At 65.4% G+C, this 57,671-nt stretch carries 50 protein-coding genes and 1 riboswitch (2 of these 51 running past the window's edge); of the genes, 22 read left to right on the plus strand and 28 right to left on the minus strand.

Features of this window, described 5'->3' with window-relative positions:
* The 9 genes from ABQY74_RS14310 to pdxH form a co-directional block, all read right to left on the minus strand.
* Positions 1-874: the 5' portion of a glutathionylspermidine synthase family protein gene (locus tag ABQY74_RS14310; RefSeq protein ID WP_349791923.1), read on the minus strand. Its footprint begins 293 nt before the window's first position; 874 of the gene's 1,167 nt are visible here — the first part of the coding sequence; its start codon is at positions 872-874; the stop codon falls past the left edge of the window.
* 1 nt (position 875) lies between these two features.
* Positions 876-1,454 carry a DUF1190 domain-containing protein gene (locus tag ABQY74_RS14315; protein WP_104600227.1) on the minus strand — a complete coding sequence of 193 codons (579 nt, stop codon included), beginning with the start codon at positions 1,452-1,454 and terminating at the stop codon, positions 876-878.
* A gap of 12 nt (positions 1,455-1,466) precedes the next feature.
* Positions 1,467-1,871: a DUF350 domain-containing protein gene (locus ABQY74_RS14320; RefSeq protein WP_047126964.1), complete on the minus strand. Its 405-nt coding sequence runs from the start codon at positions 1,869-1,871 to the stop codon at positions 1,467-1,469.
* Positions 1,872-1,908: 37 nt separating this feature from the next.
* Positions 1,909-2,586 carry a YjfK family protein gene (locus ABQY74_RS14325; protein WP_039519725.1) on the minus strand — a complete coding sequence of 226 codons (678 nt, stop codon included), beginning with the start codon at positions 2,584-2,586 and terminating at the stop codon, positions 1,909-1,911.
* Positions 2,583-3,665 carry an ion channel gene (locus tag ABQY74_RS14330; protein ID WP_166764690.1) on the minus strand — a complete coding sequence of 361 codons (1,083 nt, stop codon included), beginning with the start codon at positions 3,663-3,665 and terminating at the stop codon, positions 2,583-2,585. Before ABQY74_RS14330 ends, ABQY74_RS14325 begins: the two co-directional genes overlap by 4 nt.
* Positions 3,666-3,690: 25 nt before the next feature.
* Positions 3,691-4,461, minus strand: a complete 771-nt coding sequence (locus ABQY74_RS14335; protein ID WP_024938711.1) for a PspA/IM30 family protein — start codon at positions 4,459-4,461, stop codon at positions 3,691-3,693.
* 12 nt (positions 4,462-4,473) lie between these two features.
* Complete coding sequence (locus tag ABQY74_RS14340; RefSeq protein WP_005995044.1) at positions 4,474-4,890, minus strand: YjfI family protein; 417 nt, start codon at positions 4,888-4,890, stop codon at positions 4,474-4,476.
* Between the two features lie 132 nt (positions 4,891-5,022).
* Positions 5,023-5,478, minus strand: coding sequence for an aminoglycoside 6'-N-acetyltransferase (gene aac(6'), locus ABQY74_RS14345; protein ID WP_047124793.1), 456 nt, complete (start codon positions 5,476-5,478; stop codon positions 5,023-5,025).
* Positions 5,475-6,074 (minus strand): pyridoxamine 5'-phosphate oxidase, encoded by a 600-nt coding sequence (pdxH, locus tag ABQY74_RS14350; protein ID WP_349791925.1) that lies wholly within the window; start codon positions 6,072-6,074, stop codon positions 5,475-5,477. Before pdxH ends, aac(6') begins: the two co-directional genes overlap by 4 nt.
* Positions 6,075-6,415: 341 nt before the next feature.
* On the opposite strand from pdxH, the gene ABQY74_RS14355 reads away from it, so the two are divergent.
* The 5 genes from ABQY74_RS14355 to mdtD all read left to right on the plus strand — a co-directional run bounded on the left by ABQY74_RS14355 (position 6,416) and on the right by mdtD (position 11,223).
* A complete protein-coding gene (locus ABQY74_RS14355; RefSeq protein WP_102253688.1) occupies positions 6,416-6,958 on the plus strand; it encodes a shikimate kinase in 543 nt (180 codons plus the stop codon).
* Positions 6,955-8,067, plus strand: coding sequence for a 3-dehydroquinate synthase (gene aroB / locus ABQY74_RS14360; RefSeq protein ID WP_039813451.1), 1,113 nt, complete (start codon positions 6,955-6,957; stop codon positions 8,065-8,067). Before ABQY74_RS14355 ends, aroB begins: the two co-directional genes overlap by 4 nt.
* A 196-nt stretch (positions 8,068-8,263) precedes the next feature.
* Positions 8,264-8,515: a WGR domain-containing protein gene (locus ABQY74_RS14365; protein WP_006449079.1), complete on the plus strand. Its 252-nt coding sequence runs from the start codon at positions 8,264-8,266 to the stop codon at positions 8,513-8,515.
* A gap of 13 nt (positions 8,516-8,528) precedes the next feature.
* Complete coding sequence (gene hemE / locus ABQY74_RS14370; RefSeq protein ID WP_104623005.1) at positions 8,529-9,593, plus strand: uroporphyrinogen decarboxylase; 1,065 nt, start codon at positions 8,529-8,531, stop codon at positions 9,591-9,593.
* A 208-nt stretch (positions 9,594-9,801) separates the two neighbouring features.
* Positions 9,802-11,223: a multidrug transporter subunit MdtD gene (mdtD, locus tag ABQY74_RS14375; RefSeq protein WP_166768870.1), complete on the plus strand. Its 1,422-nt coding sequence runs from the start codon at positions 9,802-9,804 to the stop codon at positions 11,221-11,223.
* A 75-nt stretch (positions 11,224-11,298) separates the two neighbouring features.
* Here the strand turns inward: mdtD and ABQY74_RS14380 are convergent, their stop codons facing one another.
* Together ABQY74_RS14380 and ABQY74_RS14385 are read right to left on the minus strand one after the other, a co-directional pair.
* On the minus strand, positions 11,299-14,871 hold the full coding sequence (locus ABQY74_RS14380) for an ATP-binding protein (protein ID WP_372469894.1): 3,573 nt from the start codon (positions 14,869-14,871) through the stop codon (positions 11,299-11,301).
* A 206-nt stretch (positions 14,872-15,077) separates the two neighbouring features.
* Positions 15,078-18,632, minus strand: a complete 3,555-nt coding sequence (locus ABQY74_RS14385; protein WP_349791931.1) for an ATP-binding protein — start codon at positions 18,630-18,632, stop codon at positions 15,078-15,080.
* Between the two features lie 96 nt (positions 18,633-18,728).
* On the opposite strand from ABQY74_RS14385, the gene ABQY74_RS14390 reads away from it, so the two are divergent.
* The 4 genes from ABQY74_RS14390 (at position 18,729) to ABQY74_RS14405 (ending at position 21,321) form a co-directional block, all read left to right on the plus strand.
* The gene (locus ABQY74_RS14390; RefSeq protein ID WP_104600222.1) at positions 18,729-19,391 is read left to right on the plus strand and encodes a YceI family protein; all 663 of its coding nucleotides are present in this window, start codon (positions 18,729-18,731) and stop codon (positions 19,389-19,391) included.
* Between the two features lie 2 nt (positions 19,392-19,393).
* Positions 19,394-19,957 carry a cytochrome b gene (locus ABQY74_RS14395; RefSeq protein ID WP_054591487.1) on the plus strand — a complete coding sequence of 188 codons (564 nt, stop codon included), beginning with the start codon at positions 19,394-19,396 and terminating at the stop codon, positions 19,955-19,957.
* Between the two features lie 11 nt (positions 19,958-19,968).
* The gene (locus ABQY74_RS14400; protein WP_126967574.1) at positions 19,969-20,538 is read left to right on the plus strand and encodes a YceI family protein; all 570 of its coding nucleotides are present in this window, start codon (positions 19,969-19,971) and stop codon (positions 20,536-20,538) included.
* 150 nt (positions 20,539-20,688) lie between these two features.
* Positions 20,689-21,321, plus strand: coding sequence for a cold shock domain-containing protein (locus tag ABQY74_RS14405; RefSeq protein WP_338142902.1), 633 nt, complete (start codon positions 20,689-20,691; stop codon positions 21,319-21,321).
* A gap of 506 nt (positions 21,322-21,827) precedes the next feature.
* Here ABQY74_RS14405 and ABQY74_RS14410 read toward each other — a convergent pair.
* Positions 21,828-22,061 (minus strand): glutaredoxin family protein, encoded by a 234-nt coding sequence (locus tag ABQY74_RS14410; RefSeq protein WP_016904749.1) that lies wholly within the window; start codon positions 22,059-22,061, stop codon positions 21,828-21,830.
* Positions 22,062-22,146: 85 nt separating this feature from the next.
* Between ABQY74_RS14410 and ABQY74_RS14415 the strand changes: the two genes are divergently transcribed.
* Together ABQY74_RS14415 and ABQY74_RS14420 are read left to right on the plus strand one after the other, a co-directional pair.
* A complete protein-coding gene (locus tag ABQY74_RS14415) occupies positions 22,147-23,529 on the plus strand; it encodes an L-serine ammonia-lyase (protein WP_126967576.1) in 1,383 nt (460 codons plus the stop codon).
* 442 nt (positions 23,530-23,971) lie between these two features.
* Positions 23,972-24,967, plus strand: coding sequence for an alpha/beta fold hydrolase (locus ABQY74_RS14420; RefSeq protein ID WP_039519684.1), 996 nt, complete (start codon positions 23,972-23,974; stop codon positions 24,965-24,967).
* 200 nt (positions 24,968-25,167) lie between these two features.
* On the opposite strand, the gene ABQY74_RS14425 is transcribed toward ABQY74_RS14420, so the two are convergent.
* Genes ABQY74_RS14425 through ABQY74_RS14435 form a run of 3 tightly spaced genes read right to left on the minus strand, consistent with a single transcriptional unit; the run spans position 25,168 to position 28,498 of the window.
* Positions 25,168-26,256, minus strand: coding sequence for a homoserine dehydrogenase (locus tag ABQY74_RS14425; RefSeq protein WP_349791935.1), 1,089 nt, complete (start codon positions 26,254-26,256; stop codon positions 25,168-25,170).
* A complete protein-coding gene (locus ABQY74_RS14430; RefSeq protein ID WP_039526086.1) occupies positions 26,253-27,470 on the minus strand; it encodes an O-succinylhomoserine (thiol)-lyase in 1,218 nt (405 codons plus the stop codon). The genes ABQY74_RS14425 and ABQY74_RS14430 overlap by 4 nt, the downstream gene beginning before the upstream one ends.
* The gene (locus ABQY74_RS14435) at positions 27,467-28,498 is read right to left on the minus strand and encodes a homoserine O-succinyltransferase (protein WP_349791938.1); all 1,032 of its coding nucleotides are present in this window, start codon (positions 28,496-28,498) and stop codon (positions 27,467-27,469) included. The genes ABQY74_RS14430 and ABQY74_RS14435 overlap by 4 nt, the downstream gene beginning before the upstream one ends.
* Positions 28,499-28,569: 71 nt before the next feature.
* Positions 28,570-28,690: riboswitch (SAM riboswitch) on the minus strand.
* 128 nt (positions 28,691-28,818) lie between these two features.
* Here ABQY74_RS14435 and ABQY74_RS14440 point away from each other — a divergent pair.
* The 4 genes from ABQY74_RS14440 to ABQY74_RS14455 all read left to right on the plus strand — a co-directional run bounded on the left by ABQY74_RS14440 (position 28,819) and on the right by ABQY74_RS14455 (position 34,210).
* Entirely contained in the window at positions 28,819-29,739 is a 921-nt protein-coding gene (locus ABQY74_RS14440) for a M23 family metallopeptidase (protein ID WP_349791939.1), read from the plus strand.
* 135 nt (positions 29,740-29,874) lie between these two features.
* Positions 29,875-31,479 carry a peptide chain release factor 3 gene (locus tag ABQY74_RS14445; RefSeq protein ID WP_104590172.1) on the plus strand — a complete coding sequence of 535 codons (1,605 nt, stop codon included), beginning with the start codon at positions 29,875-29,877 and terminating at the stop codon, positions 31,477-31,479.
* A 75-nt stretch (positions 31,480-31,554) separates the two neighbouring features.
* Complete coding sequence (locus ABQY74_RS14450; RefSeq protein WP_349791941.1) at positions 31,555-32,199, plus strand: hemolysin III family protein; 645 nt, start codon at positions 31,555-31,557, stop codon at positions 32,197-32,199.
* A gap of 49 nt (positions 32,200-32,248) precedes the next feature.
* Entirely contained in the window at positions 32,249-34,210 is a 1,962-nt protein-coding gene (locus ABQY74_RS14455; RefSeq protein WP_372469896.1) for an AsmA family protein, read from the plus strand.
* A gap of 635 nt (positions 34,211-34,845) precedes the next feature.
* On the opposite strand, the gene ABQY74_RS14460 is transcribed toward ABQY74_RS14455, so the two are convergent.
* From ABQY74_RS14460 to mtgA, 3 genes are read right to left on the minus strand one after another with little or no spacing between them, the layout of a single operon-like run.
* Entirely contained in the window at positions 34,846-35,274 is a 429-nt protein-coding gene (locus ABQY74_RS14460) for a CBS domain-containing protein (RefSeq protein WP_228599869.1), read from the minus strand.
* Positions 35,234-36,340: a glycosyltransferase family 2 protein gene (locus tag ABQY74_RS14465; RefSeq protein WP_372469898.1), complete on the minus strand. Its 1,107-nt coding sequence runs from the start codon at positions 36,338-36,340 to the stop codon at positions 35,234-35,236. Before ABQY74_RS14465 ends, ABQY74_RS14460 begins: the two co-directional genes overlap by 41 nt.
* The gene (gene mtgA / locus ABQY74_RS14470; protein WP_104553724.1) at positions 36,283-37,023 is read right to left on the minus strand and encodes a monofunctional biosynthetic peptidoglycan transglycosylase; all 741 of its coding nucleotides are present in this window, start codon (positions 37,021-37,023) and stop codon (positions 36,283-36,285) included. The genes ABQY74_RS14465 and mtgA overlap by 58 nt, the downstream gene beginning before the upstream one ends.
* A 74-nt stretch (positions 37,024-37,097) precedes the next feature.
* On the opposite strand from mtgA, the gene ABQY74_RS14475 reads away from it, so the two are divergent.
* The 3 genes from ABQY74_RS14475 to ABQY74_RS14485 all read left to right on the plus strand — a co-directional run bounded on the left by ABQY74_RS14475 (position 37,098) and on the right by ABQY74_RS14485 (position 42,069).
* Entirely contained in the window at positions 37,098-37,988 is an 891-nt protein-coding gene (locus ABQY74_RS14475; RefSeq protein WP_166768877.1) for an Hsp33 family molecular chaperone HslO, read from the plus strand.
* 152 nt (positions 37,989-38,140) lie between these two features.
* Positions 38,141-38,977 carry a hypothetical protein gene (locus tag ABQY74_RS14480; RefSeq protein WP_039529771.1) on the plus strand — a complete coding sequence of 279 codons (837 nt, stop codon included), beginning with the start codon at positions 38,141-38,143 and terminating at the stop codon, positions 38,975-38,977.
* Positions 38,978-39,219: 242 nt separating this feature from the next.
* The gene (locus ABQY74_RS14485) at positions 39,220-42,069 is read left to right on the plus strand and encodes a TonB-dependent receptor domain-containing protein (protein ID WP_016902763.1); all 2,850 of its coding nucleotides are present in this window, start codon (positions 39,220-39,222) and stop codon (positions 42,067-42,069) included.
* A gap of 106 nt (positions 42,070-42,175) precedes the next feature.
* On the opposite strand, the gene ABQY74_RS14490 is transcribed toward ABQY74_RS14485, so the two are convergent.
* Positions 42,176-42,784 carry a TetR/AcrR family transcriptional regulator gene (locus ABQY74_RS14490; RefSeq protein ID WP_016902764.1) on the minus strand — a complete coding sequence of 203 codons (609 nt, stop codon included), beginning with the start codon at positions 42,782-42,784 and terminating at the stop codon, positions 42,176-42,178.
* 137 nt (positions 42,785-42,921) lie between these two features.
* Between ABQY74_RS14490 and ABQY74_RS14495 the strand changes: the two genes are divergently transcribed.
* The gene (locus tag ABQY74_RS14495) at positions 42,922-43,845 is read left to right on the plus strand and encodes an alpha/beta hydrolase (RefSeq protein WP_349791943.1); all 924 of its coding nucleotides are present in this window, start codon (positions 42,922-42,924) and stop codon (positions 43,843-43,845) included.
* Positions 43,842-46,316, plus strand: coding sequence for an acyl-CoA dehydrogenase (locus tag ABQY74_RS14500; RefSeq protein ID WP_047126987.1), 2,475 nt, complete (start codon positions 43,842-43,844; stop codon positions 46,314-46,316). Before ABQY74_RS14495 ends, ABQY74_RS14500 begins: the two co-directional genes overlap by 4 nt.
* 247 nt (positions 46,317-46,563) lie before the next feature.
* On the opposite strand, the gene ABQY74_RS14505 is transcribed toward ABQY74_RS14500, so the two are convergent.
* Positions 46,564-46,917, minus strand: a complete 354-nt coding sequence (locus ABQY74_RS14505) for a DUF1304 domain-containing protein (protein ID WP_039526069.1) — start codon at positions 46,915-46,917, stop codon at positions 46,564-46,566.
* A 941-nt stretch (positions 46,918-47,858) separates the two neighbouring features.
* The gene (locus ABQY74_RS14510) at positions 47,859-49,220 is read right to left on the minus strand and encodes an MFS transporter (RefSeq protein WP_349791946.1); all 1,362 of its coding nucleotides are present in this window, start codon (positions 49,218-49,220) and stop codon (positions 47,859-47,861) included.
* A 369-nt stretch (positions 49,221-49,589) separates the two neighbouring features.
* On the opposite strand from ABQY74_RS14510, the gene ABQY74_RS14515 reads away from it, so the two are divergent.
* Positions 49,590-50,933, plus strand: coding sequence for a serine hydrolase (locus tag ABQY74_RS14515; protein WP_024939258.1), 1,344 nt, complete (start codon positions 49,590-49,592; stop codon positions 50,931-50,933).
* Between the two features lie 589 nt (positions 50,934-51,522).
* Here the strand turns inward: ABQY74_RS14515 and ABQY74_RS14520 are convergent.
* Entirely contained in the window at positions 51,523-52,002 is a 480-nt protein-coding gene (locus tag ABQY74_RS14520) for a hypothetical protein (RefSeq protein ID WP_039519650.1), read from the minus strand.
* Between the two features lie 199 nt (positions 52,003-52,201).
* Here ABQY74_RS14520 and ABQY74_RS14525 point away from each other — a divergent pair, with 199 nt between their 5' ends.
* Complete coding sequence (locus ABQY74_RS14525; RefSeq protein WP_372469900.1) at positions 52,202-52,516, plus strand: hypothetical protein; 315 nt, start codon at positions 52,202-52,204, stop codon at positions 52,514-52,516.
* Between the two features lie 498 nt (positions 52,517-53,014).
* On the opposite strand, the gene gcvH is transcribed toward ABQY74_RS14525, so the two are convergent.
* The 6 genes from gcvH to mazG all read right to left on the minus strand — a co-directional run.
* On the minus strand, positions 53,015-53,410 hold the full coding sequence (gene gcvH / locus ABQY74_RS14530) for a glycine cleavage system protein GcvH (protein ID WP_016902771.1): 396 nt from the start codon (positions 53,408-53,410) through the stop codon (positions 53,015-53,017).
* A gap of 145 nt (positions 53,411-53,555) precedes the next feature.
* On the minus strand, positions 53,556-54,665 hold the full coding sequence (gene gcvT, locus ABQY74_RS14535; RefSeq protein ID WP_349791950.1) for a glycine cleavage system aminomethyltransferase GcvT: 1,110 nt from the start codon (positions 54,663-54,665) through the stop codon (positions 53,556-53,558).
* A 165-nt stretch (positions 54,666-54,830) separates the two neighbouring features.
* The gene (locus ABQY74_RS14540) at positions 54,831-55,265 is read right to left on the minus strand and encodes an NfeD family protein (RefSeq protein WP_104553886.1); all 435 of its coding nucleotides are present in this window, start codon (positions 55,263-55,265) and stop codon (positions 54,831-54,833) included.
* Positions 55,266-55,268: 3 nt separating this feature from the next.
* Positions 55,269-56,234 carry an SPFH domain-containing protein gene (locus tag ABQY74_RS14545; protein WP_039519637.1) on the minus strand — a complete coding sequence of 322 codons (966 nt, stop codon included), beginning with the start codon at positions 56,232-56,234 and terminating at the stop codon, positions 55,269-55,271.
* 204 nt (positions 56,235-56,438) lie between these two features.
* Positions 56,439-56,774, minus strand: a complete 336-nt coding sequence (locus tag ABQY74_RS14550) for a YnfA family protein (RefSeq protein ID WP_349791952.1) — start codon at positions 56,772-56,774, stop codon at positions 56,439-56,441.
* A protein-coding gene (mazG, locus tag ABQY74_RS14555) for a nucleoside triphosphate pyrophosphohydrolase (RefSeq protein ID WP_349791953.1) crosses the window boundary here: on the minus strand, positions 56,771-57,671 show its 3' portion. It continues 56 nt past the right edge of the window; only the last 901 of its 957 coding nucleotides appear in the window; its start codon lies off the right edge, out of view; it ends in the stop codon at positions 56,771-56,773. The genes ABQY74_RS14550 and mazG overlap by 4 nt, the downstream gene beginning before the upstream one ends.

Raw genomic sequence — 57,671 nt, forward strand, 5'->3', positions numbered from 1 at the left:
GCGCAAAGCGCGCCGGCAGCAGGTTGGGATGGCCCTGATGCCGCTCCCACAACAGCGGCAGGATGCCCTTGTTGCTCAGCACCGATTTCCACGCCGGCTCGATCAGGCGCACGCGGTTGGCGCACAACGCCGGGCCGAAGCGCTCTTCCATCATGAATTCCAGCGGGTAGAGCTTGAACAGGGTATGGATCACCCGGTCCTGCTCATCGGTAAACCAGCCATCGGCGCTCAGGCCGATGTCTTCGATGGCCACTTCCTCGGTGCTGATGCCCACCTGATGCGCGCAGTCGCGCAGGTAGCGCACCGTGGCGCGGTCTTCCAGCGAATCGCGCACCGCGGAGAAATGCATCTGCGCGCCGATCGCGCCATCCACCGCCAGCGCGCCCAGGGTTTCGCACAGCAGGTCCTGGATCAGGTTGTACTGATCGGTGCCCTTGGGCAGCGCACCGGCGGCGATCTGCTGTTCCAGCCAAAGCCACTGGAAATACGCCGATTCGTACAGCGAGGTCGGCGTGTCGTAGTTGAGCTCATACAGCTTGGCCGGGCCGTTGCCGGCATAGGCCAGGTCCATGCGGCCGTACAGATGCGGGTCGCGGTTCTTCCACGAGTTGGCGATCCAGTCCCAGTAGAACGGCGGGATCGCCAGCTGCGTCATCAGTTGTTCCGAGCCCACCACCTCGTCCACCAACTGCATCGCCATATCGTGCAGGTCCTGGGTGGGTGCCTCGATGTCGTCCTCGATCTGGCGCAGCGAGAACGCGTAATACGCGCTTTCGTCCCAATACGGTTCGCCGTCGATGGTGTGGAAATGGAAGCCGAGCGACTCGGCCTGTTCGCGCCAATCGGCACGTTCTGCAATTGCGATCCGGTGCATGTCAGCCGCCGTATCCGGAGCTGCGCCCGCCGCTGCCGAACGAACTACGCGCCGCCGCACTGGAGCCGAAACCCGAACGCGAGACGGTGATCGCACGCGACGGCATGTCGACCGAACCACTGCGCCCGCGCACGGTACCGATGCGGTTGCTGGCCAGATCGCCGTTGGGTTTGTAGTAACCGCCGCTGCGGTAATCGCGATACAGCGGCATCGCGCCGCCATAGCGATAGCCGCCGCCACCGCTCATGTTGCCCAGCGCATAGCCGAGCAGGAACCCGCCCATCGGCGGAATCCAGCTGTGCTGGCCCTGACTCTGGCCCGGAACCTCGGTGCAGCTGCCGAACTGCGCATCGCACTCGTAGCGCGACGTGAAGCGCGGTGCGGCCTGCTGATGCTTGGCCACCGCCTCGTCATAGGCCTTGAGGCATTGCTGGATGTCGGTCTGTTCCTGCTTGATCTGGTAGCAGTCGGAGGCCGACTGCAGCACCACACCTGTCTCTGGTTCAGAACCACAACCGGTGACGAGGGCGGCCGGCAAGGCGGCCATCAAGGTGAGCTTGAGATTGCGTGATCGCTTCATGCCTGCGCTCCGTTACGGCGTGATCGCCGCGGCATTGATCAGCCCGACCGCGATCGACACGCCGGCCGAAAAGATGCCGGCGGCGGTGACGTTGTCGGTGATCTGCCGCGAGATGCGCCCGGCCACCAAATTGGCCAGCAGATACGCCACGATCTGGATGCCGCAGGCGACCGCGCCCCAGATCAGCGCATCGACCAGGCTCACCGAATGGGTGATGGCCGAATGCAGCGGCAATGCCACACCGATCAGGTTGCCGGCCAAGGCGGTGGCCGCAGCCACGTTGCCCTGCCGCAGCAGGGTGAAATCCTTATGCGGGGTGACCAGGGTCACCAGCACCACCGCCACGATCAACACGCCCAGGCCGGTGCCGAAGTAGGAAAGAAACGCGAGAAAACTCTGCAGGTTGATCGGGTTCATGACAGGACCAGGGTAAGTGGAGGACGAGCGCGCACGCTCAGGTGATATCCAGATCGGCGACGGTGACATCGATGCCGACCGCATAGGTGACGCAGAACTCGTTGGGGCCGGAATCCTCGCCGGTGACCAGCAGGAATTCCTCGCGCTGCAGCTCCGGTACATCGCGGCTGTAGAGCATGGCGTAGTGGGTCAGATCGCCATCGCGGCGCGGCGGCTGATAGCGGTACAGCACCTCGTCGTAGGCGATCGGCGGGATGCGCGCGGCACCATCGGTGGACTGCGTGGCGCGTTGCCAGCGCTTGCCGGCGTACTCGATCTGCGCCGCACCCAGATGCGGATGCTGCATCACGAACTCCTGAAACGCCTGCTTGCTGGGCGGATTGACCGTCTCGCAATACACGAAGGCCTTCATCGCCTCCAGATCGCCGCCAACCGTGGTGACCTGCAAAAACGCATCATCGTCCAGATAGAACCGATGCAGGGCATAGCCATCACCCAGATTGACGTGGCCGTAGCACGGAATGCCTTGATGCCCGCCCGGCAACTCGGCGGTCATGGCCTCCGGTGCCATGCGGTACAACGTGGTATCGATCTCCAGCTGCCCACCCACGCGCAAGCCCAGCGGCAGCGCGTGACCGATGGCGCCAGTGCCGGAGGTGGGCAACGGCGGCGGCTGTGGTTGACCGAACAACTTGCTGAAAAAACTCATCGTCATGCACCTTGTGGCGATGGGGAATGGGACACGGCCGCAGCGCGCAGGGCCTGCCAGGCGATGGCAGACACGGGCACGCGCTGTTCGGCCAGGTAATACAGCATGGCACCGGCCGGGACAGCGGTGTGTGCGGGCGGGTTCAAGCGCAGCGCGCCATCGGGCGCGCGCAGGCCCAGCAGCAAGGCGCCGCGCTGGCCGAAATCGGCGGCCAGCATGCGGTAATCCAGCGGGTCGACATCGGCAGGAACCGCCAGGCTGAACTGGGTCGGGCCATCGTCCACCGACAGCAGTTCGGCCGTGATCGCCGCGCTGCCCGGATCCTGCGCCGCGCGGGCCAGGATCTCGGCGGTCATCGGCCGCGTGCATTCGATCGCCGGATAGTGGCAATTGACCAGCCGCGCGGCGCTGCCCGAGTCGAAGTGCGCCACGACGTGCGCACGCGGCGCATGCGCCATCAGCGCGAACACCGCCGCCAGGGTCTGGTCGTCCGAGGGCGGGTTGACGATCACCCGCGCCGCACCGGCGATGCCGGCACGCAGGTAGACCTCGGTATGCGTGTAGGACTCGGCGGCGATGAAGCGCATATGGTCGGGCATCGGGTTCTCGGCCACGCCCTCGGCGATCAGCACCACGCCTTCGTCGTCGGTAGCGGTATCGGACAGCAACAGTTCCAGCAAGCGTGTGGACGCGGCGCCCTGCCAGCCGATCAGGATGGTGTGCCCGCGCAGATCGGCGTAAGCCATCTTGCCCATGTGGTGGCGCCTCCAGAAGGTGATGAGCACGCCGCTGGTCTTGGCCAGCACCGTGGCGAACAGCGCCACCGCGCCCGGCATCAGCACGAACGCGGCGATATAGCGCCCGGCCACCGAACCCGGCGACAGGTCGCCGTAGCCGATGGTGGTGGCGGTGGTCATGTAGTAGTACGGAAACGCGTCCAGGCCAACGAGCTTTTGCTCGCCGGCCAGCAGCAGCAACACCCAGCTCAGCCCCATGTGCGCCAGCAATGCCAGCGCCACCATGCCCCAGCTGACGCGGCGCACGTGGCGCCGCACTATCCGCAACAGCTTTCCGACGATGATCATGGCGCGTCCTGTGCCGTGCGGCGGATCAGCTGTCGCTGCGCGGAACCTGCTGCACGTCGCGCACCTGGCCGATCAGCGGCGCGCTGCCGCCGGCGGTATCGTGGCCGAGCTGGGCCGGCTTCTTGAAGCGTGCCAGCACTGCGGCGGCGTTGGACTCGCCTTCCATCAGGCCGGCCGCAGCCAGACGCCGATTCAGATCGCCGTCGCCACTGGCTGCCTCCAGCTCTTCGGCCGATTCGATGCGTGCGGAGGTCTCGGCCTGACGCGCCTTGATTCGCTCCAGCGATTCCAGTGCCGAGCCCATCTTGCTGCTGGCACCGGAATGGCGCGCGGCAATCGCTGCCTGTGCCTTCTGCACCGCATCGGTGGCCTTGACGGTGTCGATCTGCTGGCGCATGCCGCGCAGCTGGTTCTCGGTCTTCTGGATGGTGGCCTTGAGCGTCACCACCGACTGGTCCAGCGAGCTCTTGGAGGCTTTGTCGCCGGCGTCCTCGCTTTCCAGCGCCGCTAGCTTTACCGCCACGTCGTGCGCCAGTGCCTCGTCGTTCTTGGCCAGCGCACCTTCGATATAACGCGTGTATTCGGCCATCTTGCCGGCGCGCGCGTCGATCTTCTGCTGGGCGAGCTTGCTCTGCGCCATCAGCTTGGTCAGCTCTTCGCGCGAGCGCGTGAGCTGGGCGCCGGCATCGCGCATTTCCTGGTCCAGGATGCGCAGCGCGTTGGCGTCGACCGCCTTCTGGCCGGTTTCGTGTGCAGTGCCACGCAGCAGCGTGATCAGCTTTGAAAAGATACTCATGACAACACGCCTTTAGGAAAAGAACGGCTTGAGAGATTCGGCGGCATCCAGCGTATTGGCCGCCAGGGTCTGGATTTCCTCGTCGATCTGGTCGAGCGTGGACGACGCCGACAGTTCGCCGAAGACCACATAGCTATCCTTGCCGTCGACCTGCACCAGGCCCAGGTTGGACAAGGGATTGAGTGGGTTGAGCCGCAGGCAGGCGTCGTTGAACGCCGCGCGGTCGCTGACCTGGTCGGCATTGGCCAGCAGCGTGGAAACGAACACCTGCGAGCCGGAGGCGGCGACCTGGATCTGCATGTCGCCGTGGTCGGCCAGGGTGAGGTTGATGGCCGGCTCCAGCCCGTCGATCAGTTCGACCTCGATCGGCTGGTCGCGGTAGCGCTCGGCCAGCAGGCCGTGCAATTCGACAGTGGTGTACTGCGTCATACGATGTCCTGTCCTTTGGTCATGCAGCGGTGGTGATGCAGATGCCGCTGCGGTGATGCAGCAGCAGCCGTGCAATGGGCGGACATACTACAGACTGTCCGCGACCGGCAGAAAGGGCCGGAAGTCAGCCGGTCAGGCCAGCTGCAGGCGGTAGTAGACCACCCGTTCAGTTGGCTCGAAGCCGCATGCCGCATGCGCTGCCTGGGCGCCGCTGTCGTCCAGCCGCGCATCGGAGGCCAGCTCCGCGCAGCCCTGCTCCCGCGTCCACTCCACTGCCGCGGCCACCAGCGCGCGACCGAGCCCGCGGCCGCGCCAGGCCGGACTCACATACCAGCCTTCCAGAAAGCCCACCGGCGTGCTCTCGGTGCCATTGACGTAGTCGTGGCGCACCGACACCTCGGCAAACCCCAGCGCCGCATCTGCGTCGTCCACCACCAGCAGGTGGCTGGCGTCTACCTGCGCCAGCGCGGCCTGCAGCTCGGCGACGCTATCGTCGGCATCGGGCCACAAGGCCAGGCGCAGGGCCAGCAAGGCCTGCGCATCGGCGCCCACCGCCGTGCGCACCCGCCAGCCGGCCTGCGTGCTCACGGATACAGCATCCGCTTGCTCCAGTGGCTGGCCGCATCGGCCTCGTAACGCCAGCGCTCGTGCAGGCGGAACTTGGCGCCGTACCAGAACTCGAACGCCTGCGGCACCACCCGGAACCCGCCCCAGCCCTCCGGGCGCGGCACCTCGCGGCCTTCGAAGGTGGCTTCGACCTTGGCGATGGCCGCGTCGAACTCCTCACGCGAGCCCAGCGTCTGCGACTGCAGCGAGGCCCAGGCGCCGATCTGGCTCATGCGCGGGCGCGACGCGAAGTAGGCATCCGATTCCTCCGCGCCGACCAGTTGCACGCCGCCTTCGATGCGCACCTGGATGCCGGCCTCGCGCAGGCTGCGCCACAGGAACAGCAGGGCGGCCTGCGGATGGGTCTGCAGGTCGCGGCCCTTCGCACTGTCCAGGTGGGTGTAGAACACGAACCCGCGCGCATCGAAGGCCTTGAGCAGCACGGTGCGCGCGCTCGGCCGGCCGTCCACGTTGGCGGTGGCCACGGTCATTGCGCTGGCTTCGAGTTCGGCGCCGGCCTGCGCTTCGGCGTACAGCGCGGTAAAGGTGCCAAGGGCTTCTGCGTACAGATCGGTCATGACGGTGCGAGGGCAGCAAGATTGACGCCTATTGTGGGCGCATCGGGCCTGCTTCGCCTACGCGCGGCGGTCGACAGGCCCGCACCGCTGCCAGGACCTGCGGCTGATGCCTGAAAAGCAGGTCGCGCGTATCGGGGGCGTCTTCGCGTCACTGACGCTGGCTGCCAGGCATTCGCCACGGGTTGCGTGCGGACGTTCCATCTTCAGTTGCCGCCGCGGCCGTTGTCCGCGCAGCGTGGATGTCGATGCCGCAGCGCGCAGACGACGGGCGCCGTGCACGAATGGTTTCAATCCATGCGGATCGGCCCGGTGCGCGGGCCCGAATGCTACGATCCCTGCGCATGAACCCCGCTCCCAATCTCGTGATGGTCGGCCCGATGGGCGCCGGAAAAAGCTGCATCGGCCGCCGCCTGGCCGAGCGCTTCGGGCTGGAGTTCGTCGATGTGGACCAGGCCATCGTCGAGCAGGTCGGCAGCAGCATCCCGGCCATTTTCGAACAGCACGGCGAAGCGCGGTTCCGGCAGCACGAGGTCCAGACCCTGCAGACGCTGCTGGAGCAGGACAACAAGCTGATTTCCACCGGCGGTGGCGCGGTGCTGGATCCGCTCAACCGCCAGCGCATCCGCGAGCGCGGCTTCGTGGTGTACCTGCACGTCAGCGTGCCGGCCCAGCTGACCCGGCTGGCGCGCGACCGCAACCGGCCGCTGTTGCAACGCGCCGACCGCGAGCAGGTGCTGCACGCGATGGCCGCGCAGCGCACCCCGCTGTACCAGGAGGTCGCCGACCTCAGCCTGGAAACCGATCACTTCTCCCCCGCCGAGGCCACCGCGCAGCTGGTGCTGCGCCTGGCCGCGCAATGGCGCATGTCGAGTACCCCCGCATGACACTTCCCCGTTCCTCGCGCAGCGTCGATGTCGACGGTGCGCAGCCGTACACCATCACCATTGCGCCCGGCCTGCTGGCCGACGGCGCACGCCTGGCCAGCCATGTGCGCGGCCGCCACGTATTGCTGCTCAGCGACTCGCAGGTGGCCCCGCAGTACGCCGCCGGCGTGCGCAAGGCGCTGCTGCAGGCGCGCCCGGACCTGCAACTGGGCGAGCTGGTGATCGCCGCCGGCGAAGCCTCCAAGACGCTGGACAATTTCGGCGCCGCGATCGCGGCATTGGCCGAGCTGGGCGCCACCCGCGACGCCTGCGTGTTCGCGCTTGGCGGCGGCGTGGTCGGCGATCTGGCCGGGTTCGCGGCGGCCTGCTGGATGCGCGGGGTGGACTGCGTGCAACTACCCACCAGCCTGCTGGCGATGGTGGATTCCTCGGTCGGCGGCAAGACCGCGGTGGACATCCCGCAGGGCAAGAACCTGGTCGGCGCGTTCCATCCGCCACGCGCAGTGATCGCCGATACCGACACCTTGCACACCCTGCCCGCGCGCGAGCTGCGCGCCGGGCTGGCCGAGGTGATCAAGTACGGCGCCATCCGCGACCCGCTGTTCTTCCAATGGCTGCATGCCGAACGCCGGGCGCTGCTGGAGGGTGATGCAGACGCGCTGGCGCAGGCGATCGCGCGCAGCTGCGAGCACAAGGCCGACATCGTGGCGCGCGACCCGCTGGAAAAGGGCGAGCGTGCCCTGCTCAACCTGGGCCATACCTTCGGCCATGCGATCGAGACCGAACAGGGCTACGGCGCGCCCGGCAACGACAACCTCAACCATGGCGAAGCGGTCGCGGTGGGCATGGTGCTGGCCGCGCGGCTGTCGGCCGCGCTGGGCATGAGCGATGCGCAGGACACCGAAGCGTTGCGCGCGCTGCTGCATGATTTCGACCTGCCCACCGACATTCCGCCCGGCCTGTCGCCGCAGGCCCTGCTGGGGCGCATGCGGCTGGACAAGAAGAACATCGCCGGCCGCCTGCGGCTGGTCTTGTGGCGCGGCATCGGCAAGGCCGAGGTGGTACCCGACGTCGACGAGGCGGCAGTGCTGGAGATCCTGGCGGGCTGAGCAACGCCATCACTCACTGTCTCCGGCGCATTCGCAGGAGCGCCCCCGGGCGCGACAGGGCCTTGCCGGTAAATCCCCATCGCGCCCAGGTGCGCTCCTACGCGATCCCTGCATGCCGACGCTCCCTTCGCAAGCGGAGCAACCCGGCGTGCCCATTGCCCCCAGCCTTCAGCACCGCCCGGCTACAATCGGCGTCATGCGCATCCACTTGCAACACGATCCTGGCGGCAACGCGCCGCTCCGCTACGTCCAGCTGACCCTGCAACCGGATCTGTTCGGCGGCTGGGAGCTGCTGCGTGAAAGCGGCGAGATCGGTGGACGCTCGCAGTTGCGACGCGACCAATACCTGCTGCAGGACGAAGCGGACCGGGCCTTCGACAAGGCGCGCGACACCCACCTCAAACGCGGCTTCCAACTCATCACCGGCGGCGCCGACGCGCCGCGCTGAGGACACACCTCCCATGCTCAAGAACGATCGCCTGCTGCGCGCCCTGAACCGTCAGCCCGTGGACCGCACCCCCGTGTGGCTGATGCGCCAGGCCGGCCGCTATCTGCCGGAATACCGCGCCACCCGCGCGCGCGCCGGCAGCTTCCTCGGCATGGCCAAGAATCCCGAGATCGCCTGCGAAGTGACGCTGCAGCCGCTGCAACGCTTTCCGCTGGACGCGGCGATCCTGTTCTCCGACATCCTGACCATTCCCGATGCGATGGGCCTGGAGCTGTATTTCGTCGAAGGCGAAGGCCCCAAGTTCCGCCACCCGGTGCGCGATGCCGACGCGATCCATCGGCTGGGCGTGCCGGACATGGAAACCGAGCTGCGTTACGTGATGGATGCGGTGCGCCTGATTCGCCGTGAGCTGGATGGCGCGGTGCCGCTGATCGGCTTCTCCGGCAGCCCGTGGACGCTGGCCTGCTACATGATCGAAGGCGGCGGCAGCAAGGAATACGCGCGCATCAAGGCCATGGCGTTCAACGCGCCGGAGGTGCTGCATCACCTGCTCGGCACCGTCACCGATGCGGTGATCGCCTACCTGTCCGCGCAGCGCGCGGCCGGTGCACAGGCGCTGCAGGTGTTCGACACCTGGGGCGGCGTGTTGTCGCCGGCGATGTACCGCGAATTCTCGCTGCCCTACCTCACCCGCATCGCGCGCGAGCTGGAACGCGGCGACGGCGCCGAGCGCACCCCGCTGGTGTTGTTCGGCAAGGGCAATGGGGCCTACGTGAGCGAGCTGGCCGCCAGCGGCGCCGAAGCGGTAGGCGTGGACTGGACCATCGCGCTGGCCGACGCCGCCCAGCGCGCCGGCGGCCGCGTCGCCCTGCAAGGCAACCTGGACCCGGCCACCCTGTACGGCTCGCCCGAGGCGATCCGCGCCGAAGTCGGCAAGACCCTGGATAGCTACGCCCAGGGCAATGGCGGCTCGCGCGAAGGCCATGTCTTCAACCTCGGCCACGGCATGTCGCCCGACATGAATCCGGAACATGTGGGCGTGCTGGTGGAAGCGGTGCAGACGCTGAGCAAGCGCTAATGCGCCACGTGACCAGCCGCGCGTGATGCGCAGTTGGTCGCCGCTAGATCCGGCATGACGCGCGGTGCGAGGCGATGGTCCATCCTGCATGATGTGATGGACTGATCGCAGGACACGCCTTGAACCCTGGGCCGCGAATGCGCACGTTTTTCTGAGTTCCTGCACATCGGCGTGGGGATAATGCCCTGTCTCCTCGACAGTGGTCGCCATGTCCCAGCCCGTTCCTGTCTTGCGTGCCTATGACACCATCAAGCCGCTGCTGTGGCTGGTGTCGCTGGCGATCTTCATGCAGATGCTGGATGCGACCATCGTCAATACGGCGTTGCCGTCGATGGCGCGCAGCCTGCACGAAAGCCCGCTGCAGATGCAGTCGGTGGTCTTCAGTTATGCGTTGGCGGTGGCGATGTTCATTCCTGCATCGGGCTGGATTGCGGACCGCTTCGGCACCCGGCGCACCTTCCTGGCGGCGATCATCGTGTTCACGTTGGGCTCGCTGCTGTGCGCCGCCGCGCAGCAGCTGCCGCAGCTGGTGGCGGCGCGCGTGGTGCAGGGCATTGGCGGGGCGATGCTGCTGCCGGTGGGACGGCTGGCGGTGCTCAAGACCGTGGCGCGCGCCGACTTCCTGCGCGCGATGAGCTTCATCGCGATTCCCGCTTTGATCGGCCCACTCATCGGCCCCACGCTGGGTGGCTACCTGGTGGAAGTCGCCTCGTGGCACTGGGTGTTCCTGATCAACCTGCCGATCGGCGTGATCGGGTTCATCGCCGCGCTGAAGATCATGCCCGACCACTACGGCGATGCACGCCAGCGCTTCGATCTGATCGGCTATCTGATGCTGGCGTTCGGCATGGTGGCACTGTCGCTGGCGCTGGACGGCATTTCCGAGCTCGGCCTGCGCCATGCCTTTGTCATGCTGCTGGCCATCGGCGGGCTCGCCGCGTTGGCGGGTTACTGGTTGCATGCGGCCAGCACGCCGGCGGCGTTGTTTCCACTGGCCTTGTTCAAGGTGGCCAGTTATCGCATCGGCATCCTGGGCAACCTGTTTGCGCGGGTGGGCAGCGGCTCGATGCCGTTCCTGATTCCACTGTTGTTGCAGGTTGGCCTGGGCATGAGCCCGATGAATGCCGGGCTGATGATGGTGCCGGTGGCGTTGGCCGGCATGGCGGCCAAACGTGCCGCGGTGAAGCTGGTCGGTCGCTTCGGCTATCGCCGCGTGTTGATGCTCAATACCGTGCTGGTGGGCCTGGCGATGGCCAGCTTCGCCTTGATCGATGTGGGCCAGCCGCTATGGCTGCGGCTGGTGCAGCTGGCCTGCTTTGGCGCGGTGAACTCGCTGCAGTTCACCGTCATGAATACCGTGACCCTGCGCGACCTCGATCGCGAGCAGGCCAGCCCCGGCAACAGCCTGCTATCGATGGTGATGATGCTGGCAACCGGTTTCGGCGCCGCGGCGGCAGGCAGTCTGCTGGCCGCCTTCAACACGCATCTGGGCGACAGCCACGGCGCCACGGCAGCGCTCCATGCAACCTTTTTGTGCGTCGGTGGCATCACCTTGTCGTCGACGCTGATCTTCTGGCAGCTGGCCGAAACGCGGCCGCATCCTAAGCAGGTGGAAGAAGTCGCCGAATGACACGGCCGCTGCGCCATCGACCAGCGCCGTGCGCCAGCGCAGGGCCGTGCGCGATTTCAACCGCGGCACACGGCTCTAGATCTCATCGCGCGGGCGTTCGCGCCGCAATGCCTCGGCGATGGTGTCGGCCAGCATGTCGCCGGTAAGCGGCTTGCGCAGGAAACTGTCGAATCCGGCTTCCTGCGCGGTGGGTTCGGCCTCTTCGTCCGAGCGTGCGGTCACGGCAACCAGCGGCATGTCGTAACCGAACACGCGCAACTGCCGCGCCAGGGCGAAGCCGTCCAGCCCGGGCAGATCCAGATCGAGCAAGGCCAGGTCGAAAGGGTTGTCGGCCGCTTCGGTCAGCGCGGCCAGCCCGTGCGGCGCATGCACCACCGAGTGCCCTTGCGAACGCAGCAGGCCAACGATGACCTCGGCGATGGTGGGGTCGTCTTCCACCAGCAGAATGCGCTGCGGGGCGACCGCGCCCCCGGCGCGCGCCACCTCGCCACCGAGCGTGGCGTTGGAAGCGACCCAGCGCAGCGGCAGATCGACCACGAAGCGCGTGCCCGCGCCCAACCGGCTGATCACCTCGATATGCCCGCCCATCGCCATCGCCAGTTCCTGGCAGATGGCCAGACCCAGGCCGCTGCCGCCGTAGCGCGAAGTGGTCTTGGCGCCGTCGCCCTGTTCGAAGCGTTGGAACAGACGCGCTTTCTGGTCGGCGTTGATGCCTGGCCCGGTATCGGCCACTTCGAAACGCAGCCCCTGATACGACCCCAGCGTGGTCAGCTTGAGCCCGACCACACCGCGCTCGGTGAACTTGATCGCGTTGCTGAGCAGGTTGAGCAGAATCTGGCGGATGCGGGTGACATCGCCGCTGGCGGTGATGTCGCCAAGCAGGCCGATTTCCAGGCTGAAACGCAGGCCGCGCTCCTGCGCCAGTGGCGCCATCAGGCCTTCCACCTCGGCCACCAGCTGGCGTACCGAAAATGGCTCCAGATCCAGTTCCAGGCGGCCGGATTCGATCCGCGCCAGGTCCAGTGCATCGTTGACCAGGCGCAGCAGATGCGCGCCGGCACGACGGATCGATTCGGTATAACTGCGCTGTTTGTTGTCCAGCGAAGTCTTGAGCAACAGTTCGCTCATGCCCAGCACGCCGGTCATCGGGGTACGCACCTCGTGGCCGAGCGTGGCCAGGAAGCGCGTTTTGGCCAGCGACGCCTGCTCGGCCAGCTCCTGCTTATGCACTGCCAGCTGCCAGGCGTTCAAGCGCCGCAGGCGGCGGCGATACAACAACACCGCCGCGGCGATGACGCAGAGCGCGAGCAAGCCCAGAAACACCAGTCCCCACGGCGCCAGCCACCACGGCGGCAGCACCTGAAAACGTAGCGTCTGGCTGGCGGACCAAATCCCATCGGCGGTGCGCCCCTGCACTTCCAGCGTGTAATGCCCCGCGGGCAGCCGCGAAAACTGCCGCTCGCCGCTGGGACCGACATCGATCCAGTCCGGATCGTAGCCACTCAAACGAAAGCGGTAACTATTGGATTCGGAATCGGCCAGGCTGAGCAGGCGCGCGACGATATGCAGATCGCGGTCGCCGTCCTGCATCGTCAGCGGCTCCTGTCCGGTGATATCCAGACCACGCTCCCCGCGCCGCAAGCCCACGCGTTCGATGATCAACGGCGGCCTGCGCGTGCTGGGACGCATCGTGGCCGGGTCGAACACCACCACGCCGTCGGGCGATGCAGCAACTATCCGCCCGCTGCCGGCCTGCACCAGGGTGTTGATCAGCAACTGCTGGTTGGGGAGCCCATCGTGCACGCCGTACACGCGCACCAGCCTGCTGCCGGGGTCGATCCGGATCAGGCCGCGTTGACTGGACACCCAGGCCACACCCCTGGCATCGACCACCAGGCCGTTGGGCGCCACCATCGGAAACTCCTGCTCCTTTCCGACCGTGTCCAGGTGCTTGAGCCGCTTTCCATCCCATAGATACCGCCGGATCTCGCCAGCCAACCCGGTCCAGACCACGCCCCCCTCTCCCAGCCGGAACAGATAGGTCGGCAGGGACGGCGTGCCCTCGACGGGGACAAACCGGTCGGCAGCGGGGTCCCAGCGCCGTAGACCGACGTTATTGCTCAGCCATATCTGACCATCCGGGCCAAGGCGTATGTCCAGGATGGTCAACACCTCCAGCCCATGACTGCCATTGACGATGGTCCGCAGCAGTTGGCCCTCCTGGTTGCGGATTTGCAGGCCATATTCCAGCACCGTCACCCACAGGCGGCCCTGCGCGTCCTCTGCCATCCAGCCCGGTCGGTCGGCAGCACCGTCCGGATCGGGTTCGACATCCTCACGTAACTGCCAGCGTTTGACTTGTCGGGTCTGCGGGTCGTACCGGACCAATTTTCCCTCGACGCCGATCCAGACCAACCCACGCCGGCTTTCAAGCATGGAGTCGGGCGGACGGGCGTCGATCTGAGCCACATGCTTCTGCAGTTGGCCGGTTGCCGCATCGAGATACTCCAGCACATGCCGCGAACCAGCCAGCCACACACCGCCCGCAGCCGAAGACGCCGTTGCCAGCACGGACGGGTTGGCCAGTGACTGTGAGTCATCGCCGTGGTGGGCCAGTACCGCAAAGGTGTCCCAATGGGGAGGCAGGTGCCACAGGCCGCCTTCGAGCGCCGCAAACCACAGTCCGCCCTCCCGATCTTCGTAGGCTGCAATCCAGTTGCGCCTGACCAGGCCGTGCGCCGACAGGCTGTAGACCGGGACACTGCTGATCTCGGTTCCTGCGGTAGACAGGCCCAGGCCGCTGTCGGTGTCCAGCCAATAGCGCCCGCTGCGATCGTGCAGCAACACCCCCATGACCCGCCGCTTGCTCACGGCTTTCTGCCATGGCTGGGGCCGCGCCTGGCCATCGGCGCCCACACGAAACGCATCGCCGACCACATCCGACACCCACAAGGTGTTGCCGCTGTGTTCCATTTGCAGGCGATTGACCGCCTGCGTGGTTCCAGGCAACCGCACCCGTTGAAAGTGCGTACCGTCCCAGCGCGCGAGCCCGCCATGGGTCCCGATCCACAATGTTCCGTCGGGCGCGACCTCAAACCCGATCACGCTGTCGGACGGCAGGCTGGTCGGGTCGCTGGGCACGTTGGAAAATCGCTGCATGCTGCCATCGGGACGTCGCCGATATAGCCCGTGGGCAGCAGTACCAAGCCAGACATCGCCGTTCGGGGTGTTTGCCAGCGCCCACACCGTGATTTCGCGCAGCTCCGGAAACTGCGGGTTTTCCAGCCGCCTGAATGTGCGCGTCTTGGCCTCCAGAAAACCGGCCCCGCCGTTCTCGAACCCCATCCACACCCGATTGTCACGATCGACGCAGATGGTCCAGATCGCGTTGCTGGTCAGCCCTTCTTCCATCCGCCAGATGCGGTAATTGCGGCCATCGAATCTGGCCAGGCCGTCATCGCTGGCGATCCACAGATAGCCCTGCTGGTCTTCGGCAAGCTCACTGACGGTGTCCGAGGGCAGCCCGTCGGCGACCGTGACCTGGCTAGGCACCGGCGTGAGCAGCGCGTGCGTGGCCGCCCGTGCAGGTGGCACCGTGGCGCACAGCCCCAGCGACACTGCCGCGATCAACCAATAGGAAAAACACAAAAAAAGGCGCACTGGACAGGTTTCACGACAAGTCGCCGCATAGTGCGGGCCGCACGCGGTGCGAGCAAGCCCGAGCGAGCCTGTCGCGTCGCTCATCTTTTTTTACTCCTCGGCCCGAACCGGCGCATGCACGGGGTCTCGATCTGGTTCACCGCTGTTGCATCCGCGCCAGGCGGCAACCGTACGACGGGGCAAGCGACGCCAGCTCAGTCGACGGCCGGCGCGTCATGCGCATCGGCGGCGTCGGCCAGCACACCTGCCAGTGCCTGTGCCAGCAACTCGCCGGTGACCGGCTTGCGCAGGAAGCCATTGCAACCGGCGGCCATCGCCTGCGGTTCTGCGTCGGCATCGGCACGTGCGGTGACCGCAACGATCGGAAAGCGCACGCCGCGCGCACGCAACTGCGCGACCAGCGCCGCACCGTCGATGCCCGGCAGGTCCAGATCGCACAGACCCGCGTCGAAGCTGCGCGTACTCACCTCGGCCAACGCCGCCAGACCGTGCAGGACATGGGTGACCCGATGACCACGCGTCTGCAGCAGGCCAATGATCACCTGCGCCACGGTCGGGTCGTCCTCGACCAGCAGCAACTGCAATGGCGCCTGTGCATGGGACGAGCTTGCCCGTGCAGGCGCGGGCACCGCAGGGAGCGCACTCACCCAGCGCAGCGGCAGCTCGACGACAAAACACGCCCCCTGCCCCAGTTCGCTGCTGACCGTCACCGCACCGCCCATCGCCGCTGCCAGTTCGCGGCAGATCGCCAGGCCCAGGCCGCTGCCGCCATGCCGGGCCAGCGTCACGGCGCCTTCGGCCTGCTCGAAGCGCTGGAACAGGCGCCCGCGCTGTTCTGCACTCATGCCCGGGCCGGTGTCGCACACTTCGATCCGGATGCCTTGCTTGTGGCTTTGCGGCACCACCGCCACACGCAGGCTGACGCTGCCACGCTCGGTGAACTTGACCGCATTGAACAACAGGTTGAGCAGGATCTGTTGCACCCGACTGGCATCGCCATGCAAGGCCGGCGGCAGCGCGTCATCCAGCTCGCAGGCGAAGACCAGTTGCTTCTGCTCGGCGCTCGGCCGCACCAGCTCGGCCACCTGGCTGATCAATTGACGCAGATCGAAGTCGCGGTAATCCAGCGGCAGCTTGCCGGCCTCGATCCGCGCCAGATCCAACGCATCGTTGACCAGCCGCAGCAGATGCTTGCCGGCCAACTGGATCGCGCTGGCATAGCCCTGCTGACGGCCATCCAGCGGCGTCTGCAGCAGCAACTCGCTCATGCCCAGCACACCGGTCATCGGCGTCCGCACTTCATGCCCCAGGGTCGCAAGAAAGCGCGTCTTGGCCAACGATGCCTGTTCGGCCAGCTCGCGTTTGTGCTGGGCCAGCTGCCATTGCGCGCGCATGCGCACACGGCGGCGGTAGGCGGCGGCGAGCAGGCCAGCGAGCAGCACGGCGAGCATGCAGATCAGCGCAATACCGGCATCGCTGCGCCACCACGGCGGAGTGACCGAAAAGCGCAGCGACTGCACCTGCGATGCATTGCCCAAGGGGTCGATCCCCTGCATCTGCAGGACATAGTTGCCCGGCGGCAGCGAGGAGAATTCGCGCATTCCCGCCGCACCGTGCTCCATCCATTCGGTATCGAACCCCGACAGCCGGGTACGGTAACGGTTGGCCATCGGATCGACGAACGAGAGCAGCCGCATGTTGATGCGCAACTGGCGGTCATTCGGCGCGAGCGAAAAGCCACCGAGGATCGGCAACGCCTGACGGCGGTCGGCACGCTGGACGCTTACCGCCTCCAGGCGCATCTGCGGTGTGAATGACGGCACATCCGGCGCCTTGGTATCGATCAGCAGCGTGTAGCCATCGGCAGTCCCGCCGACCAGCACCCCATCGCGCGCCATCAGCAGACAGCGGCGGCTGAACTCCTGGCTGGTCAATCCGTCGCGCGCACTGAAACTGCGGATCTTGGCCCGCGGCATACGTGCATCGATGCGCCACAGGCCACGCGGCCCGGACATCCATACGCGTCCAAGCTCATCGCGTTCGAGACCATAGGCATCCATTGCCGGAAACCCTTCGGCGGCAAGAATCCGGCGCACCCGCTTCCACGCGGCACCGTCTTTCTGCCAACGCTCCATGCTGCCGGCGCGGTAAAGCCACAGGTGGCTTTGATCCTCGAAGACGAAGCGCTGGATCGGATCGATCTGCAGGCCAGGCACTGCGACGAACCGATGTGACTCGGACTGCCAGACATACATGCCGCCGACGGCGCTCAGCCACAGGTTGCCATCCGGTGCCACGCTCAGCTGACTGGGAATCACCTCTTTCAAGCCATGTGGGTCGGCCTGGGAAATCGTCTCCAGCACGCGCCCGGTCACCGGATTTCGCCGCTGGATCACCTGCTCGTAAGCGCTCCACAGCGTGCCGTCGCCAGATTCGCCCAGCCAGATGACCGCCTCGGCAGGCCCGTCGCCGCTGAAATGCTCAAGAGCGCCTGTGCCCAGATCCAGCCGCGACAACCGGTGCTCCCCATTGCCGAGCCAGAGCTGTCCCCGACTGTCCTCCAGGGTCGTCGCAATCTGCAGATCGCGCAGGTCGGGATGCTGGATGCCGGTCTGCACGAGTGCCCCGGTGGACGTGTCGTAACGCAGCAACCGCCCACTGCTGTCGAACTGCCAAAGCCCACCCGATCGGTTGGCTGGCGCAAGACTGCATGCGATGCCCTTGCCCTGGTCGTTGATTTGCCTGAAGGCGGCAGTGCGGCGCCAGTCTTCGCGCAGGTAGGCCAGCCCGCGCCCATGCAGGGGCACCCAGATCCCACCGTGCGGACTGCGCCAGATGGTCGTCACGTGGCGGTTGGAGACCAGCGGCGCATCGCCGTTGTTGACCGGTGTCGGCGGATGATCCGGACGGGTATGCCACAGCCCCTGTTCGGTGCCCAGCCAGAACTCGCCATCGCCGGCGTCGGCCACGGTCCAGGTGCGGTTGCCGGCGGCGAACATCGGTGCCCAGGAAGGCGTATGCCACGCACCGGACGCGTCCATGTAACGCAGCCCGGTGTCCATTGAAGCCCACAGCCGCTGGCCCACCCACTGCAAGGCGGTGATGCCGCTGCCGTCGCCATCCGGCCGCACCCGGTGCAATGCCAGGCCGTCGTAATACGCCAGCCCGCCCAGCGTGCCGATCCACATCCGATCGCGATCGTCCAGCGCAAGCGCATACACCGGACTTGCCGGCAGCGGCTCCTCCATCTTCGCCAGGTCGAAGGAGGTGAATTTCCCCGCGGCATCCAGACGCAAGACATTGCCGTTGGACAATCCAAACCAGACCTCGTCGCCGCGCCCGGCGATGGCATACACGTCCCCCAGCGCCAGCTCGGGCACGTCGTCGGGAAGATACGCGGTCAGCTTGCGCCGATCTGCACTGAGCATCGCCACGCCTGCGCCGCCCAAGGCCAGCCAGATCCGGTCCTGACGGTCGATATACAGCGCCTGCAAGATATTGCTGCGCAGCGAGTAGCGATCGGTCGGGTCGTTCCGCCAGACCTTGAACTCTGCGCCGTCGTACCGGACCAACCCGTCGGTGGTGGTCATCCACAGATAGCCGGCGCGGTCCTGCGCGATGGCGGTGATCATGGTCGAGGGCAGCCCCTCGGCAGCGCCGACAATGCGGAAGCGCGGAATCGCCGGCACGCCTGCCAACGCCGGAAACACAGTCAGGGCGGCAAGCAGCACGAACAACAGGTAACGCATGTGGGCATCCTTTCCACGTCCAGCCCGCATGCTCGCAACGGATCGTTGCGAGCGCAAGCCAAGCGCGGCGCAGCGGGATATGTCTAGAATCCGCCCATGACAACCCTCGCCCGCCTGTTGCTGCTTCCCGCCCTGGTCGTGACCAGCCTTGCCGCGACCGCCGCGCCGGTGCGTTACGCGCTGGATCCGGTGCACACGCGGGTGCTGTTTGCGGTCGAACATGCCGGCTTTTCCAAGGCGTTGGGCACCGTTTCCGGAACTAGCGGCACGCTGGTGTTCGACCCGGACGACTGGGCCTCGGCACGGCTGGACGTGACCGTGCCGCTGCGCCGCGCCGACCTGGGCGATGCCAAGTGGAACGAGGCCACCCTGGCACGCAACCTAATCGACGCCGAGCGCTTTCCCGACGCGCATTTCGTCTCCACGCAGGTGGAAGCCAGCGGCGAGAACCACGCCAAGGTCACCGGCAACCTGACCCTGCACGGGGTCACCCGCCCGGTCACCCTGGACGTCACCCTCAATGCGCTCAAACGCCATCCATTGCCGCCGTTTCGCCGCACCGCCGGGTTTTCCGCCACCGCCACGCTGAGCCGTGCCGAGTTCGGCATCGACGCATGGAAATCGATGATCGGCGACACGGTGGAGTTGCGCATCGAAGCCGAAGCCGTGCGCGAAGGCCGCGCCGACGACGACGCGCCGCAATCGCAACCCCAAAACGCACCCACCGCCCCTGACGCTGCGCCCAGCCCGGAATCTTGAGCATGACCCTGAAGAACATCGAACGCTGGGGCGGTGTCAGCCAGACCCTGCACTGGCTGATCGCACTACTGATCCTGGTGCTGGGCATCGTCGGCCTGACCATGGGCGAATTGCCCAAGACGCCGAAATACTTCTGGGTCTACACCGCGCACAAGTCGGTGGGCCTGACCGTGTTGGCACTGGTGATCGTCCGGCTGGGCTGGCGCCTCTATGCGGGCGCGCCGCCGCCAGTAGCCGGCACCCCACGCTGGCAGGAACGCATCGCCGGGCTGACCCACTGGCTGCTGTACGCGATGATCTTTGCGATGCCGCTGTCGGGCTGGTTGTACGACTCCACCAGCGGCCTGCGCCCGTTCCGCTGGTTTGGCCTGTTTGCCGTGCCCAAGCTCAGCCCGCCGGACGAACAATTGCGTGCGGTTGCGCACTTCATCCACGAGTGGGGCTTCTGGCTGTTGATTGCCGTGGTGCTGGCGCATGCCGGCGCTGCGCTCTACCACCACCTGTTCCAGCGTGACGCCACCTTGGTGCGGATGTTGCCGCGCGGTTGGCTCTCTTCCAAACCCTAAAGGATTCCCCCATGTCGTCCAGGTTGTTCGCCTCTCCCCTGCTGGTCGCCGCCTCGCTGGTGGCCACGTTTGCTGCCGCCCCGGTCCTCGCTGCCGACTACGTGCAGGCGCCCGGCTCGTCGCTGGTGTTTGCCAGCAAGTACGACGGTGAAGTGTTTACCGGCACGTTCCCAGGTTTCGACACCACGCTGAGTTTCGACCCGGCCAATCTTGCCGGCGCCAAGCTCGATGTGCGCATCCCGCTGGCCAGTGCCATCAGCGGCAACAACGACCGCGATTCGACCCTGCAGGGGCCGGACTTCTTCAACGTCGCCAAGTTCGCCACCGCGCGCTACCGCGCCGACAAGTTCCGCGCACTCGGCGGCAACCAGTACGCGGCCGACGGCACGCTGGAACTGCGCGGCGTCAGCAAGCCGGTCACGCTGACCTTCACCTGGACACCAGGCGCGCAGCCGGTGCTGGCCGGCAAGGCGCTGGTCAAGCGCCTGGACTTCGGCGTCGGCGGCGGCGACTGGGCCGATACCAAGACCATTCCCAACGAAACCGCGATCAGCACCAAGGTCGTGTTCAAGGCGAAGTAACGCCGCCGGCCGCAACCGGACGCGGCCATTGAACGGCGGACTACCTCGTCGGGTCCGCCGTTTTTTTATGCCTGGCGGCCGGATGACACCGTGCGACAGCTAGACTCGGCATCCATCCCAGGGACGCCACCGATGCGCACGCATGGAACCTTGACCCGCTGGAATACCGATCGCGGCTTCGGCTTCATCACGCCGGCGCAGCCGGGTGATGATTTGTTCGTGCACATTTCAGCGTTTCCACGCAGCGCGGACGCGCCACGCATCGGCGAGCTGATTTCCTTCGAGATCGAACCGGGCAAGGATGGACGACGGCAGGCAGTGCGCGTGATGCGCGCTGGCGCGCAGTCAGCCGAACGTGGCGCACGCCGGCAGCATGCGGCAGCGCGATCACCATCGACCCGTCGCTCGCTCGGGCTGGGCAAGGTCATGTTGCTGCTGCTTGTGGCAGGTGCTGGCGGCTATGCGTACCTTAATCGGGACACGCTGATGCCAGGCTCTGCGTCCACTGAAACTGCGTCTGCAGCTCCGGCATGGGCGCCGGCAAACAGGACGCAGCCAGACCGCGCAGCGCTCCAGAGCTCGCCAGCAATAACGGCAACTGCAGCGGCAGGCAGAACGTCGGCCACAACCGCACCCACGCCGCACTACAGCTGCGGCGGGCGCAAACACTGCTCGCAGATGACCTCCTGCGACGATGCCACCTGGGTGCTGCGCAACTGCCCCGACACAACGATGGATGGCGACCACGATGGCGTACCCTGCGAGAAGCAGTGGTGCCATTGAATCAATACGGCTGACACCTTGAACGGGCGGCCGACACGATTCGTTTGTTAGCCCCATCTTGTTGGATGCAGTCAAAAGCCGAGGTCAAACGCTGAGTCGGTCGAAAGCGCGGTGCCCTCACCGCTCGCGGGACACGCCGTGACCACGTCCCTGGGGGCTCGGTGGCGGCATCCATGCCGCCACACGGTCCCGCAATCGGCGAGGACACCGCACCAGACAGTTGCCGATTGCTCTGTTGAAAACCATACACACCGACCAGCTCGACGGGTCCTTGTCCGCCCACCGTCGCGGGACCTTACGCGGCATGGATGCGGCGTAAGAGCCTACATGGACGTACTTGCGGCGTGTCCCGCGATGGTGGCCGGGCAAGGGCCCTGCAGCCAAGCAGCAGATCGGCCGCCTTGCAGCGAAGGCCCAAACATCCGCTCCGCACCAGACCGGCACTACGTCGTTTTCAGCCACTCCAAATCCAAAATCTGTTGCGTACGGGGGGCGAACACACCGCTTCATCGCGTGCCGGCGTTCAACCACTCTCGCAACCGCAGGCTGTCGAATGGCCAGCCCAGCTCGCGCCCGTGCGCATCGCGCAGCACCGGCACGCGCTCCCCATAAGCGGCCTCAAGCGCCGCATCGCCGTCGATGAAGACACTGCCGAACTCGCCCGCGCGTGCCTGCGCCAGCACTTCCACGGCCTGGTCGCACAGGTGGCAATCGTCGCGCTGATACAGGATCAAGGCCATCGGGAAGTCTCATGCTGCGCTGCAGCCGTGCCGCAAGCGCCGACCGACTAGAATAGCCGCCTTTACGCTCACCTCTCCGGCAAGCATGGCTGTCAGCACGTTCGACCTGTTCAAGATCGGCATCGGTCCGAGTTCCTCCCACACCGTGGGGCCGATGCGCGCGGCCGAGCGCTTCGTGCATCGCTGGCTGCTGGATGCCGGCCGCCTGCAGGACGTGGTGCGCATCCGCGCCGAAGTCTTCGGCTCGCTGGCCCTGACCGGCCGCGGCCACAGCACCGACAAGGCCGTGCTGCTCGGCCTGGAAGGCCACCGCCCCAACCTGATCGACCCGGACATCATCCCGGCCACGCTGGAGCGCATCCGCACCAGCAAGCGCATCAGCCTGATGGGCCAGCACGTCGTCGCCTTCGACGAAAAGCGCGACCTGCCGATGAACAAGCGGCAGAAACTGCCCTACCACACCAACGGCATGCGCTTTACCGCCTACGATGCCGATGAAGCGGTGATCGCCACGCGCGATTACTACTCGGTCGGTGGCGGCTTCGTGGTCAACCAGGACGATGCCGCCGACGACCGCATTGTGGCCGACGAAACGCCGCTGCCCTACCCCTTCCTCAGCGGCGACGAATTGCTCGCGCAATGCGCGCGCAGCGGCCTGAGCATCGCCGCGCTGATGTTCGAAAACGAAAAGAGCTGGCGCAGCGAGGACGAGATTCGCGCGGGCCTGCGCGAACTCTGGAGCGCTATGCAGTCCTGCGTGGAGCGCGGCATCCGCCAGGAAGGGACGCTACCGGGTGGCCTGAACGTCTCTCGGCGCGCACCGGCGTTGTACCGCGAGCTGTCGTCCAAACCGGAAGCGGCAATGCGCGATCCGCTGACCACACTGGACTGGGTCAATCTCTACGCACTGGCCGTCAACGAGGAAAACGCGGCCGGTGGCCGCGTGGTCACTGCACCCACCAACGGCGCGGCCGGCATCATCCCGGCGGTGCTGCATTACTTCGACCGCTTCTGCCCCGGTGCATCCGAGCAGCGCATCTTCGACTTCCTGCTCACCGCTGCGGCCATCGGCATCCTCTACAAGGAAAATGCCTCCATTTCCGGCGCCGAGGTCGGCTGCCAGGGCGAAGTGGGCGTGGCCTGCTCGATGGCCGCCGGTGGCCTGGTCGCCGCGCTGGGCGGCAACCCGGGGCAGATCGAAAACGCTGCGGAAATCGGCATGGAACACAACCTGGGCCTGACCTGCGACCCGATCGGCGGCCTGGTGCAGATCCCCTGCATCGAACGCAATGCAATGGGCGCGGTGAAGGCGATCAACGCCAGCCGCATGGCCATGCGCGGCGACGGCAAGCACAAGGTGTCGCTGGACAAGGTCATCAAGACCATGCGCGACACCGGCCGCGACATGCAGGACAAGTACAAGGAAACCAGCCGCGGCGGCCTGGCGGTCAACGTTATCGAATGCTGAGCCGGGCGCGGCCCCGGGCCGCGCCATGCATCGCCACCGAGCGCAGCAACGCGGTGCGCACGCGTAAAAAAAGACGCCCAACCCCTTGCATCCCCGGCAGGCGCAGAAAGCTGCGCAGATCGAGCAAGCTGCGAACGTCCTGCCCTGCAACAAGTGTACCCAGCAGGCACCCGTCTCCCGCCTGCGGGGCAAGGGTTCCGAAGTGCGGATGGGGCCATCGCCACCGCGATCATTAGCGTTTGCCGGAAGCAGACATGCCGACACGCGGCGCAGCCATGCAACATGCTGTGCCACGGCACGATTGCAGTCACTGTCCAGACATCGCCAGACAGGGGAATGCGCCCAACTGCAGCGCCCGCTAACGCGGTCGCATGGCAGAGCTGTACGTCCCCACCACATGCCGCCATGTACCGTCTGACGCTGGATTCCGACGGAGATCGCGATGCGACAGCTTGCCTGCACTCTCGCCCTGGCCCTGGCCTGCGGCCCATTGATGGCACAGGAAGCCAGCTACGGCCCGCGCCTGGAAGGCTTCGATTACCCGTATCCGGTCAAGACCTTCGCATTCACCTCGCAACGGCAGCCGCTGGAAATGGCGTACCTGGATGTCGCGCCCACCGGCAAACCCAACGGGCACACCGCCGTGCTGCTGCATGGCAAGAATTTCTGCGCCGCCACCTGGGAGCAGACCATTGCCGCGTTGAGCACCGCCGGCTACCGCGTCATCGCGCCTGACCAGGTGGGCTTCTGCAAGTCCAGCAAGCCGGCTGCCTATCAGTTTTCCTTCGCACAGCTGGCCGACAACACCCAGGCGCTGCTGAAGAAGCTGGGCATCGACCGTGCGGTGGTGGTCGGCCATTCGATGGGCGGCATGCTCGCCATCCGTTACGCGCTGATGTATCCGCAGGCCACCGAGCACCTGGCCCTGGTCGACCCGATCGGCCTGGAAGACTGGAAGGCCGAAGGCATTCCGTGGCGTAGCGTCGACGCCTGGTACGACAACGAACTGAAGATCAGCTTCGAGCGTATCAAGAAGTATCAGATGGAGGTCTACTACGCCGGCCAGTGGAAGCCCGAGTTCGAACGCTGGGCGCGCATGCAGGCCGGCATGTCGCTGGGCAACGGCAGGCAGGCGGTTGCCTGGAACCAGGCGCTGACCTACGACATGGTGTTCAACCAACCTGTGGTCTACGAACTGCCCAAACTCAGCGTGCCGACCACGCTGTTCATTGGTCTCAAGGACCGCACCGCGATCGGCAAGGACACCGCACCGCCGGAGGTCAAGGCACGTGTCGGCGATTACACCAAACTGGGCAAGCGTGCGGCCGAGGCGATTCCGAACGCGAAGCTCGTCGAATTCGCCGACCTCGGACATTCGCCGCAGGTGCAGGACCCGACACGGTTCAATGCCGCGTTACTGAAGGCGATTGCGCCGTAAGCAATGCCAGCAGCGGTGCGATTGGCGTGACCAACGCGTCCTCGGAAGCTGCAGCTTGCGCATACGCGAGCTGCAGCTGAGTCGTTTGCAAGGTGCAGAACAGCCGGCAGGCCATCAACACGCGTAGCGATCCAATCGACAGCGCGCGCACCCACAGCCGCGCTCAAAGAGCGCCGGCGCCTTTCCATGTCCTTAGCCGGCTACCCAGCCACAATTCGCAACACATCATCCAGCAACGCCGCCGCCGTCACTTCGGCACCCGCGCCCGGCCCCTGGATCAGCAATGGCTGCTGACGATAGCGATCGCTGCTGATGGCGACACGGTTATCGGTACCGGCGCCGCCGGCCAGCGGGTGATCCAGCGCCAACTCGCGCAAGCCGACGCTGGCACCATGTGCGTCCACACGGCCGACGAAGCGCAGGCAACGCCCCGCGGCACGTGCCTGCTGCCAGCGCGCGCCGACCACCGCATCCAGCGCGCCCAGTTGCGCATCCAAGGCGTCAAGCGGCAACCGCGCAATGCTTGCGGGCACCAGCGATTCCACATGCACCTGTTCGGCTTCCAGCTGCCAGCCCGCTGCGCGCGCCAGGATCAGCAACTTGCGCCGCACGTCCTCGCCTGATAGATCGATGCGCGGATCCGGCTCGGTATAGCCGGCCGCCATCGCCTCACGCACGCAATCGGAAAATGCGCCGGTGCCGTCGTAGCGATGAAACAGCCACGCCAGCGATCCGGACAACACGCCTTCGATCGAATGGATATGGTCGCCGCCCGCCACCAGCGCGCGCACGCTGCTCAGCACCGGCAACCCCGCCCCCACGGTGGCGCTATCGCCGTAGTGCGCACCGCTGGCGTGACGCGCCGCGTGCAAGGCCTGCGCGCGCGACAACGCGGTGCCCTGGCCCAATTTGTTGGCAGTGACCACGTGTACGCCACGCAGCAGCCATTCCGCATGCCAGTCGGCAACGACCTCGCTGGCGGTCGCATCCACCAGCACATCGCCGGCACGCAAGGCGGTGGTTTCCGCCCAGGGCTGCAGCACGGCCTGGCCACGCGGCGCGGCATTGACCTGGTGCAAGGCCTGTGCGGCGCTGGTGCCGCAATCGTGGGCAATACGCGAGTTGGCCAACCAGTCAAAGCGCGGCAACTGCAGCTGGCGCTCCTGCAGCGCGGTGTAGCGGGCCACGAACGCGCGCCCCACCGTCCCGGTTCCCAGCAAGGCCAGCCGTGGTGTCGGCGTCACCGCTGCCGCCGAAGCGCGGCGCGAAACAGGCAGCACAGTGCTCACGCGTCGACCTGTTTGCGGCTTGCGCTGGTCAGCGTCGCTTCGGCACGCGCCAGGCCGGCGCGCAGATCGATCAACAGGTCTTCTGCCGATTCGATACCGATCGACAGCCGCAGCAAGCCATCGGAAATCCCGGCGGCAGCGCGGGCTTCGGCGGTCATCGCCGCATGCGTCATCGAGGCCGGATGTGCGATCAGGCTTTCCACACCGCCCAGCGACTCGGCCAGGGTGAAATAACGCAGGCCATCGACAAACGCGCGCACTGCGGCTTCGCCACCGTCGAGCTCGAAACTCATCATCGCGCCGAAGCCCTTCTGCTGGCGCGCGGCCAGTGCATGACCCGGATGTGCAGCCAGCCCGGGGAAATACACCTGGTTGACCACCGCATGCCCGTCCAGCAGCTCGGCGATGGCGTCAGCGTTTTCCTGATGCACGCGCAGGCGCGCATCCAGCGTGCGCAGACCGCGCAAAGTGAGGAAGGCATCGAACGGCGAACCGGTAAGGCCCAGCGCATTGGCCCACCACACCAGCTGCTGATGCAGCTCGGCATCGCGCGCGACCACCGCACCGCCCACCACATCGCTGTGACCGTTGATGTACTTGGTGGTGGAGTGCAGCACCAGGTCCGCCCCGAACTCCAGCGGCTTCTGCAGCGCCGGCGACAGGAAGGTGTTGTCCACCACGGTCAATGCGCCAGCCTTCTTCGCCGCCTCGATGACAAAGCGCAGATCGGTGATGCGCAACAAAGGGTTGGACGGGGTTTCGATCAGCACCAGCTTGGGTGCCTGCGCCAGCGCATCGGCCAGCGAACGCGGGTCGGTGAGGTCGGCGGTGATCAGCGCGAAGTGGCCCTTCTTGGCCAGCGCGTTGAACAGGCGCCAGCTGCCGCCGTAGGCATCGTGCGGCACCACCAGGGTGTCGCCCGGTTGCAGCAGCGCATTGAGCACCAGATTGATCGCGCCCATGCCGGTGGAGGTGATCACCCCACCCGCGCCGCCTTCCAGCTCGGCCAGCGCTTCGCCGAGCAGATCGCGGGTCGGGTTGCCGCTGCGGGTGTAGTCGTACTGGCGCTTGTTGCCGAAACCATCGAAGGAGAAGTTCGACGACAGCACGATCGGCGGCGTCACCGCACCATAGGCAGTGTCGCGATCGATGCCGGCGCGGACGGCGGCGGTGGCGGCGGTACAGGGGGCGTCGGCGGGGTCACGAAAGCTCATGCGGTTTCTCCGGTGATGCGAAGGGCAGTGGCGAGGATCGCGTCGATGCGATCGATTTCTTTCAGGAAGGCGTCGTGGCCATACGGCGAGCGCAGCACGCGCAGACTGCCGCGCGGCCCCAACCCTTCGACCAGGCCGACCAGGTCGGCCAGCGGCACCAGGCGGTCGCCCTCCACCGCAACGACGACGGTGGGCACGCGCACCTGCGCCGGGTCGATGCGATGCAGGTCGATGGATTCGGACAGTCGCAAGTAGGCGGTCACCGGCGTGCGCGCGACATACTGCGCGCCGGCGGCATCCAGGTAGTCTTCGGCGGCTACGCGCACCCGGCCATTGATCACTTCCGGCGGCGCGTCGAAGCGCTCGCTGAATTCTTCCGGGGTGCGGTAGCTGAGCATGGCGAACTGCCGTGCCAGCGCCAGCCCATGGTTTTCGGCGCATTGCAGCTGGCCCAGCGCCACCGCGCGGCGCTGCAGTGCACGCCAGGCGGCGGCATACGGATGGGCGCGATGCGCGCCACTGACCGCAACCAGGGTACCGACGCGGGCGGCATGGCGGGTCGCGAATTGCAAGCCGACCAACGCGCCGTACGAGTAGCCGACAAAGCCATGCAAACGCGCGATACCCATCACATCCAGCAAGGCGGCGATCGCATCGGCCTGGTCGGCGGTGTCGATTGGCGCATCCAGCGTGCCGTCGGCACCGAGAAAATCGAACGCCAGCAGGCGGCGCGATGCAGGATCCAGCGCGCGGCCGGCACCTACCAGGCCATCCACCCAGCCCTTCTCGGGGAACAGGTCGCTGGCGGCCAGATGGCGATGCGCGGAAATTCCGCCGGCCACGAAGACCACCGGCGCATTGGCGGCGCCGACCAGCTCATAGCGCAGCCGCAGCTCGCGCATGCCGGCATGGCGCATCGGCAAGGCAATGACACGCTCGCCGCGCACGGCAATCAAGCCGTCGTCGGTGGCGGCGGGTGGATCGGCGTATTCGGTCGGTGTCGGCGATGCTGTATTCACGAGGCTCATGGCGATATCCGGGGTGGATCGGCCATCGAGCTTCGCGGGAGCTCGCGTTCGACGTGCGCAAGGCACGATTCGAACCATCTTTCGGCGGACGCGGAGGTCCCCGCAGGATTTGGCACCAAACGCGGGCGCTTGCGCGCTCCGCTGGCTGCCCCGGCATCAAAGGGCCTGTCCCTCCGCCGGTCTCGATGGTGAGGCTAAGATGCCACCGCTTTTTTGCGATGTCAATCTCTTCATGCGGATGGAAAGATATATTTTCATCCGATACCACTGCGGCCTGTGATGGACCGCATACTTGAGGCCCCTTCGTTCGAGCCGATCGCGTGCCCCACCACGTGTCTCGCAGCGCCCTGCCTGCCCTCGCCTGGCCTTTCTTGCTCGCGGTTCTGGTGTGTGCCGCACCCGCCAACGCGCAGCAACGCTGGCATTGGCCCGGTGCCGCAAACACGACTGCGAGCTCGCCAACAATCGCAGCGGCACAGGCGGCGCCCGCATCTTCCGACACCGGCCCGTCGCTGCAGTTGGAGTGGCAGGCACCGGCCTACCTGGCCTGGGTCAGCAACCCGCTGGCCGGGCCCGAACAGGTGCAGCTGAGCGCACCGCCCAGCGAGGATTACCGCGCCGTGCCGCAGTTGCCGCTGACGGTGCAACTGGCTGCGCATGAGCGCCGCCTGCTCGCCCGGCTGTATCCGGCCAGCAACCAGCGCAGCCTGGGTGGGCTTGGACTCAAGCTCGACGTGGTGCCCGGCGATCCGCAGGCTCGCCCGCAGCAGCAAGTGCGTTACCAGCTCCCGTTTCGCGATGCGCCGATCCAAGTGGACCAGGGCTTTGGTGGGGCTTTCAGCCATACCGATGCGCCCAACTGGTACGCGGTGGACTTCGCGCTGCCGCAGGGCACGGCTGTGCTGGCGGCGCGCGAGGGCACGGTCATGGAGGTGCGGCGCGATGTCATCGAAGGCGGCCCGCATGACCAGGCCGCCGGTGCCGGCAACCTGGTGCGGGTGCTGCACGCCGACGGCAGCATGGCCATCTATGCCCACCTGGCACCCGATGGCGTTGCAGTAAGCCCAGGCCAGGTGGTGCGCACCGGCGAACGCCTGGGCGCCTCGGGCAGTACCGGCTTCAGCACGGCCCCGCACCTACATTTTTCGCTCCAGCGCAACGCGGACATGCGCCTGATCTCGTTGCCATTCCGGATGCTGGGCCCGCAGGGCGAGTTGCAGTTCCCCTCGCCGGCACCGTGAGTGGCGGCGCCCGGGAGCGCCAACCTGCCGCCCGGAGAGCCCCTGACCGGCGCTACAGAGGCCGGCTGCGGCGAAGCCGCTATAATCTCCGGCTTCCTCAGTTTCCGCAGGCGTCCGACCGGGCGCGCTCAGCCCATGTCCGACGTCTCCAACGAAGCCGCGCGCCGCCGCACCTTCGCCATCATTTCCCACCCCGATGCGGGCAAGACCACGCTGACCGAAAAGCTGCTGCTGTTCGGCGGTGCGATCCAGATGGCAGGCTCGGTGAAGGGCCGCAAGGCTGCCCGTCACGCCACCTCGGACTGGATGGCGCTGGAAAAGGAGCGCGGCATCTCGGTCACCTCCTCGGTGATGCAGTTCCCGTACGAGGGCAAGATCGTCAATCTGCTCGATACCCCCGGCCACGCCGACTTCGGCGAGGACACCTATCGGGTGCTGACCGCGGTGGACTCGGCGCTGATGGTCATCGACGTCGCCAAGGGCGTGGAAGAACGCACCATCAAGCTGATGGAAGTCTGCCGCCTGCGCGACACCCCCATCATGACTTTTATCAACAAGCTCGATCGCGAGGGCAAGAACCCGATCGATCTGCTGGATGAAGTCGAAACCGTGCTCGGCATCCAGTGCGCCCCAGTCACCTGGCCGATCGGCATGGGCCAGCGCCTGAAGGGCGTGGTGCACCTGATCACCGGCGAGGTGCACCTGTACGAACAGGGCCGCAACTTCACCCGCCAGGATTCGACCATCTTCCCGTCACTGGATGCACCCGGACTTGCCGAAAAGATCGGCGCGCAGATGCTGGCCGAGCTGCGCGACGAACTGGAACTGGTGCAGGGCGCCAGCAATCCGTTCGACCTGCAGGCCTACCGCGCCGGCCAGCAGACCCCGGTGTTCTTCGGCTCAGGCGTCAACAACTTCGGCGTGCAACCGCTGCTGGATTTCTTCATCGAGCACGCACCGCCGCCGCAGGCGCGCGACACCACCGGCCGCCGGGTCGAGGCGACCGAAGCCAAGCTCAGCGGCTTCGTCTTCAAGATCCAGGCCAACATGGACCCGCAGCATCGCGACCGCGTGGCCTTCATGCGCGTGTGCTCGGGCAAGTTCACCGCCGGCATGAAGGCACTGCACGTGCGCAGCGGCAAGGACGTCAAGCTGGCCAACGCGCTGACCTTCATGGCCTCCGACCGCGAGATCGCCGCCGAAGCCTGGCCGGGCGACGTGATCGGTATCCACAACCACGGCACCATCTCCATCGGCGACACCTTCACCGAAGGCGAATCGCTGTCGTTCACCGGCATTCCCAACTTCGCACCGGAGCTTTTCCGGCGTGCGCGCCTGCGCGACCCGCTCAAGCTCAAGCAGTTGCAAAAGGGCCTGGCACAGCTGTCCGAAGAAGGCGCCACGCAGTTCTTCCGCCCGTTGATGAGCAACGATCTGATCCTCGGCGCGGTGGGCGTGCTGCAGTTCGACGTGGTGGCCTACCGGCTCAAGGACGAATACGGCGTGGACGCGATCTTCGAGCCGGTCAGCGTCACCACCGCACGCTGGGTACATTGCGACAACGCCAAGAAGCTGGAGGAGTTCCGCGAGAAAAACGCCGGCAACCTGGGCATCGACGCGGCCGGCCAGCTGGTGTATCTCGCACCGACGCGGGTGAATCTGCAGCTGGCGCAGGAACGTGCGCCGGACGTGCGCTTCTCTGCCACGCGCGAACACGCGCATGCCAAGGCGATCGATTGACCGCGGCTTGAACCGACGCCTGCGACCGCACTTGCTGGCGATGCGAATTGCTCGCAATTGCGGTACCTTTTTGGCATGAACGCAGACGCCTCCCCCTTGACCGACCTGCGCGACGAGATAGCCAGCGCCGTGACCCACGGCCTGGGTGCCATTGCCGCATTGGCCGGTGGCTCGGTGCTGATCACGCTGGCCGCCATCTATGGCGACGGCTGGCAACTGGCCACCTCCATCGTGTTCAGCGCCACCCTGGTGTTGCTGTACGTCGCCTCCACGCTGTTTCATGCCATCCCGCATCCGGGCGCCAAGGCGCGCCTGCAGGTGCTCGATCACTGCGCGATCTATCTGTTGATCGCCGGCACCTACACCCCGTTTACGCTGATCAATCTGCGCGACTCCTGGGGCTGGGGATTGTTCGCCGCGATCTGGACGATCGCCGCTGCCGGAGTGGTCTTCAAACTGTTTTTCACCGGTCGTTTCCGCCTGCTGTCGACAGTGCTGTATCTGGCGATGGGTTGGCTGATCGTGGTGGCGATCCAGCCGTTGCTGCGCTCGGTCGATACCTGGTCTCTGTGCTGGCTGCTGGCTGGCGGGCTCTTCTATACCCTGGGCACGTATTTCTACCAACGCGACACCCAGCGCTATTTCCACGCGATCTGGCATCTGTTCGTGCTGGCGGGCAGCGCGTGCCACTTCGTTGCGGTGATTGCGCAGGTCATGTGAGGCGCGATCTGCAGCGCGTTCGCGCGCCGTGCACGAGGCATCGCCAACCATGGCCCGCGTGAACAACGTGACCGACACCTCAGCTGCACCACCTTCCCCCACGCCACGTCGTCGACGCTGGCTGGTCGGGCTTGCCATCGCCGCCGCCGTGGTGATCTTCGTGCTGCTGTTCCAGTGGAACTGGCTGCGCGGTCCGGTCGAGCGCCTAGTCAGCGCCAAGACCGGTCGCGAATTCCATCTCGGCTATCTGGACGTGAAGCTGGGCCGCACGACCACCGTGCGCGGCAATCGTCTGAGTCTGGCCAACGCAGCGTGGTCCAAGCGCGGGCCGATGGCCGAGCTCAATTCGGCCGAGATCGATGTCGAGTTGTGGCCGCTGTTGCGCGGCAAGGTGCGTCTGCCGGAAATTCGTCTGGATCACCCAACCGTCTTGCTGGAAGCCGGCGACGATACCCATCCCGGCAACTGGGTATTCGATCAGGATGGTGGCGATGGCACGATGCCGCGCCTTGGCCGCCTGCTGGTGAACAACGGGCGCCTGCAATACGTCGATGCAGCCAATCGCTCGGACGTGGATGTGGCGATCAACAGCCTTGCACCACCGAGCAGCGACCAACGTGCAGCGCCGATCGGCATCGACGGCAAGGGCCGCTGGAAGGGCTATCCCTTTACGCTCAAGGGCAATACCGCCTCGCCGCTGGAGCTGAGCCAGAGCGAGCACCCGTTCCGCATCGATCTGCGCGGCAGCGCCGGCGCCACCCGCACCCACGTGCGCGGCACCTTGACCAACCCGTTCCAGTTCCAGGTCTTCGATCTGCAGATGGCGCTCAGCGGCCAGGACATGCAGGATCTGTATCCGCTGACCGGCGTGGCCATGCCGTCGACGCCGCCGTACAAGCTAGACGGCCATCTGCGCCGCAACGGCCAGCTCTGGCGCTACGAAAAATTCACCGGCACCGCCGGCGACAGCGATCTGTCGGGCACTGCAGAAGTGGACCTGCGCAACAAGCGTCCGTTCCTGCGTGCCGATCTGGCGTCCAAACGCCTGGACTTCGATGACCTGGCAGGGTTCGTCGGCGCACCACCGAAGACCGGCGCAAACGAGTCGGCAAATGCCGAACAGAAAAAACAGGCGGCACAGCTCGCGGCCAGCGCGCGCGTGCTGCCCAGCACTCCTTACGACCTGTCGAAGCTACGCGCGATGGATGCGCAGGTACGCTGGCGCGCACAGCGCATCAATGCGCCGTCGTGGCCGCTGGACGACATGGATGCCTCGCTGACATTGAAGGACGGCCTGCTGCAGCTGGACCCGCTGAACTTCGGCGTTGCCGGTGGCGATATCCGCTCCACCATCCGCATGGATGCGCGCAACGAGGTGATCACCACGCACCTCAAGGCAGGTCTTCGCGGCATTCGGCTGGATCAGCTCTTCCCCGATACCGCCCTTGCCAAGCAGGCCTCGGGTGCCATCGGTGGTGAATTCGATCTGCGTGGACGCGGCAACTCGATCGGCGCGATGCTCGGTACCGCCGACGGCACGATCGGCGTGGGCATGGGCCGCGGCCATGTCGGCAATCTGATCATGGAGCTGGCCGGGCTGGATATCGCCGAATCGCTCAAGTATCTGGTCACCAAGGACCGCCAGATTCCGGTGCGCTGCATCTTCGGCGACTTCGGCGTACAGGACGGCCTGATGCAATCGCGCGCGCTGGCGTTCGACAGCACCGACACCATCATCATCGGCGAAGGCAGCGTCAGCTTGAAAGACGAAACGCTGGATCTGCTGCTGCGCCCACGCCCGAAAGACCGCAGCATCCTGAGCCTGCGCTCGCCCTTACGAATCGGTGGCAGCTTCAAGGACCCGACCTTCCGTCCCGACTTTAAGGCATTGGGCCTGCGTGGCGCGCTTGCGGTCGGCCTGGGCATGATCGCTCCACCCGCCGCGTTGCTTGCAACCTTCGAACCGGGTCCCGGCAAGGACAGCAATTGCGGCGGCAAGTTCGCAAAGTAAGTGCACTACACGACTTTGGGCGAACAGCAGACCTGTCCAATGCTGTAGCGATGGTGGCAAGGTGTCGATCGCATGCAAGTGCATTGACGGATGCAGTGACCCCAAAACTGCAGTGATGGCACGGATCGAAAGGAGCTGATCAAACCGCAGTCCTCGAACGACCGCACGGCCTGCACTGCTTGCACCATGCAAACCGACCCTCCCGACTGGTCCTTGCCCGTCCACCGTCGCGGGACCTTACGCGGCATGGACGCCGCGTAAGAGCCTACAAGGACGTACTTGCGGCGTGTCCTGCGATGGTGGGCGGGCAAGGGCCTTGCAGCAAACTCACAGCGTCGAGAACACCGCACCAGGGAGTTTGCTGACTGCTTTATTGAGAGCGATGCACACCGACCATCTCAACTGACCCTTGCCCGCTCCCCGTCGCGGGACCTTACGCGGCATGGATGCCGCGTAAGAGCCTACAAGGACGTACTTGCGGCGTGTCCTGCGATGGTGGGCGGGCAAGGACCTTGCAGCAACCCCGCAGATCAATCGCTCTACAGCTGAGCTATCCGCCCGCAACAGGCACACGCAGCTATGTCGAGCAACAGCGTGGCTCAAGACAAAACGCAGGGAACGTAGCCGGTACGGCCCTAGCTGGCGATGTAACGCTGCAACTGATCGATGTCGCGCTGCTGGTTCTCGATCACCGCCTTGACCAGATCGCCGATGGAAATCACGCCCTGCACGCGGCCATTGTCGACCACCGGCAGATGCCGGAAGCGTCCATCGGTCATCAACTGCATGCAGCGCTCCACCGTGTCCGACGGCGACACTGTCACCACCTGGGTACTCATGATTTCGGAAACGCTGGTGGTCGATGAGGCGCGATCGCGCAGCACCACCTTGCGCGCGTAATCGCGCTCGGACACGATGCCGACCAAGCGTGGCCCGTCCATCACCAACACCGCGCCGATGCCTTTGTCGGCCATCAGCCGGATCGCCTCGATCACTGCAGCGTCTGCCGCTACCGCGAATACCTCAACCTGTTTGGTCCCCAACAGCTGTCGTACGGTCTGCATGGCCCGCTCCGCGCTTGGTCTGGTGGTCGCAGACTACTCCCACCGCGCCGCGGTGGGTATCGACCAGGTAGAGCGGACGCTGCTTGGCCTCGTCATACAAGCGGCCCAGGTATTCGCCGATCAGGCCTAGGGCGATCAGCTGGATACCGCCAAGGAACAGGATCACCGACATCATGGTCGGCCAGCCGGCCACCGGGTCGCCCATCAGCGCCGCCTTGATCACCACCCAGCCACCGAACAGGAATGCCACCAGCGCGGTGAGCAAGCCCAGATAGGTCGCCACGCGCAGCGGCACGGTGGAAAAACTGGTGATGCCATCCAGCGCGAAGTTCCACAATCGCCACACCGTGAACTTGCTGCGCCCCGACAGCCGCGGCGCACGACGGTATGGCAATGCCACCTGGCGAAACCCGACCCAACCAAACAGCCCCTTCATGAAACGGTGGCGCTCGCGCAGCTGCTGCAAGGCCTCCACCACCCGCGGCGACAACAGCCTGAAATCCCCGGTATCGGCCGGAATCGGCGTGCGCGACAACTGCCGGATCACCCGGTAGAACGCATGCGCCGCGCTGCGCTTCAGCCAGCTCTCGCCCTCACGGAAAATCCGCGTGCCAAAGATATTGTCGTAACCGGCACGCCACAGCGCGACGAACTCGGGGATCAACTCCGGCGGGTCCTGTCCATCGGCATCGAGCAGCACCACCGCACCGGGCAGCACATGGTCCAGGCCTGCAGAAATAGCCACTTCCTTGCCGAAGTTACGCGACAGCCGCACCGCACTCATTTGTGCGTCAGCATCGGCAAGTGCCTGCAACACGCTCCAGGTGCCATCGCTGCTGCCATCGTCGACATACAGCACATGCGTCTGCACGCCACTCAGACCCGCCAGCACTGCGCATAGGCGCGGATGCAGCAGTGGAATGCTGGTCTCCTCGTTATAGGCTGCAATCACCACCGTCAGGCGGTCTGCTACCACCGGCAATTGTGCGGGTCCGGACGTCTGCACGCTCACGGCGCCTGCAGATACGCAGGGCCACCCAGCTGGCGCGCCTGCCGCTGGATCCATGCCGTTCGCCGTTGCACATAGGCGCCGGGACGACGCGCGTCATAACGGCGTGGCGAGGGCAGCACCGCCGCCAGGCGCGCCGACTCGGTCGGTGACAACCCAGCCGCATCCTTGCCCCAGAATTGCCGGGCAGCGGCCTGCGCGCCATACACCCCGTCACCGAACTCGGCCACGTTGAGATACATCTCCAGAATGCGCTGCTTCGGCCACAGCAACTCGATCAGCACCGTGTACCAGGCCTCTAGGCCCTTGCGTACCCAACTGCGGCCTTGCCACAGGAACACGTTCTTGGCGACCTGCTGACTGATCGTGCTGGCCCCGCGCACGCGTCCACCGCGCGCATTGTGATCGCGCGCCTTTTCGATCGCCTGCAGGTCGAAGCCGTGATGCACCGGAAACTGCTGATCCTCCGCAGCCACCACCGAAATCGGCAGGCTTGCGGCGATCCTGTCGTAGTCGCGCCATTGCTGGTGCAGCGAAAAATCCCAGTCGCCCTCGCCCCAGGCTTCCAGATAGCGCCCCACCATCATGCTGCTGATCGGCGGATCGACCACCCGCAGCACCAGCACCTGCAGCACGCTCGCGGCGGCAAACAGCAGCGGTGCTGCCAACAGCCAACGTAGCCAGCGCCGCGCGCGCCGCGGTGGCGCCACCTGCTTGCCATCCAATGCATCCGTCCCCATTGTTCGCTACGACCTTTCATCCCGATGCTCGTTGCATTATCCGGCAACCGGCGTCCCTTACGTCCGATGTTCCCATGACCGATCACGATCAGCTTTCCCGTTTCCTGCTGCCTGCTGCCGGCGTGCGCGGCGTCCATGTCCGCCTGACCCAGGCCTGGCACGACATCCAGGGGGCCGCCGACTACCCGCCCGCCGCACGCCAGTTGCTCGGCGAGGCGGCGGTGGCCGCCGCCCTGTTCACCGGCCACACCAAGGTCGACGGGCGTCTGTCGGTGCAGCTGCGCGGCAACCAGACGCTGCGCACCCTGTTCGCCGAATGCACCGCGGCCGGCACCTTGCGCGGCATCGTGCAGCTGGCCGACGGCGCCGATGCGCCCGCTGACCTGCGCGAACTGGGCGAGGCCGCGCTGCTGGCCATCACCATCGAGAATCCCGGCCTGGACCCGCGCGAACCGCAGCGCTACCAGAGCCTGGTCGGCATGCAGGCGCCGGATCTGGCCGAGGCCTTCGAGACCTATTTCCACCAGTCCGAGCAGTTGCCGACCCGCCTGCTGCTGGCCGCGGGCCCAGACCAGGCCGCAGGCCTGTTGCTGCAAAAGCTGCCCGGCGACGAGGGCGACACCGATGGCTGGACCCGCATCGGCGCGTTGTTCGACACCCTGGGCGCACCTGAATTGCTGTCGGTCGCCAGCGAGGACCTGCTGCACCGGTTGTTCCACGATGAAGACACCCAATTGCTGGGCAGCAAGCCGCTTAGCTTCGGCTGCTCCTGCTCACGCGAGCGGGTCGCCTCGATGCTGCAGTCCCTGGGCGAAGACGAAGCCCGCGCCGCTGCCGAAGCGACCGGCGAGGTCGAGGTCCGTTGCGAGTTCTGCGGGCGTGAGTATCACTTTCCGTTGACCGCGCTGGACGTACTTTTCAGCGAGGCGCAGCCGTCGCTGGACGCGCCGGAAAGGTTGCAATAGATAGCGTTGACGCCGCGTTCTGGGGAACGCGGCCACTTGTTAAATAATCATAAACGCCCTAGCATTCTCATTGCCCGCTCTCGGGAACTTAACAACTGCCCCTGGGTCTGAACTCTGGTATGCGCCACCTTCTTCGCCTCCCGCTCGCTTTGCTGGTTGCCCTCGCGGCAGCCACGGGTGTGCATGCGCAGTCGGCGTCCCAGCAGTTGCGTGAGAGCACCATCCTGCCGGTGTGGAACAAGGGCAGCGGCAAGGTCGAAGCCTTTCTGTACCTGGAGCCCACCGGCGAGCAGAAGGCCGGCGCACGCTGGCACTTCGGTCGCAACTCGCTGGACGCAGCCTTCGGCCTGACTTCCGGCGATTCGCTGGGCCTGATCTGCAACAGCAGCCGCGGCACCAACATCAACGGACTCGCCAGCCACTGCCTGCTCGCAGGCATCGGCGATGACGAAGAAGACAGCGCCGCTGCATCGCGCCGCGTCTCGGCGACCCTGGGCTTCAACCGCGCTGGCACCCGCGCCGGCGTCACTGCCGGCACCGGCCGCGACACCCTGCCGGCCTGGTTGATCGGCGCCGGCAAGGCACCGCTGACCCGCGTCGAACAGAACGACCTGACCGTGTTCGGGCAGAAGAACATCGGCCGCGAAGGCTTCGTCTCGATCGGTGGCACCTATGCGCGCGCCCGCCTGGTGCCGCTTGCCGACGTTTCGCCAGCGATTGCCGACCAGTGGGACAGCAAGACCTTGAGCGTCGGCGGCGGCTATGGCGCCTTCAGCGCCAACGTCATCGGCCGCGTCGTCGACGTCCCCGGCCAGCCGGAAAAGTGGGAAGGCCTGGGCCTGGGCCTGACCTGGCGCACCCCCTGGAGTGGCCAGCTGACGGTCGGCGCAGAGAACGTCATCTCCCGCGGCAAGAACCCGTTTGCGCCGAGCAACGAGAGCAACAGCGACGGTACGATCCCCTACGTTCGGTACGAGCAAGACCTCTAAGTCATTGATTTGATAATAATTTTATAGGACGCCACCGGTTTGCAGCCGGTGGCGTTTTTCGTTCTGGGTCCGCGCCCGAGGCTGCCTTTCACGTCTTTCTTCTTTTTCGTTAACGGGACTTTAATTTCTCGCATAACGCATATACCATCGGTTCACCCTGACGTTTTGGATCCGCTTCTTTCGGACCCCCCGACAGGCAAACAACCCTTGGCAGTACCCAAGATCACTTGGAGAGAGAGCTAATGAATTGCAAGTCCAACAAGCTGCGCGATGCAGTTGTCCTCGCGCTTGTCGTGGGCGTGGCCGGTACCGGTACCGCCGTCGCGCAGGAAGCCGGCACCACCAACCTCGACAAGATCGAAGTGACCGGTTCGCGCATCAAGCGCGCCGACGTTGAAACGTCGCAGCCAGTCTTCACCATGAGCCGCCAGCAGATCGAATCGCAGGGTCTGACCTCGATCGGCGACGTGATCCAGAACATCAGCTCGGGTGGTTCGGCGCTTAACAGCAACGTCAACAATGGCGGCAACGGCGAAACCCGCGTCAACCTCCGTAACCTCGGTTCCAACCGCACCCTGGTGCTGGTTAACGGTCGTCGTTGGGTCGGCGGCACCGGCCTGGGCGGCGCAGTCGACCTCAACACGATTCCGACTGCTGCCGTCGAGCGCATCGAAGTCCTGAAGGACGGCGCCTCCACGATTTACGGCTCCGACGCCATCTCTGGCGTGGTCAACATCATTCTGCGCCAGAACTTCGATGGCGCCGAAGCGAATGCTTATTTCGGCCAGTACGACAAGGGCGACGGCAGCCGCGAGTCCTACGACTTCACCATCGGCTCGACCGGCGATCGTTGGCACGCCACATTGGGCGTTGGCTACGTCAAAGAAGAGCCAGTCTGGGCAGGTGATCGCGAAATCTCGTCGGTCCCGGTGTTCGGCGCCGTTGCCGGCACCGGCAACAGCACCACGATTCCTGGCGGTCGCTTCGGCATCTTCGGGCCGACCGGCACCAGCGCCACTGGCACACCCACCTTTGGCGCAACGCGCTTCAACGGAACGCCTGGGTTCTCCATCACCAATAACGGTGGTACGACCTCGCGCAACTACACTGCAGCCGACAGCTACAACTTTGCGCCGGCTAACTATCTGGTGACCCCGCAGGAGCGCAAGTCGGTATTCGCCGACGCTGGCCTGTCGATCACGGACAATGTGCGCTTCAAGACCACGGTGACCTACAACGAGCGCGAGTCGAGCCAGATCCTGGCACCGATGCCGGTCGTTCTTGGTCGCTCCGCGCCCGGCACCAACGGCGCAGATATCGTTATTTCGGCAAACAACATCTACAACAACACCGGCCGCGATATCGACTACATCCAGTACCGCGCCGAAGAGACCGGCGGTCGCATCTTCACCCAGAACGTCAAGACGTTCGGGTTTAGCGGCGCATTCGAGGGTGATTTCGAAGTTGGCCAGCGTTTCTTCAGCTGGGAAGCCGGGATGTTCTACGGCAAGAATGACCAGACCGATCGCACCACCGGCCTGTTCAATATTTCTGCACTGCGTAACGCGCTTGGCCCGTCGTTTGTCGACGCTGGCGGTGTAGCACGCTGCGGTACCGCTGCCAGCACGATCGACGGCTGCGTGCCGATGAACATGTTGAGCGGCCCGGGCTCGTTGACCCCGGAAATGCTGGGTTACGCTGGCTTCAATGCACATGACCTCTATGGGTACGAGCAGAAGACCTATTTCGGCAACATCGGCGGCGAGCTGTTCGACCTGCAGGGAGGTGCATTTGCATTCTCCTTTGGCGCTGAACACCGTGAAGAGTCGGGCTTTGACGATCCGGACGCGCTGATCAACTCCGGTGACACCACCGGCAACGCACGTACCGCGACCAATGGCGGCTACAAGCTGGACGAAGCCTACCTCGAACTCGCCGTGCCGCTGCTGGCTGACCTGCCGGGCGCACAGTTGCTGGACTTCAGTCTGGCCACGCGTTATTCGGACTACAGCAACTTCGGCGACACCACCAACAGCAAGTTTGGTTTCCGCTGGAAGCCGATCACCGACTTGATGATCCGTGGTAACTGGTCGCAAGGCTTCCGCGCACCATCGATCAACGAGCTGTTCCAGGGCGTAAGCGATACCTTCGAAGACGTGCGTGATCCTTGCGCAGGCTCCTTCAGCGATGGCTCCGTCAACGGAACGCGTCCGGGTTCGTGCGGCGCAGTCCCAGCCTATGCACAGGCCAACCCGCAGGTACGTACCGCCACTGGCGGCAACCCCAACCTGCAGCCGGAAACGTCGACGTCCAAGACTTTGGGCTTTGTATTTAGCCCGAGCTGGGTCACCGGCCTGGATATCTCGCTGGACTGGTGGAACATCGAGATCGAAGATGCAATCGACACGCAGACCGTGCAGGAAACCCTGGACAGCTGCTATTTGGCAGGCATCGCCAATGCTTGCTCGCTGATTCAGCGCGAACCTACTGGCGAAGTGTCGAATCTGCTGGCAGTGCCGAACAACATTGCGAAGATCGAGGCTGAAGGTTACGACTTGACCGTAGGCTATCGTTTGCCGGACACCGCATGGGGCAGCTTCAGCCTGGTGTGGGACTCGACCTACATGAGCAAGTTCGTGGTTGAGAAGCCGCTGCAGGATCCCGAAAACCGCGTTGGTTTGTATCGTGGCGGCTCGGCACAGGACAACAACTGGCGCATCCGCTCCAACCTGATGCTCAATTGGGAATTGGGCGACGTCGGCGGCTCGGCATCCATGCGCTACTACAGCTCGCAGGTCGAAAACTGCACTGGCGCCAACGTGGCGACTCCGGCGAACGTGGCGCTGCTGTGTTCGGATCCGGATCGTGTGACCGCTGCAGGTGCAGCGCCGCGTAATCATGTTCCCAGCGTGACCTACACCGATCTGGCCGCGTACTGGAAGGCCCCGTGGAACGCCCGGGTGACCGTCGGCGTGAATAATGCATTTGACCGCGATCCGCCGCAGGCCGCAACGGCGTTTGCCAATAGCTTTGACCCGCAGTACGAAATCCCGGGTCGCTTCTACTACATGCGTTACACCCAGAAGTTCTGATATTCGTCCGCTTAAGTAATACGTAAATAAAAAACCGCGACTCGAAAGAGTCGCGGTTTTTGTTTGCTCAACCATCAAACATCAACTCGTGCCGGACGCCTGAAACCTACCCAGGAATCAACGTCTGGATCACATGCTCGACGTAAGCTTCGAAGTCTTCGCGGGCTTGCTTGGGTTGCTGCAGTTGCAGCGAGAGCTGCAGGAAGCCGACGTAGGCGGCGTAGGCCAGCCGGGCGCGGTGTTGGGCGTCGGTGCGGCTCAGGCCGGCCTGGCGGAACGAGGCGATCAGGTAATCGAGGCGGCGCTGCGAGACACGGTCGATGACCGGGCGCACGGCCGGGTGGTCGAGTGCCTTGAGCAGTTCGCTGTAGATGACGTGCGGTTTGACTTCGTGGGCGACCAGTTGGAACAGCGCGCGCAGGCGTGCGCTGGGGTCCGGGACGTCTTCCAGGCTGCCGAATACTTCCTTCTGTTCGAAGATTTCCCAGCGTTCCAGGGCTGCCTGCAGCAATGCATCGCGCGAGGGGAAATGCCAGTAAAAGCTGCCCTTGGTGACGCCGAGCCGGCGTGCCAGTGGCTCCACCGCGACGGCGCCCACCCCTTGTTCTGCGATCAGGTCCAGTGCGGCCTGCGCCCAATCGTCCGCGCTGAGGCGGTTGCCGCGACCGGACGTGGCGCGGGGCGTAGTAAGGCTTGGGTCGGTGATGTCATTCATTGCCGCGATTTAACCATACGCTTGAGTCAGTTGCAGTATGCATCACAAAAAGGACACACAACTGCCACGATTCAATGGCTTAACCGTCCATACCAAGGAGTATTGACAGCGACCCAGGCAGGTCCATACCATGAGGTATGGTCACCTCTTCTCCTAGCCTCGCCCATCGTGCGTCCACCACGCGCATCGACGCTGGCGAGACATCGCTTGCGGTATCGGTGCGCGGCACGGAACACGCGCCGACGGTGCTGCTGGCGCACGGGTTTGGACAAACCCGGCATGCATGGGAAAGCACTGCGGCCCGACTGGCCACCGCCGGCCACCGGACGCTGGCCTACGATGCCCGCGGTCACGGCGATTCCGGTTTCAACGACGCAGACCTGCCCTACTCGGCCACGCAGTTCACCGATGACCTGATCGTGCTGGCAGGCGAGCAGGCCGAGCCGCCGGTGCTGGTTGCCGCATCGATGGGCGGCTTGTTCGGCCTGCTTGCCGAGGCGCGCTGGCCAGGCCTGTTTCGCGCGATCGTGCTGGTCGACATCACGCCGCGCTGGGATACCGGGGGCGTGGAGCGCATCCTGCGTTTCATGACCGCGCATCCGGATGGCTTCGCATCGCTGGATGCCGCCGCCGATGCGATTGCCGCGTATTTGCCGCAGCGCCCGCGCAAGACGGCCGAGCAGTTGCAGGCCTTGCTGAGGCAGCGCGCAGACGGGCGATGGCACTGGCACTGGGATCCGCGGCTGGTCGATGAACTGGCAGGACAGGACCAGCACGCACAGCAGCAGACCTTGCTGGACGCCGCCGCGCGGGTGCGTTGCCCGATGCTGCTGATCAGCGGCGGGCGTAGCGATCTGGTCACGCCGGACAATATCAACGAATTCCTGTCGATCGCCCCGCATGCGCAGCACGTGCATCTGCCCGATGCCACGCACATGCTGGCCGGCGACGACAACACCACGTTTACCGCAACCGTGTTGCATTATCTGGACGCACTGCCCCCGGTTGGCACCATCGCAGCGTCCAACATTACCGAGCATGTCACTGGAGCAAGACCATGAGCATCGTTGCACCGTTCCTCCTCGTCATCCTGGCGGCGGGCATCGCTGCCTATCACCGCATGCGCCTTGCCACCTGGGTCGCACTAAGCGCCTGTGTGCTGGTGGCCTGCTGGCTGCTGGGTGCCAATCTCACCGCAACCATCGTCGCTGCCGTGCTGGTGGTGCTGGTTTCCGCGCCGGTGCTGCTGCCGTTCCTGCGCAAGCCGCTGCTGACCACGCCGCTGATGGGCTTCTTCCGCAAGGTGCTGCCGCCGCTGTCGCAAACCGAACGCATCGCGCTGGAAACCGGCTCGGTGGGCTTTGAAGGCGAACTGTTCACCGGCGACCCGGATTGGCAGAAGCTGCTGAACTATCCCAAGCCGCAACTGAGTGCCGAAGAGCAGGCATTCCTGGACGGCCCGGTCGAAGAGCTGTGCAAGATGGTCAACGACTGGGAGATCACCCACGTCCACGCCGACCTGCCGCCGGAGCTGTGGGAGTACATCAAGAAGAACAAGTTCTTCGGCATGATCATTCCCAAGCAGTACGGCGGCCTGGGCTTCAGCGCGCTGGCGCATCACAAGGTGATCCAGAAGCTGTCCTCGATCTCCAGCGTGGTCAGCTCCACCGTCGGCGTGCCCAACTCGCTCGGGCCGGGCGAGCTGCTGCTGCATTACGGTACGCCGGAACAGAAAGACTATTACCTGCCGCGCTTGGCTGTCGGCGCCGAGGTGCCATGTTTCGGTCTGACCGGCCCGTTTGCTGGCTCCGATGCCACCTCGATCCCCGACTACGGCATCGTCTGCAAGGGCGAGTGGAATGGCGCCAACGTGCTCGGCGTCAAGCTGACCTTCGACAAGCGCTACATCACCCTGGCGCCGGTGGCCTCGCTGATCGGCCTGGCATTCCGCGCCTACGATCCGGATGGCCTGATCGGCGACAAGAAGGACATCGGCATCACCCTTGCGCTGTTGCCGCGCGAGACCCCTGGCGTGGAAATCGGCCGTCGCCATTTCCCGCTCAATTCGCCGTTCCAGAATGGCCCGATCCATGGCGAGGAAGTGTTCATCCCGCTGAGCCAACTGATCGGTGGCGTGGAGATGGTCGGCAAGGGTTGGAACATGCTCAACGAATGCCTGGCGGTGGGCCGCTCGATCACCCTGCCCTCCACGGCCAGCGGCGGTGGCAAGTACGCCGCCGTGGTCACCGGCGCATATGCGCGTATTCGCAAGCAGTTCGGCCTGTCGATCGGCCGCTTCGAGGGCGTGGAAGAAGCGCTCGCGCGGATCGGCGGCAAGGCGTATGCAATCAGTGCGTTGTCGCAGGCCACCGCTGCGGCAGTGGACCGTGGCGATGTGCCGTCGGTGCCGTCGGCGATCGCCAAGTATCACTGCACCACCATGGGCCGCGAAGTGGTCAGCGACATGATGGATGTGATCGGCGGCAAGGGCATCATCCTGGGTCCGCGCAACTTCGCCGGCCGTGCCTGGCAGGCTGCGCCGATCGGCGTGACCGTGGAAGGCGCCAACATCATGACCCGCAGCCTGCTGATCTTCGGCCAGGGCGCAATCCTTTGCCATCCGTGGGTAATGAAGGAGATGCAGGCGGCGCAGGATCCGGATACGCGTCGTGGCCTGGAAGAGTTCGACCAGAGCCTGTTCGGGCATATCCGCTTCGGCATCTCCAACGCAGTGCGCTCGTTCTGGTTCGGTCTGACCGGTGCGCGCATCGGAGCAGCGCCGGGCGATGCGTATACGCGGCGCTTCTTCCGCAAGCTGGATCGTTATTCCGCCAACCTGGCGCTGATGGCCGACGTGTCGATGCTGATGCTCGGCGGCAAGCTCAAGTTCAAGGAATCGCTGTCCGGCCGTCTGGGCGATGTGCTGAGCCACATCTACCTGACCAGCGCGATGCTCAAGCGCTATCACGACGAAGGCGCGCCGGCGACCGATCAGCCACTGTTGGCCTGGGCGTTCCATGACAGCGTGCACAAGATCGAAACCGCACTGTCCGCCGCGCTGCGCAACTTCCCGATCCGTCCGGTGGGCTGGTTGATGTGGGTGCTGATCTTCCCGCTGGGCCGTCGTGCCGAGGCACCGGGCGACCGCCTGGGACATCGCGTGGCATCGATCCTGATGACGCCGAACGAAGCGCGCGACCGTCTGGGCCAGGGCGTGTTCCTGACACCGTGCGCCAACAATCCGGGCGGACGTATCGCCAGCTACCTGGCCAAGGCCGTGCTGGCCGAGCCGGTGGAGCGCAAGTTCCTCAAGGCGCTCAAGACCAAGGGCATCGAAGCGCTCGACTTCACCGCCCAGCTGGACGAAGCCGTGGCAGAGGGCGTGATCACCATCGACGAGCGCAGGCAGCTGGAAGAGTTGCGCGAGATCATGATGGACACCATCGCCGTCGACGACTTCGACCCGCACGAGCTGCGCGCAGCCAGCTACTACGACAGGCCGCAGGCCCAGCAACCGCGCGAAGCGGCGTAAGTCTCAGGCCGAGGTGACAAGCAGACAGCGGCGGGCTTCGGCCCGCCGTTGTCGTTTGTGGAGATTGGCTACTGTGGAGACCGACCATCTCGCAGTTGCACTGCCTGCCGCCGTCACCTTCGACCAGTTCGCGATAACTGCAGTTCCAGCGAGCCGCCTGGTAGGAGCGGGCTTGCCCGCGATGAAGCTCTAGCGGTAACGCCTCATCGCGGGCAGGCCCGCTCCTACAGACAGCGAGCACAACGCCTCAGCGTGGCAACCACAGCAACGCCAGGGCAATCAACGCGGGCAAGGCCTGCACGAAAAAGATGCGGCGGTTGACGCTGTAGGCGCCGTAACAACCTGCCACGACGACACAGCCCAGAAAAAAGCTCAGCACATCCGCGCGTGCCTGCAGCGCGCCCCAGAACAGGCCCGCCGCCAGGAAGCCGTTGTACAGGCCCTGATTGGCCGCCAGCACGCGCGTGGCCTGCGCCTTCTCGAGGGTATTGCGGAAGGTCTTCAGGCCCAGCGGCCGCGTCCACAGCACCATCTCCAAGACCAGGATGTAGACGTGCAACAGAGCGACGAACAGACCGGCAACGATGGCGAACAGGGACATGGCAGATCGGCGTGATGGATGTGGCGGCCAGCATAGCGGTGATTGCTGCCCTGCTGTTCAGAGCAGACGATGGAACCCGACGCGCCGGCGAGACATGGGAGATGTGCAGGACCTGCATGCACGATCGGAGCGTCGCGATTGCGAACATCGGCGGCGTGTCCTGCGATGGTTATTGCGCGGGCACAGGTGCTGCAGCCAAGTTGCAGATCAAGCGCTCTACATCTGAGTCTATCGGCTCGCCACGCTCGTCCAAAGGCAAACGCGGCTAGTTCAAACAGCGGCATCGCTTAGGTGCAGCCCAACGCCAAGGTCAAAAGCTCAGTCAGTCGAGCACGCAGTGCCCTCTCCGGTTGCGGGACACGCCGTTCATGCCCTGCTTGCCTATGCACACCGACCATCTCGACCGGTCCTTGCCCGCCCACCGTCGCGGGACCTTACGCGGCATGGATGCCGCGTAAGAGCCTACAAGGACGTACTTGCGGCGTGTCCTGCGATGGTGGGCGGGCAAGGGCCCCGCAGCAAGCTCACAGCGTAGAAGGCGCGGCGAGGACACCGCACCGACTGCGGCTGTTTTGTTGAACGCCATGCACGCCGACTAGCTCGACAGGTCCTTGCCCGCCCATCGTCGCGGGGCCTTACGCGGCATGGATGCCGCGTAAGAGCCTACATAGACGTACTTGCGGCGTGTCCCGCGATGGTGGGCGGGCAAGGGCCCCGCAGCAAGCTCACAGCGTAGAAGGCGCGGCGAGGACACCGCACCGGCTGCGGCTGTTTTGTTGAACCATGCACACCGACTAGCTCGACAGGTCCTTGCCCGCCCACCGTCGCGGGACCTTACGCGGCATGGATGCCGCGTAAGAGCCTACAGGAACGTACTTGCGACGTGTCCTGCGAGGGTGGGCGGGCAAGGGCCCTGCAACCAGGCCACTTGTTGACCGCTCCTAGTCGGAGACCTGATTGCCAGTCTCCGCATCGCGCTCTGCGGGCAGTTTGCGCGCCTCGCGCAGCAGGCCGAACGCGCCCAGGGTCATGCCCGATGCCACCAGCAGACCGACGCCGAACACTGCGCTGGAGCCGAATGCCGACACCAGCTTGTGCACCCAGACGAACGTGAGATCGCCACCGCGGTAGATCACCGTGTCGATCGCCGCGCCGGCCTTGTAACGCCATTCCCGATCCACCCGCGTGTACAAGGTCTCGCGCGCCGGCTTGGCCAGTGCGAACTCGCTGGAGCGGGTGATCACCTGCACGATCGCAAGCATCATCGGCAGCGGCGAGGCCGTCAGCACGGCGTAGCCCAGCGTGATCGCCACGCCCGGAATCAGCAGCGCCGGAGCGATGCCGAAACGCGACAGTAGCGCGCGCGTCACCAGCAGCTGCAACACCAGGGTAAGCGCGTTGATCGCCAGGTCGATGCTGGCGTAATAGGCGGTGGCCGCCGCTGCGTCCGTGTAGAGACGACGTACCAGCGCTGCCTGCTCGTTGTAGAGCAAGGTGCCGACGCCCACGCCGAACAGCACCATGAAGGCCAGCCAGCGCAGCAACGGCTCGCGCACGATCAGCTTGAGCCCGCCCAGCACATCGCCGCCCATTGGCACCTCGCCGGAGCACAGCTGTCGCTCCTGCTCGCGCGCAACCGCCCACAGGCGCAGACGCAGCACGCAGACCACGCACACGGTCAGGAACCCGGCCGACACCAGCATCAGATGTGCGATGCCGATGCGCTCGACCAGCGTGCGGGTGAGGATCGGCCCGAGAAACGCGCCCAGCGTGCCGGCCGCACCGATGTAACCGTAGTAATTGCGCGCTTCGGCATTGCTGAAGACGTCGGCCATGAAGCTCCAGAACACCGCCACCGCAAACAGGTTGAAGACGGTCACCCACAGGAAGAACGCCATGCCGCGCCCGGGCACGCCGCTGTCGAACAACACGTAGAACAGCAACAGGGTCGCGATGAAGAAGCCATACACCACCGGCAGGAACACCCGGCGCGGGTAGCGGCTGACCAGCGCGCCGTAGACCGGCTGCAGCAACACCATGATCAGGAAGGTGCAGGTAAACAGCACCTGCAGGGTGAAGTCCTTGAGCGGTATGCCGTGCGTGGCAAAGAAGGCGATCATGCCGGTGGGGAAGATCGCTTCCACATCCGCCGACGCACTCATCGCCTCGCGCACCGGGCGCAGCACGTAGTAGCCGCTGAGCAGGCAAAAGAAATACAGGAACGACCATGCCAGCGGCGGCGAGCTGCGCAATGCCGCGCTCAGACGGCCAGCCGCAGAGCGCGGCGGAGAGGGGCTGGTCATCGGGTAAGACTCGCTCGCATCAACGGGCGCGACAGCAGGGACATGGCAGCGGCAACACCCGCGAAACAAGCGCGCAAGTTAGCCGATGCCGCGCTGCATCACCAGCGGCTGCGGGCGGCACGCAACATATCGATGGCGTGCGGCTACGGCACGCTGCTTGCAGCTGTCTCCGCACAGGCTCCGGGTTGCGCTGGAAAGGCCCCGCGCGGGTCGATTTATGAACCTAAAATCATCAATAGGATCAATATGATGCCCATTCATCTTCCGGCAGTTTGTGCTATTGCGAAGCGCGGCGCTAGAATCGCCGGAGGCAGTGGAACAGGCGGGACAACCATGACTCAAATGCGCAGGCGCCGACGGTTCCGACCGTTGGCCATCGGGCTGCTCGGGGCGTTATTGCCTCTGGCCCTCTCTTCCACCGCGCAGACACCTGCGCCGGCTGCTTCTGCGCTGCAGCCGGCCACCGTCGTGCAGTCGCCCACCGCCCCGCTGCAATACCGTGCATCGCTTCCGGCCAGCCAGGTGCTGGCCCCGGCGGCCGGGTTCGATGTGGCCGCGTTCGAATCGATGGCCAACCAGTTGACCTACGGCAATCGCCTGCCCGGCATGGCGATGGCGATCGTGCAGGGCGGCAAGGTGCTGAGCGCGCGCGGCTATGGTGTCACCGACGTCAATCACCCGCAGCCGGTCGATGCGCATACCGTGTTCCGTCTGGCATCGCTGTCCAAGGCCTTCGCCGGCACCATGGCCGGGTTGCTGGTCAACGACGGCGTGCTGCGTTGGGACAGCAAGGTGGTGGACTATGTGCCCGGGTTCCAGCTCAGCAATGACGTCGCCACCCGGCAGCTCACCGTCGCCGAGGTGCTGAGCCACCGCGTCGGACTGACCCGCAATGCCTACGACAACGATATCGAATCCAACGTCGACTACTACTCGCTCAGCCACAAGCTTGCCGCCGCACCGCTGCGCTGCGCGCCCGGCGATTGCTATGCGTACCAGAACGTGGCCTTCAGCCTGGTCGGCGATGTGGTGTTCGCTGCGTCCGGCAGCTTCTACGAGCAGTCGGTGGAGCGCCGCATCTTCAAGCCACTGGGCATGAACGATGCGAGCATGGGACTGGCCGGTATCCAGGCCAGCCCGCGCTGGGCGCGCCCGCATGTGCGCAGCCGCAATGGCTGGGTGTCGCTGACGCCCAAGCCGACCTACTACCGTCTGGCCCCCGCTGCCGGCGTCAATGCCAGCGCCAGCGACATGGCGCAGTGGCTGCTCGCGCACACCGGCCACCGCACCGACGTGCTGCCTGCGCCGCTGCTGGCGACGCTGCACGCGCCGCTGATCTCCACGCCAGGGGAGATGCGCTCGGGTTGGCGCCACGAGCGTGTGGACGCTGCCAGCTACGCGCTGGGCTGGCGCGTGTTCGACTACGCCGGCCATCAGGTCGTCTTCCATGCCGGCGCAGTGCAAGGCTATCGCGGCCTGGTCGCGTTGCTGCCCGAACGTGATCTCGGCATCGCGATCATGTGGAACGGCGAGAGCGGCCTGCCCTCCGGCATGCTGCCGACCATTCTGGATCGTGCGCTGGGTCTGCCCGCCAAGCGTTGGCTGGATATCGATGTGGATGGCGATTTCGGCAGCGAGAACATGCTGGCCGAGCGCCCCGATCCTGCCGGCAAGGGCGCCTCGTCGGGCAAGTCGGTGGCATCGCCGCGCTGAGTTGGCGTTGCGGCGACCTCGCACACAGGCGGCTTCGGCCGCCTGTGTCGTTTCCGGCCTGCAGGATCGAGTCGGGCGTGTCGACATCGGTGGCCGGGAGCCGGGCATCGCTCCATGCCATGCGATGACGGTCATGGCAGGCGCAGGTCTGAGTCACCTTGTCGAGTAAGCGCGTCAGACCTGACTGAAAAGCGAGAGCGTGGCTGCCCACGATGCGGCCCAATGCATCTACTCCCGCTTGGCACGACCAACACACCGCACCGCTACGCCAATCGATGGCGGCACGACCGATCGGGACAGACGATGGTCAGTTGGGCGGGCGGCGCAGCGGCCCAGCCCACTGCTAGCGTTGGACCGGAGAAAGCGGGTGGCGGGTGGCAAGCGGCGATAGTGCGGCGATAGCTACAACGTCCCGGCCTGACATCCCGTCACGCACAGCGCAACGCATCCGGCGGCGATAGCTTCGGCTGCCTGCGTGCGACCGGGACTTCCTCGATCACGGACGCCCTGGGCACGTCAATAAAAAAGCTCCCTCCCCGCTGGGCGTCGGGGAGAGAGCTCGATGTTTACGGCGATCGGGTGGTGCGGATCAGATCAGCGGCGCCGGGGTTGCGGGCAGCGCGACCGGAGCGGCCTTCTTCTTGCGAACGGCCGGCTTCTTCTTGGCGACCTTCTTCACAGCAGGCTTCTTGGCGGCAGTCTTCTTGGTGGCGGACTTCTTGGTCGCCTTCTTGGCAACTGCCTTCTTCGCGGTCTTCTTTACTGCCTTCTTGGCGGTCTTCTTGACGGCCTTCTTGGCGGCGGTCTTCTTGGTCGCCTTCTTTGCAGTCTTCTTCACTGCCTTCTTGGCGGCAGTCTTCTTGGTTGCCTTCTTTGCAGTCTTCTTCACTGCCTTCTTGGCGGTTGCCTTCTTTGCAGTCTTCTTGACGGCCTTCTTGGCAGCAGTCTTCTTCACTGCCTTCTTGGCGGTTGCCTTTTTGGCGACCTTCTTGACTGCCTTCTTGGCGGCAGTCTTCTTCACTGCCTTCTTGGCAGTGGGTTTCTTTTTCGCAGCTTTTGCAGTGGCCATGTAATTGGCTCCTCGTCAGTGAACTATGGAGGTGAAACGCCCAGTTGAAGCAAACCCCGCAACGGCATGCCGTCGTCGGGAACCGTCCGCAGGTAATGCGCGACGGGACGGATACAGAAACACCCGCATCGAACAGCGACGCGGGTGCGTGATCGGAGCGACTGCTGCTTTTTTGGAGAGAAGCGGACCCAACTCCACCGTGGATAGCGCTTCGGTGGACATCTGGAACAAGCGTGTCGGCTTGATGTCGATTCTGCTCACTCTCTTTCGCAGCAACGTCTGCTGGGCGAAACCTAATCACGCTTTTTTTTACTGTCAACACTCTTTTGCATTTTTTTTTCAACGCCTCGTCGCGATGCGTCCCGTCGAGCCGGCCCAAAGACGCCGTGCGATGGCGCGCATCGCTGCCCTTGGCATGCAGCGGCGCAACGACGTTTTCAAAAAAGCACTTCTTTTGTGCTGTTTTTTTTTTGCGATGCAGACATGCACGCTGTTGCCCACTGCACCGACGTAGCAGCGCACGCCTGCTCGCCGCAATGCGCGCCGCCTGTCCGCCAGCTGAAAATTTTTTATCGACCAAGCTTGCCTGAGGCCTCGCACAAGCAAAAATGCGCAAACTTATTGCGCGGTTTTCGACCCATGCGTGCATCCGCATGCGCTGCCAACGGCATGCGTTGCGCACCGTGTGCGAGGTTGGATGCAGGCGACGCTGCAAATATTTTTCACCGGCTGCACGCCATCTCCTCACGACCGGCTCACGCCAGAAATCCGACACCGCGACAGTCGCGTCGCGTTCGACGATGTCGCGCGCGCATGCCGCTGGCGAGTGCATGGTCGTCGAACATCGGCAAAGGCTTGGACTGCGAGCGACAGCCGGCACCGGTCGGGCGCGCGCAGATCGGCAGCACGCACGCCATTGCCGGGCGGGATCGACGCGCGGCCACCGCCACGCAGGCAAAAAAATGGCCGCTCCAACGAGCGGCCATCCGGGTATGCAACGGGCGAGGCGCGGTCAGTGCGCTTCGTCTTCCAGCAGCTCTGCATAGTCGTCCGGCGACAGCAGGTCGTTGAGCTCTTCCTTGTCGTCGAGTTCGACCACGAAGATCCAGCCTTCGCCGTAGGCGTCTTCGTTGATGGTCTCCGGCTTGTCGCTGAGTGCGCTGTTGACCTCGACGACGGTGCCGCTGACCGGGCTGTAGACGTCGGAGGCGGCCTTGACCGACTCCACCACCGCCGCGCCGTTGCCGACCTGCACGGTGTCGCCGACGCCGGGCAGTTCGACGTAGACCAAGTCGCCCAGCAAGCCCTGCGCGTGGTCGGAGATGCCGACGGTCACGCGGCCGCTGCTTTCGACGCGGGCCCACTCGTGGGATTTGAGGAACTTGAGGTCGCCAGGGATCTCGCTCATGGGTGTGCTCCGGGGAAACTGATGGGTTGGGGACAGGTGGCTAGTTTAGACCGCACGACAACACAGGTGCACGCGCGTGTCGGCCGGTGGGTGGCGATGGATGTTGCACGCTGCCGGACGTTTGCACGCCCGGCAGAGGTCTGACTCATTCGCCAAGGACGCCGGGCTGCGCCTGGCCGTCGCGCACGAACGGAAACTTCACCGCGCGCAACGGCACCTGCTTGCCACGGATGTCCACGCGCAGCGCGTCGATGCTGCCGGCCGGCACGCGCGCAAACGCGATCGCCTTGCCGAGTGTGGGCGAGAAGGTGCCGGACAGGATCTCGCCTTCGCCGCTGGCGCTGAGCACGGTCTGGCCATGCCGCAGCACGCCCTTCTCGTCCATCACCACACCGATCAGCTGACGCGGTGCGCCCTGCGCTTTCTGCGACTCGAGCACGGCGCGACCGATGAAGTCGCGGCCGTCGTCCAGGGCGATCGTCCAGGCCAGCGCGGCCTCGTACGGACTGACCGTGTCGTCCATGTCCTGGCCGTAGAGATTCATGCCGGCCTCCAGACGCAAGGTGTCGCGTGCGCCCAGGCCGGCCGGCTTGACGCCCTGCGCGAGCAGCGCGTTCCAGAACGCCACCGCTGCCTCCTGCGGCAACACGAGTTCGAAACCGTCTTCGCCGGTGTAGCCGGTGCGCGCAAGGAACAGCTCCACGCCATCGCGCGAACGCGTCTGCAGCGCAGCGAAACGGCCGAGCTTGCTCGCCGCAGCGGTATCGGCCGGATCCACCAGTTCGATCACCTTGGCGCGCGCGTTGGGGCCTTGCACGGCGATCATCGCAAAGTCGCTGCGCTCTTCCACGCGCACCTGGAAAGCTGCGGCCTGTTCGCCGATCCACTGCAGGTCCTTTTCGCGGGTGGCGGCGTTGACCACCAGGCGGAAGAAGTCCTCGCGCAGGAAGTAGACGATCAGATCGTCGATCACCCCGCCCTGCGGATTGAGCATGCAGGTGTACAGCGCCTTGCCGGAGACCTTGAGCTTGTCCACCGAGTTGGCCAGCAGGTAGCGCAGGAACTCGCGAACGCGCGGACCGTGCAGGTCGACCACGGTCATGTGGCTGACATCGAACATGCCGGCGTCGCGACGCACCTGGTGGTGCTCGTCCAGCTGCGAGCCGTAATGGATCGGCATGTCCCAACCGCCGAAGTCGACCATCTTGGCGCCGAGCGCACGATGGGTGTCGTTGAGGATGGTCTTCTGGGTCATGCGCACCGGTCCAAGGGAAAGAGCACCATTATCGCCGCCCGGCCGTGCTTGGGGGAAACGGCGCAGGCGATGCGGCAGCGCGCCGCCGACCGCTGGACCTGGCCGCGCCCTATCGCGCCGCGCTGCAGCATCGCTGCATGGGCACGACGCGCGTGCCCTGCCCGATCAACCGGCCGCCTGCACCTGCAAGGTCATGCCATCGACGCCGACGATGCGCACCGGTGTGCCGGCCGGAAGATCCGGGCCGCTGACCACCCAGAACGCGTCGTCGACCTTGGCACGGCCGCGTCCCTCCTGGATCGCCTGGTCGAGCACCACGCAACGGCCGATCAGCTGCTCGGCACGTCGGTTGAGCAGGGGCCGATCGCTCTGCCGGCCCTTGCCGCGAAACCAGCTGCGATACACCTGCACCGACACGAAACTCAGCAGCACGAAGGCAATGATCTGCAGCAGCAGCGACATGCCCGGCAACGCGAGCACCAGCACGCACACCGCTGCGGCGGCAATGCCCATCCACAGCAGGAACGCGCCGGGCACCAGTGTCTCGGCAGCAATCAACAGCAACGCCAGTACCGCCCAGGCCACCACGTCCCAACGCATGGCTCAGCCTCCCACGCGCGGCGGCATCGGCGGCACGCGCACATTGCTCGCCTCGGGTTTGTTCAGCGCCTCCTTGGCCAGCTCGGCGATGCCGGCGATCGAGCCGATGACGCCGCTGGATTCCATCGGCATCAGCACGAACTTCTGGTTGGGCGCGGTGGCCAGCGCCTTGAACGCCTCCACATACTTTTGTGCGACGAAATAGTTGATCGCCTGCACGCTGCCATTGGCGATCGCATCGGAGACCATCTGGGTGGCCTTGGCTTCGGCCTCGGCCAGACGCTCGCGCGCCTCGGCATCGCGGAACGCGGCTTCCTTGCGGCCTTCGGCTTCGAGCACGGCGGCCTGCTTCTCGCCTTCGGCGCGTAGGATTTCCGACTGGCGCGAGCCCTCGGCCTCGAGGATCTGCGCGCGCTTCTCGCGCTCGGCCTTCATCTGCCGCGCCATCGAGTCGATCAGGTCGCGCGGCGGCTGGATGTCGCGGATCTCGATGCGGGTGACCTTGATGCCCCAGGGATTGGTGGCCTGGTCGACCACGCTGAGCAGCTGCGCATTGATGGTCTCGCGCTGGCTCAGCGATTCGTCCAGATCCATCGAGCCGATCACGGTGCGGATGTTGGTCTGCACCAGCGCAATCGAGGCGATCTCCAGGTTGGAAACCTCATAGGCGGCCTTGGCGGCATCGAGCACCTGGAAGAACACCACGCCATCCACGCGCACCACCGCGTTGTCCTTGGTGATGACGTCCTGGCTGGGGACATCGAGCACCTGCTCCATCATGTTGATCTTGCGCCCCACGCCGTAGACCACCGGCACCAGAAAGTGCAGACCCGGACTCATGGTGTGGGTGTAGCGGCCGAAGCGCTCCACCGTCCACTGGAAGCCCTGCGGCACCATGCGCACGGTCTTGAACAACACGATGACGCCAGCGACCAGAACGGCGATGGCCAAGAAAGAAGTCGGAAACATGAGCAGCCCCTTGCGATGACGAGTCGATCCTTGGCTTGAGTATGCCCTAGCGCCACCTGTCCCCACTGCGCGCCCTAGCTTCTCACGACCCTGCATGCGGCGCTGTGGCTGACCACCTCGGGCAGCGTGTCGGCGTTGCGCAGCACGCCGCAACGCGCAGGCGACCGCGCTTTGTAAAGTGCAGACGTTGCTGCGAACGCGCGCTCAGGCGCCGCGCGGCGAGAACATGATGATCGCCATGCCGAGCAGGCAGCAGGCTGCGCCAAGCAGATCCCAACGCGTCGGCGTCACCCCGTCCACCCACCACAGCCACAGCAGCGCACTGGCGATATAGACCCCACCATAGGCGGCATACACGCGGCCGCTGGCATCGGGATGCAGGCTCAACAACCAGACGAAGACGGCCAGGCTCAGCGCCGTCGGCAGCAGCAACCAGATGCTGCCGCCCTTGCGCAGCCAAAGATAAGGCAGGTAGCAACCGACCAGCTCGGCAACGGCGGTGGCCGCAAACAGCAACAGCGTGGTCGGTGAAGCAGTCATGCGCGGCCTGGCTTGTCGACGCCGTGCTTGCCAACGTCGGCCTGCTGCAGCTCCGCAGTGTCGCGCGCCTGATCACCGGCCGCGGGCGCGTCAGTGACAGGCGTCGCGGCAGCTTGATCGGGAGCAGCAGGATCACCGCCGCGTTCGCCGCGCTTGACCTGTTGCCACAGCGTCTCCTGCTGCTGCAGCGACAGCGCGGCCAGGGAGGTGCCGTCCGCCTGTGCCTGCGCTTCCATCGCACGAAAGCGGCGCTCGAACTTGAGATTGGCATGGCGCAGCGCCGCACCCACGTCGACCCTGGCGTGGCGCGCCAGGTTGGCGCAGACGAACAACACATCACCGAGCTCGTCTTCCAGCCGCGCCTGGTTGTCGGCGACCGGGCCACGCGCGAACTCCACGCGCAGTTCCTCGATTTCTTCCTGCAGCTTTTCCAGCACCGGCACCGGGCCGGGCCAATCGAAGCCGACCCGCGCCGCACGCGCCTGCAGTTTGGTGGAGCGTTGCCATTCCGGCAGGCCGCGTGCGATGCCGGCAAGTGCGGAGTCGTCCTGATAGCCGGCCGCGCGACGTTCGTCGCGCTTGATCTGCTCCCAGTTGGCGCTCACCGCCTGCGCATCGTCGGCGCGTTGCTCGGCAAACACGTGCGGGTGGCGACGCACCAGCTTGTCACTGAGCGTGGCGACCACGTCGGCAAACTCGAATGCGCCCTGCTCTGCCGCCATCTGTGCGTGGAAGACCACTTGCAGCAGCAGGTCGCCCAACTCGTCGCGCAGGCCCGGCAGGTCGTTGCGGTCGATGGCGTCGGCGACTTCGTAGGCTTCTTCGATGGTGTACGGCGCGATGCTGGCGAAGGTCTGCTCCACATCCCACGGACAGCCGTGCTCACGATCGCGCAGG

The sequence above is a fragment of the Xanthomonas sp. WHRI 7064 genome (genome assembly GCF_040202355.2).
GTDB lineage: Bacteria > Pseudomonadota > Gammaproteobacteria > Xanthomonadales > Xanthomonadaceae > Xanthomonas > Xanthomonas arboricola.

Bases quoted from the DNA above. Each gene is read 5' to 3' on its own strand.
- ABQY74_RS14315 (WP_104600227.1), bottom strand. From the start codon at position 1,454: ATGAAGCGATCACGCAATCTCAAGCTCACCTTGATGGCCGCCTTGCCG.
- ABQY74_RS14320 (WP_047126964.1), bottom strand. From the start codon at position 1,871: ATGAACCCGATCAACCTGCAGAGTTTTCTCGCGTTTCTTTCCTACTTC.
- ABQY74_RS14325 (WP_039519725.1), bottom strand. From the start codon at position 2,586: ATGACGATGAGTTTTTTCAGCAAGTTGTTCGGTCAACCACAGCCGCCG.
- ABQY74_RS14330 (WP_166764690.1), bottom strand. From the start codon at position 3,665: ATGATCATCGTCGGAAAGCTGTTGCGGATAGTGCGGCGCCACGTGCGC.
- ABQY74_RS14335 (WP_024938711.1), bottom strand. From the start codon at position 4,461: ATGAGTATCTTTTCAAAGCTGATCACGCTGCTGCGTGGCACTGCACAC.
- ABQY74_RS14340 (WP_005995044.1), bottom strand. From the start codon at position 4,890: ATGACGCAGTACACCACTGTCGAATTGCACGGCCTGCTGGCCGAGCGC.
- pdxH (WP_349791925.1), bottom strand. From the start codon at position 6,074: ATGACCGATCTGTACGCAGAAGCCCTTGGCACCTTTACCGCGCTGTAC.
- ABQY74_RS14355 (WP_102253688.1), top strand. From the start codon at position 6,416: ATGAACCCCGCTCCCAATCTCGTGATGGTCGGCCCGATGGGCGCCGGA.
- aroB (WP_039813451.1), top strand. From the start codon at position 6,955: ATGACACTTCCCCGTTCCTCGCGCAGCGTCGATGTCGACGGTGCGCAG.
- ABQY74_RS14365 (WP_006449079.1), top strand. From the start codon at position 8,264: ATGCGCATCCACTTGCAACACGATCCTGGCGGCAACGCGCCGCTCCGC.
- hemE (WP_104623005.1), top strand. From the start codon at position 8,529: ATGCTCAAGAACGATCGCCTGCTGCGCGCCCTGAACCGTCAGCCCGTG.
- mdtD (WP_166768870.1), top strand. From the start codon at position 9,802: ATGTCCCAGCCCGTTCCTGTCTTGCGTGCCTATGACACCATCAAGCCG.
- ABQY74_RS14385 (WP_349791931.1), bottom strand. From the start codon at position 18,632: ATGCGTTACCTGTTGTTCGTGCTGCTTGCCGCCCTGACTGTGTTTCCG.
- ABQY74_RS14390 (WP_104600222.1), top strand. From the start codon at position 18,729: ATGACAACCCTCGCCCGCCTGTTGCTGCTTCCCGCCCTGGTCGTGACC.
- ABQY74_RS14395 (WP_054591487.1), top strand. From the start codon at position 19,394: ATGACCCTGAAGAACATCGAACGCTGGGGCGGTGTCAGCCAGACCCTG.
- ABQY74_RS14400 (WP_126967574.1), top strand. From the start codon at position 19,969: ATGTCGTCCAGGTTGTTCGCCTCTCCCCTGCTGGTCGCCGCCTCGCTG.
- ABQY74_RS14410 (WP_016904749.1), bottom strand. From the start codon at position 22,061: ATGGCCTTGATCCTGTATCAGCGCGACGATTGCCACCTGTGCGACCAG.
- ABQY74_RS14415 (WP_126967576.1), top strand. From the start codon at position 22,147: ATGGCTGTCAGCACGTTCGACCTGTTCAAGATCGGCATCGGTCCGAGT.
- ABQY74_RS14420 (WP_039519684.1), top strand. From the start codon at position 23,972: ATGCGACAGCTTGCCTGCACTCTCGCCCTGGCCCTGGCCTGCGGCCCA.
- ABQY74_RS14430 (WP_039526086.1), bottom strand. From the start codon at position 27,470: ATGAGCTTTCGTGACCCCGCCGACGCCCCCTGTACCGCCGCCACCGCC.
- ABQY74_RS14435 (WP_349791938.1), bottom strand. From the start codon at position 28,498: ATGAGCCTCGTGAATACAGCATCGCCGACACCGACCGAATACGCCGAT.
- ABQY74_RS14445 (WP_104590172.1), top strand. From the start codon at position 29,875: ATGTCCGACGTCTCCAACGAAGCCGCGCGCCGCCGCACCTTCGCCATC.
- ABQY74_RS14450 (WP_349791941.1), top strand. From the start codon at position 31,555: ATGAACGCAGACGCCTCCCCCTTGACCGACCTGCGCGACGAGATAGCC.
- ABQY74_RS14455 (WP_372469896.1), top strand. From the start codon at position 32,249: ATGGCCCGCGTGAACAACGTGACCGACACCTCAGCTGCACCACCTTCC.
- ABQY74_RS14460 (WP_228599869.1), bottom strand. From the start codon at position 35,274: ATGCAGACCGTACGACAGCTGTTGGGGACCAAACAGGTTGAGGTATTC.
- ABQY74_RS14465 (WP_372469898.1), bottom strand. From the start codon at position 36,340: ATGGATCCAGCGGCAGGCGCGCCAGCTGGGTGGCCCTGCGTATCTGCA.
- mtgA (WP_104553724.1), bottom strand. From the start codon at position 37,023: ATGGGGACGGATGCATTGGATGGCAAGCAGGTGGCGCCACCGCGGCGC.
- ABQY74_RS14475 (WP_166768877.1), top strand. From the start codon at position 37,098: ATGACCGATCACGATCAGCTTTCCCGTTTCCTGCTGCCTGCTGCCGGC.
- ABQY74_RS14485 (WP_016902763.1), top strand. From the start codon at position 39,220: ATGAATTGCAAGTCCAACAAGCTGCGCGATGCAGTTGTCCTCGCGCTT.
- ABQY74_RS14490 (WP_016902764.1), bottom strand. From the start codon at position 42,784: ATGAATGACATCACCGACCCAAGCCTTACTACGCCCCGCGCCACGTCC.
- ABQY74_RS14495 (WP_349791943.1), top strand. From the start codon at position 42,922: ATGGTCACCTCTTCTCCTAGCCTCGCCCATCGTGCGTCCACCACGCGC.
- ABQY74_RS14500 (WP_047126987.1), top strand. From the start codon at position 43,842: ATGAGCATCGTTGCACCGTTCCTCCTCGTCATCCTGGCGGCGGGCATC.
- ABQY74_RS14505 (WP_039526069.1), bottom strand. From the start codon at position 46,917: ATGTCCCTGTTCGCCATCGTTGCCGGTCTGTTCGTCGCTCTGTTGCAC.
- ABQY74_RS14510 (WP_349791946.1), bottom strand. From the start codon at position 49,220: ATGACCAGCCCCTCTCCGCCGCGCTCTGCGGCTGGCCGTCTGAGCGCG.
- ABQY74_RS14520 (WP_039519650.1), bottom strand. From the start codon at position 52,002: ATGGCCACTGCAAAAGCTGCGAAAAAGAAACCCACTGCCAAGAAGGCA.
- gcvH (WP_016902771.1), bottom strand. From the start codon at position 53,410: ATGAGCGAGATCCCTGGCGACCTCAAGTTCCTCAAATCCCACGAGTGG.
- gcvT (WP_349791950.1), bottom strand. From the start codon at position 54,665: ATGACCCAGAAGACCATCCTCAACGACACCCATCGTGCGCTCGGCGCC.
- ABQY74_RS14540 (WP_104553886.1), bottom strand. From the start codon at position 55,265: ATGCGTTGGGACGTGGTGGCCTGGGCGGTACTGGCGTTGCTGTTGATT.
- ABQY74_RS14545 (WP_039519637.1), bottom strand. From the start codon at position 56,234: ATGTTTCCGACTTCTTTCTTGGCCATCGCCGTTCTGGTCGCTGGCGTC.
- ABQY74_RS14550 (WP_349791952.1), bottom strand. From the start codon at position 56,774: ATGACTGCTTCACCGACCACGCTGTTGCTGTTTGCGGCCACCGCCGTT.